At 53.4% G+C, this 56,276-nt stretch carries 62 protein-coding genes (1 of these 62 running past the window's edge); 17 read left to right on the forward strand and 45 right to left on the reverse strand.

Going from position 1 to position 56,276, the window contains the following annotated elements:
- The 9 genes from BM427_RS21350 to fkpA form a co-directional block, all read right to left on the reverse strand.
- Positions 1-407, reverse strand: a 407-nt coding sequence (locus BM427_RS21350) for a GTP-binding protein (protein ID WP_139234443.1), incomplete at its 3' end; no start/stop codon positions are given.
- Between the two features lie 70 nt (positions 408-477).
- On the reverse strand, positions 478-2,592 hold the full coding sequence (fusA, locus tag BM427_RS21355; protein ID WP_090125558.1) for an elongation factor G: 2,115 nt from the start codon (positions 2,590-2,592) through the stop codon (positions 478-480).
- A 98-nt stretch (positions 2,593-2,690) separates the two neighbouring features.
- Positions 2,691-3,161 carry a 30S ribosomal protein S7 gene (gene rpsG, locus BM427_RS21360; protein ID WP_090125561.1) on the reverse strand — a complete coding sequence of 157 codons (471 nt, stop codon included), beginning with the start codon at positions 3,159-3,161 and terminating at the stop codon, positions 2,691-2,693.
- A 97-nt stretch (positions 3,162-3,258) separates the two neighbouring features.
- The gene (gene rpsL / locus BM427_RS21365; protein ID WP_003023654.1) at positions 3,259-3,633 is read right to left on the reverse strand and encodes a 30S ribosomal protein S12; all 375 of its coding nucleotides are present in this window, start codon (positions 3,631-3,633) and stop codon (positions 3,259-3,261) included.
- Positions 3,634-3,757: 124 nt separating this feature from the next.
- Entirely contained in the window at positions 3,758-4,045 is a 288-nt protein-coding gene (tusB, locus tag BM427_RS21370) for a sulfurtransferase complex subunit TusB (protein ID WP_090125564.1), read from the reverse strand.
- 7 nt (positions 4,046-4,052) lie between these two features.
- The gene (gene tusC / locus BM427_RS21375; protein ID WP_090125568.1) at positions 4,053-4,412 is read right to left on the reverse strand and encodes a sulfurtransferase complex subunit TusC; all 360 of its coding nucleotides are present in this window, start codon (positions 4,410-4,412) and stop codon (positions 4,053-4,055) included.
- A complete protein-coding gene (gene tusD / locus BM427_RS21380) occupies positions 4,412-4,798 on the reverse strand; it encodes a sulfurtransferase complex subunit TusD (RefSeq protein WP_090125571.1) in 387 nt (128 codons plus the stop codon). Before tusD ends, tusC begins: the two co-directional genes overlap by 1 nt.
- Positions 4,798-5,520, reverse strand: a complete 723-nt coding sequence (locus tag BM427_RS21385; protein ID WP_090125574.1) for a helix-turn-helix transcriptional regulator — start codon at positions 5,518-5,520, stop codon at positions 4,798-4,800. The genes tusD and BM427_RS21385 overlap by 1 nt, the downstream gene beginning before the upstream one ends.
- A 150-nt stretch (positions 5,521-5,670) precedes the next feature.
- Positions 5,671-6,561 carry an FKBP-type peptidyl-prolyl cis-trans isomerase gene (gene fkpA / locus BM427_RS21390; protein WP_090125577.1) on the reverse strand — a complete coding sequence of 297 codons (891 nt, stop codon included), beginning with the start codon at positions 6,559-6,561 and terminating at the stop codon, positions 5,671-5,673.
- 238 nt (positions 6,562-6,799) lie between these two features.
- On the opposite strand from fkpA, the gene BM427_RS21395 reads away from it, so the two are divergent.
- Positions 6,800-7,018: a protein SlyX gene (locus BM427_RS21395; protein ID WP_043956324.1), complete on the forward strand. Its 219-nt coding sequence runs from the start codon at positions 6,800-6,802 to the stop codon at positions 7,016-7,018.
- Positions 7,019-7,182: 164 nt separating this feature from the next.
- Here BM427_RS21395 and slyD read toward each other — a convergent pair whose 3' ends face one another.
- The 4 genes from slyD to kefG form a co-directional block, all read right to left on the reverse strand.
- A complete protein-coding gene (slyD, locus tag BM427_RS21400; RefSeq protein ID WP_090125580.1) occupies positions 7,183-7,770 on the reverse strand; it encodes a peptidylprolyl isomerase in 588 nt (195 codons plus the stop codon).
- Positions 7,771-7,864: 94 nt separating this feature from the next.
- The gene (locus BM427_RS21405; RefSeq protein WP_007369794.1) at positions 7,865-8,065 is read right to left on the reverse strand and encodes a YheV family putative zinc ribbon protein; all 201 of its coding nucleotides are present in this window, start codon (positions 8,063-8,065) and stop codon (positions 7,865-7,867) included.
- Between the two features lie 10 nt (positions 8,066-8,075).
- Positions 8,076-9,881 (reverse strand): glutathione-regulated potassium-efflux system protein KefB, encoded by a 1,806-nt coding sequence (gene kefB / locus BM427_RS21410; RefSeq protein ID WP_090125582.1) that lies wholly within the window; start codon positions 9,879-9,881, stop codon positions 8,076-8,078.
- Positions 9,881-10,432: a glutathione-regulated potassium-efflux system ancillary protein KefG gene (gene kefG / locus BM427_RS21415; protein WP_007369792.1), complete on the reverse strand. Its 552-nt coding sequence runs from the start codon at positions 10,430-10,432 to the stop codon at positions 9,881-9,883. The genes kefB and kefG overlap by 1 nt, the downstream gene beginning before the upstream one ends.
- A 178-nt stretch (positions 10,433-10,610) precedes the next feature.
- Here kefG and BM427_RS21420 point away from each other — a divergent pair, with 178 nt between their 5' ends.
- Both BM427_RS21420 and BM427_RS21425 read left to right on the forward strand, forming a co-directional pair.
- Positions 10,611-12,515 carry an ABC transporter ATP-binding protein gene (locus BM427_RS21420; protein WP_090125588.1) on the forward strand — a complete coding sequence of 635 codons (1,905 nt, stop codon included), beginning with the start codon at positions 10,611-10,613 and terminating at the stop codon, positions 12,513-12,515.
- A 27-nt stretch (positions 12,516-12,542) separates the two neighbouring features.
- Complete coding sequence (locus BM427_RS21425) at positions 12,543-13,475, forward strand: LysR family transcriptional regulator (protein ID WP_090125592.1); 933 nt, start codon at positions 12,543-12,545, stop codon at positions 13,473-13,475.
- A 64-nt stretch (positions 13,476-13,539) separates the two neighbouring features.
- Here the strand turns inward: BM427_RS21425 and mdcH are convergent, their stop codons facing one another.
- The 12 genes from mdcH to BM427_RS26155 form a co-directional block, all read right to left on the reverse strand.
- Positions 13,540-14,436: a malonate decarboxylase subunit epsilon gene (gene mdcH, locus BM427_RS21430; RefSeq protein ID WP_090125596.1), complete on the reverse strand. Its 897-nt coding sequence runs from the start codon at positions 14,434-14,436 to the stop codon at positions 13,540-13,542.
- Positions 14,436-15,053 carry a malonate decarboxylase holo-ACP synthase gene (locus BM427_RS21435; protein ID WP_090125597.1) on the reverse strand — a complete coding sequence of 206 codons (618 nt, stop codon included), beginning with the start codon at positions 15,051-15,053 and terminating at the stop codon, positions 14,436-14,438. The genes mdcH and BM427_RS21435 overlap by 1 nt, the downstream gene beginning before the upstream one ends.
- Positions 15,054-15,055: 2 nt before the next feature.
- Positions 15,056-16,015, reverse strand: coding sequence for an AEC family transporter (locus BM427_RS21440; RefSeq protein ID WP_090125600.1), 960 nt, complete (start codon positions 16,013-16,015; stop codon positions 15,056-15,058).
- A 127-nt stretch (positions 16,016-16,142) separates the two neighbouring features.
- Positions 16,143-16,943, reverse strand: a complete 801-nt coding sequence (gene mdcE / locus BM427_RS21445) for a biotin-independent malonate decarboxylase subunit gamma (RefSeq protein WP_090125603.1) — start codon at positions 16,941-16,943, stop codon at positions 16,143-16,145.
- Positions 16,940-17,776 (reverse strand): biotin-independent malonate decarboxylase subunit beta, encoded by an 837-nt coding sequence (locus BM427_RS21450; protein ID WP_090125606.1) that lies wholly within the window; start codon positions 17,774-17,776, stop codon positions 16,940-16,942. Before BM427_RS21450 ends, mdcE begins: the two co-directional genes overlap by 4 nt.
- Complete coding sequence (gene mdcC, locus BM427_RS21455) at positions 17,769-18,068, reverse strand: malonate decarboxylase acyl carrier protein (RefSeq protein ID WP_090125609.1); 300 nt, start codon at positions 18,066-18,068, stop codon at positions 17,769-17,771. The genes BM427_RS21450 and mdcC overlap by 8 nt, the downstream gene beginning before the upstream one ends.
- A 9-nt stretch (positions 18,069-18,077) precedes the next feature.
- Complete coding sequence (locus BM427_RS21460; RefSeq protein ID WP_090125612.1) at positions 18,078-18,935, reverse strand: triphosphoribosyl-dephospho-CoA synthase; 858 nt, start codon at positions 18,933-18,935, stop codon at positions 18,078-18,080.
- Positions 18,935-20,590, reverse strand: coding sequence for a malonate decarboxylase subunit alpha (mdcA, locus tag BM427_RS21465; RefSeq protein ID WP_090125615.1), 1,656 nt, complete (start codon positions 20,588-20,590; stop codon positions 18,935-18,937). The genes BM427_RS21460 and mdcA overlap by 1 nt, the downstream gene beginning before the upstream one ends.
- Before the next feature lie 245 nt (positions 20,591-20,835).
- Positions 20,836-21,048, reverse strand: a complete 213-nt coding sequence (locus BM427_RS21475; protein WP_090125618.1) for a hypothetical protein — start codon at positions 21,046-21,048, stop codon at positions 20,836-20,838.
- A gap of 1 nt (position 21,049) precedes the next feature.
- The gene (locus BM427_RS25550; protein ID WP_139234444.1) at positions 21,050-21,262 is read right to left on the reverse strand and encodes a hypothetical protein; all 213 of its coding nucleotides are present in this window, start codon (positions 21,260-21,262) and stop codon (positions 21,050-21,052) included.
- Positions 21,259-21,468: a toxic anion resistance protein gene (locus BM427_RS26150; RefSeq protein WP_244316541.1), complete on the reverse strand. Its 210-nt coding sequence runs from the start codon at positions 21,466-21,468 to the stop codon at positions 21,259-21,261. The genes BM427_RS25550 and BM427_RS26150 overlap by 4 nt, the downstream gene beginning before the upstream one ends.
- A complete protein-coding gene (locus tag BM427_RS26155; RefSeq protein WP_244316540.1) occupies positions 21,443-21,643 on the reverse strand; it encodes a hypothetical protein in 201 nt (66 codons plus the stop codon). Before BM427_RS26155 ends, BM427_RS26150 begins: the two co-directional genes overlap by 26 nt.
- 166 nt (positions 21,644-21,809) lie before the next feature.
- On the opposite strand from BM427_RS26155, the gene BM427_RS21485 reads away from it, so the two are divergent.
- Genes BM427_RS21485 through BM427_RS21495 form a run of 3 tightly spaced genes read left to right on the forward strand, consistent with a single transcriptional unit; the run spans position 21,810 to position 23,969 of the window.
- Positions 21,810-22,829, forward strand: a complete 1,020-nt coding sequence (locus tag BM427_RS21485; RefSeq protein WP_090125621.1) for a hydrolase — start codon at positions 21,810-21,812, stop codon at positions 22,827-22,829.
- The gene (locus BM427_RS21490) at positions 22,826-23,044 is read left to right on the forward strand and encodes a YheU family protein (RefSeq protein ID WP_090125624.1); all 219 of its coding nucleotides are present in this window, start codon (positions 22,826-22,828) and stop codon (positions 23,042-23,044) included. Before BM427_RS21485 ends, BM427_RS21490 begins: the two co-directional genes overlap by 4 nt.
- Before the next feature lie 55 nt (positions 23,045-23,099).
- Complete coding sequence (locus BM427_RS21495; RefSeq protein ID WP_090125630.1) at positions 23,100-23,969, forward strand: phosphoribulokinase; 870 nt, start codon at positions 23,100-23,102, stop codon at positions 23,967-23,969.
- A 29-nt stretch (positions 23,970-23,998) separates the two neighbouring features.
- On the opposite strand, the gene BM427_RS21500 is transcribed toward BM427_RS21495, so the two are convergent.
- Positions 23,999-24,403, reverse strand: a complete 405-nt coding sequence (locus tag BM427_RS21500; RefSeq protein WP_090125632.1) for an OsmC family protein — start codon at positions 24,401-24,403, stop codon at positions 23,999-24,001.
- Positions 24,404-24,714: 311 nt separating this feature from the next.
- On the opposite strand from BM427_RS21500, the gene crp reads away from it, so the two are divergent.
- The gene (gene crp, locus BM427_RS21510; protein WP_000242755.1) at positions 24,715-25,347 is read left to right on the forward strand and encodes a cAMP-activated global transcriptional regulator CRP; all 633 of its coding nucleotides are present in this window, start codon (positions 24,715-24,717) and stop codon (positions 25,345-25,347) included.
- Positions 25,348-25,395: 48 nt separating this feature from the next.
- Entirely contained in the window at positions 25,396-27,474 is a 2,079-nt protein-coding gene (locus BM427_RS21515) for a YccS/YhfK family putative transporter (protein ID WP_090125635.1), read from the forward strand.
- Here the strand turns inward: BM427_RS21515 and argD are convergent.
- From argD to BM427_RS21545, 6 genes are all read right to left on the reverse strand, one after another.
- A complete protein-coding gene (gene argD, locus BM427_RS21520) occupies positions 27,464-28,684 on the reverse strand; it encodes a bifunctional acetylornithine/succinyldiaminopimelate transaminase (protein WP_090125638.1) in 1,221 nt (406 codons plus the stop codon). The two genes, BM427_RS21515 and argD, sit on opposite strands and share 11 nt — an antisense overlap.
- Before the next feature lie 87 nt (positions 28,685-28,771).
- Positions 28,772-29,335 (reverse strand): aminodeoxychorismate synthase component 2, encoded by a 564-nt coding sequence (gene pabA, locus BM427_RS21525; protein ID WP_090125641.1) that lies wholly within the window; start codon positions 29,333-29,335, stop codon positions 28,772-28,774.
- Positions 29,336-29,365: 30 nt separating this feature from the next.
- Entirely contained in the window at positions 29,366-29,968 is a 603-nt protein-coding gene (locus tag BM427_RS21530) for a putative adenosine monophosphate-protein transferase Fic (RefSeq protein ID WP_090125644.1), read from the reverse strand.
- A complete protein-coding gene (gene ficA / locus BM427_RS21535; protein WP_090125647.1) occupies positions 29,958-30,128 on the reverse strand; it encodes a FicA/YhfG family antitoxin in 171 nt (56 codons plus the stop codon). Before ficA ends, BM427_RS21530 begins: the two co-directional genes overlap by 11 nt.
- A 106-nt stretch (positions 30,129-30,234) precedes the next feature.
- Positions 30,235-30,807, reverse strand: a complete 573-nt coding sequence (ppiA, locus tag BM427_RS21540; protein WP_090125650.1) for a peptidylprolyl isomerase A — start codon at positions 30,805-30,807, stop codon at positions 30,235-30,237.
- Positions 30,808-30,963: 156 nt separating this feature from the next.
- Positions 30,964-32,262, reverse strand: a complete 1,299-nt coding sequence (locus BM427_RS21545) for a cytosine deaminase (protein WP_090125653.1) — start codon at positions 32,260-32,262, stop codon at positions 30,964-30,966.
- A gap of 239 nt (positions 32,263-32,501) precedes the next feature.
- Here BM427_RS21545 and nirB point away from each other — a divergent pair, with 239 nt between their 5' ends.
- The 3 genes from nirB (at position 32,502) to cysG (ending at position 36,839) form a co-directional block, all read left to right on the forward strand.
- Positions 32,502-35,045, forward strand: coding sequence for a nitrite reductase large subunit NirB (gene nirB, locus BM427_RS21550; protein ID WP_090125655.1), 2,544 nt, complete (start codon positions 32,502-32,504; stop codon positions 35,043-35,045).
- Positions 35,042-35,368, forward strand: coding sequence for a nitrite reductase small subunit NirD (nirD, locus tag BM427_RS21555; RefSeq protein WP_090125658.1), 327 nt, complete (start codon positions 35,042-35,044; stop codon positions 35,366-35,368). Before nirB ends, nirD begins: the two co-directional genes overlap by 4 nt.
- Before the next feature lie 106 nt (positions 35,369-35,474).
- Positions 35,475-36,839 carry a siroheme synthase CysG gene (cysG, locus tag BM427_RS21560; protein WP_090125660.1) on the forward strand — a complete coding sequence of 455 codons (1,365 nt, stop codon included), beginning with the start codon at positions 35,475-35,477 and terminating at the stop codon, positions 36,837-36,839.
- A gap of 44 nt (positions 36,840-36,883) precedes the next feature.
- On the opposite strand, the gene trpS is transcribed toward cysG, so the two are convergent.
- The 12 genes from trpS to BM427_RS21625 form a co-directional block, all read right to left on the reverse strand.
- Positions 36,884-37,888 (reverse strand): tryptophan--tRNA ligase, encoded by a 1,005-nt coding sequence (trpS, locus tag BM427_RS21565; protein WP_090125663.1) that lies wholly within the window; start codon positions 37,886-37,888, stop codon positions 36,884-36,886.
- On the reverse strand, positions 37,881-38,639 hold the full coding sequence (gph, locus tag BM427_RS21570) for a phosphoglycolate phosphatase (RefSeq protein ID WP_090125667.1): 759 nt from the start codon (positions 38,637-38,639) through the stop codon (positions 37,881-37,883). Before gph ends, trpS begins: the two co-directional genes overlap by 8 nt.
- Positions 38,632-39,309 (reverse strand): ribulose-phosphate 3-epimerase, encoded by a 678-nt coding sequence (gene rpe, locus BM427_RS21575; RefSeq protein WP_090125670.1) that lies wholly within the window; start codon positions 39,307-39,309, stop codon positions 38,632-38,634. The genes gph and rpe overlap by 8 nt, the downstream gene beginning before the upstream one ends.
- A 47-nt stretch (positions 39,310-39,356) precedes the next feature.
- Positions 39,357-40,178 carry an adenine-specific DNA-methyltransferase gene (gene dam / locus BM427_RS21580; RefSeq protein ID WP_090125673.1) on the reverse strand — a complete coding sequence of 274 codons (822 nt, stop codon included), beginning with the start codon at positions 40,176-40,178 and terminating at the stop codon, positions 39,357-39,359.
- A 67-nt stretch (positions 40,179-40,245) separates the two neighbouring features.
- Positions 40,246-41,544 carry a cell division protein DamX gene (damX, locus tag BM427_RS21585; RefSeq protein WP_090125676.1) on the reverse strand — a complete coding sequence of 433 codons (1,299 nt, stop codon included), beginning with the start codon at positions 41,542-41,544 and terminating at the stop codon, positions 40,246-40,248.
- An 88-nt stretch (positions 41,545-41,632) separates the two neighbouring features.
- A complete protein-coding gene (gene aroB, locus BM427_RS21590) occupies positions 41,633-42,721 on the reverse strand; it encodes a 3-dehydroquinate synthase (protein WP_090125679.1) in 1,089 nt (362 codons plus the stop codon).
- Between the two features lie 55 nt (positions 42,722-42,776).
- Positions 42,777-43,298: a shikimate kinase AroK gene (gene aroK, locus BM427_RS21595; RefSeq protein WP_090125684.1), complete on the reverse strand. Its 522-nt coding sequence runs from the start codon at positions 43,296-43,298 to the stop codon at positions 42,777-42,779.
- 287 nt (positions 43,299-43,585) lie between these two features.
- Entirely contained in the window at positions 43,586-44,818 is a 1,233-nt protein-coding gene (hofQ, locus tag BM427_RS21605) for a DNA uptake porin HofQ (protein WP_090125688.1), read from the reverse strand.
- Complete coding sequence (locus BM427_RS21610) at positions 44,733-45,131, reverse strand: HofP DNA utilization family protein (protein ID WP_090125691.1); 399 nt, start codon at positions 45,129-45,131, stop codon at positions 44,733-44,735. Before BM427_RS21610 ends, hofQ begins: the two co-directional genes overlap by 86 nt.
- Positions 45,121-45,585 (reverse strand): HofO family protein, encoded by a 465-nt coding sequence (locus tag BM427_RS21615; protein ID WP_244316539.1) that lies wholly within the window; start codon positions 45,583-45,585, stop codon positions 45,121-45,123. Before BM427_RS21615 ends, BM427_RS21610 begins: the two co-directional genes overlap by 11 nt.
- A complete protein-coding gene (locus BM427_RS21620) occupies positions 45,566-46,102 on the reverse strand; it encodes a PilN domain-containing protein (RefSeq protein ID WP_090125694.1) in 537 nt (178 codons plus the stop codon). The genes BM427_RS21615 and BM427_RS21620 overlap by 20 nt, the downstream gene beginning before the upstream one ends.
- Positions 46,102-46,887 carry a DNA utilization protein HofM gene (locus tag BM427_RS21625; RefSeq protein WP_090125697.1) on the reverse strand — a complete coding sequence of 262 codons (786 nt, stop codon included), beginning with the start codon at positions 46,885-46,887 and terminating at the stop codon, positions 46,102-46,104. Before BM427_RS21625 ends, BM427_RS21620 begins: the two co-directional genes overlap by 1 nt.
- 119 nt (positions 46,888-47,006) lie before the next feature.
- Between BM427_RS21625 and mrcA the strand changes: the two genes are divergently transcribed.
- Positions 47,007-49,559: a peptidoglycan glycosyltransferase/peptidoglycan DD-transpeptidase MrcA gene (gene mrcA, locus BM427_RS21630; RefSeq protein ID WP_167518549.1), complete on the forward strand. Its 2,553-nt coding sequence runs from the start codon at positions 47,007-47,009 to the stop codon at positions 49,557-49,559.
- Between the two features lie 66 nt (positions 49,560-49,625).
- Here mrcA and nudE read toward each other — a convergent pair whose 3' ends face one another.
- Positions 49,626-50,186, reverse strand: a complete 561-nt coding sequence (gene nudE, locus BM427_RS21635; RefSeq protein ID WP_090125702.1) for an ADP compounds hydrolase NudE — start codon at positions 50,184-50,186, stop codon at positions 49,626-49,628.
- Between the two features lie 316 nt (positions 50,187-50,502).
- On the opposite strand from nudE, the gene BM427_RS21640 reads away from it, so the two are divergent.
- The 5 genes from BM427_RS21640 to pckA form a co-directional block, all read left to right on the forward strand.
- The gene (locus tag BM427_RS21640; protein ID WP_090125705.1) at positions 50,503-52,635 is read left to right on the forward strand and encodes an intracellular growth attenuator family protein; all 2,133 of its coding nucleotides are present in this window, start codon (positions 50,503-50,505) and stop codon (positions 52,633-52,635) included.
- A gap of 63 nt (positions 52,636-52,698) precedes the next feature.
- A complete protein-coding gene (gene yrfG / locus BM427_RS21645) occupies positions 52,699-53,376 on the forward strand; it encodes a GMP/IMP nucleotidase (RefSeq protein ID WP_090125708.1) in 678 nt (225 codons plus the stop codon).
- Positions 53,376-53,777: a ribosome-associated heat shock protein Hsp15 gene (gene hslR / locus BM427_RS21650; protein WP_090125711.1), complete on the forward strand. Its 402-nt coding sequence runs from the start codon at positions 53,376-53,378 to the stop codon at positions 53,775-53,777. The genes yrfG and hslR overlap by 1 nt, the downstream gene beginning before the upstream one ends.
- A 24-nt stretch (positions 53,778-53,801) precedes the next feature.
- Entirely contained in the window at positions 53,802-54,680 is an 879-nt protein-coding gene (hslO, locus tag BM427_RS21655) for an Hsp33 family molecular chaperone HslO (protein WP_090125714.1), read from the forward strand.
- A gap of 337 nt (positions 54,681-55,017) precedes the next feature.
- Positions 55,018-56,276, forward strand: partial view of a phosphoenolpyruvate carboxykinase (ATP) gene (pckA, locus tag BM427_RS21660; protein WP_090125717.1) — the 5' portion only. It continues 361 nt past the right edge of the window; 1,259 of the gene's 1,620 nt are visible here — the first part of the coding sequence; its start codon is at positions 55,018-55,020; its stop codon lies off the right edge, out of view.

Consider the following 56,276-nt stretch of genomic DNA (forward strand, 5'->3'; position numbering starts at 1 on the left):
TTCAGGAACACGATGATGTACGGAACGCCTACCTGACGACCCAGCAGGATGTGCTCACGGGTCTGCGGCATCGGGCCGTCAGTCGCAGCAACAACCAGGATCGCGCCATCCATCTGCGCAGCACCGGTGATCATGTTTTTAACATAGTCGGCGTGCCCCGGGCAGTCTACGTGCGCGTAGTGGCGACTCGGGGTGTCATATTCAACGTGAGATGTGTTGATGGTGATACCACGAGCTTTTTCTTCCGGCGCGTTATCGATCTGGTCGAATGCGCGAGCAGAACCACCGTAGGTTTTTGCCAGAACGGTAGTGATTGCAGCAGTCAGAGTAGTTTTACCATGGTCAACGTGGCCGATAGTACCGACGTTGACGTGCGGTTTTGTACGTTCAAATTTTTCTTTAGACACGGCTTTATTCCTTACTATAGTGCTCTCCCTCTTTGGAGAGAGCACGGGACTTTGGTTTTAACCCTGCGGCTTATTTGCCACGGGCTTCAATAACGGCCTGAGCAACGTTGTTCGGCGCATCATCATACTTCAGGAATTCCATAGTATATGACGCACGACCTTTGGTCAGAGAACGCAGCTGAGTTGCATATCCGAACATTTCAGATAGCGGAACTTCAGCATGGATCTTAACGCCAGTAACTTCAGATTCCTGACCGCGCAGCATGCCGCGACGACGACTAAGGTCACCGATTACGTCACCGGTGTTCTCTTCCGGAGTCTCTACTTCAACCTTCATGATCGGCTCAAGCAGAACTGGTTTCGCTTTCTTAAAGCCATCTTTAAAGGCAATAGACGCAGCCAGTTTAAACGCCAGTTCAGAGGAGTCAACGTCGTGGTAAGAACCGAAGTGCAGACGCACGCCAAGATCAACTACCGGGTAACCCGCCAGCGGACCAGATTTCAGCTGTTCCTGGATACCTTTATCAACGGCAGGGATGTATTCGCCAGGAATTACACCACCTTTGATGTCGTTGATGAACTCGTAGCCTTTCGGGTTAGAGCCCGGCTCAAGCGGGTACATGTCGATAACAACATGACCGTATTGACCACGACCACCAGACTGTTTAGCGTGTTTACCTTCGATATCGGTAACTTTCGCACGAATCGCTTCGCGGTAAGCAACCTGAGGTTTACCGACGTTCGCTTCAACGTTGAATTCACGTTTCATACGGTCAACGATGATATCGAGGTGCAGTTCACCCATACCGGCGATAATGGTCTGGTTAGATTCTTCGTCAGTCCATACGCGGAATGACGGGTCTTCTTTCGCCAGACGGCCCAGAGCCAGACCCATTTTTTCCTGGTCAGCTTTGGTTTTCGGTTCTACCGCGATGGAGATTACCGGCTCAGGGAATTCCATACGCTCCAGAATAATCGGGTGATCCGGGTCACACAGGGTGTCACCAGTGGTCACGTCTTTCAGACCGATAGCAGCAGCGATATCACCCGCGCGAACTTCTTTGATCTCTTCACGTTTGTTAGCGTGCATCTGAACGATACGACCGAAACGCTCACGTGCAGCTTTCACGGAGTTCAGAATGGTATCGCCAGAGTTAACTACACCGGAGTACACACGGAAGAAGGTCAGGTTACCAACAAACGGGTCGGTAGCGATTTTGAACGCCAGTGCAGAGAACGGCTCTTCATCACTTGCATGACGCTCAGCCGGAGTATCTTTACCATCATCCAGGATACCGTTGATCGCAGGTACATCAGTCGGGGACGGCAGGTAGTCAACTACCGCATCCAGCATCGCCTGAACACCTTTGTTCTTGAACGCAGAGCCACAGGTTACCAGGATGATTTCGTTGTTCAGAACGCGTTGACGCAGAGCAGATTTGATTTCCGCTTCAGTCAGTTCTTCACCACCCAGGTATTTCTCCATCAGCTCTTCAGAAGCTTCAGCAGCGGACTCGATCAGATTCTGGTGCCATTCGTCAGCCAGATCCTGCATCTCTGCCGGGATATCTTCGTATTCGAAGGTTACGCCCTGGTCCGCATCGTTCCAGTTGATGGCTTTCATTTTCACCAGGTCAACAACACCGGTGAAACTTTCTTCAGCACCAATTGCCAGCTGCAGCGGAACCGGATTCGCGCCCAGACGGGTTTTGATCTGACCAACAACTTTCAGGAAGTTAGCGCCCATACGGTCCATTTTGTTAACGAACGCGATGCGCGGAACTTTATATTTGTTAGCCTGACGCCATACGGTTTCAGACTGCGGCTGAACACCACCAACTGCGCAGTAAACCATTACCGCACCGTCAAGAACACGCATGGAACGTTCTACTTCGATAGTGAAGTCAACGTGCCCCGGGGTGTCGATGATGTTTACGCGATGCGGTTCATACTGCTTCGCCATACCAGACCAGAACGCAGTAGTTGCTGCGGAGGTAATGGTAATACCACGCTCCTGCTCCTGCTCCATCCAGTCCATGGTTGCGGCGCCGTCATGAACTTCACCGATTTTGTGGTTTACACCGGTGTAGAACAGAATACGTTCGGTAGTCGTGGTTTTACCGGCGTCGATGTGCGCACTGATACCGATGTTACGGTAACGTGCGATGGGTGTTGTACGAGCCATTTGATTCCTCGTTTGTCTCTTAGGCGCTCAGATTTAAGTTGCCAAACGGCGGGCGACTTACTGGAAGCGCCCGCCTGGTGACTAAAACTCCGAAGGGATTACCAACGGTAGTGTGCGAACGCCTTGTTGGCTTCGGCCATACGGTGAACGTCTTCACGTTTCTTAACTGCGGTACCTTTGTTGTCCGCAGCATCAGAAAGTTCGTTCGCCAGGCGCAGAGCCATGGATTTATCACCGCGTTTACGAGCAGCTTCAACGATCCAACGCATTGCCAGGGCATTACGACGAACCGGACGAACTTCAACCGGAACCTGATAAGTAGAACCACCAACGCGGCGAGACTTAACTTCAACAGTCGGGCGCACGTTTTCGAGAGCTACTTCGAAAGCTTCCAGTTCATTTTTACCAGAACGCTGAGCCAGGGTCTCCAGCGCGCTGTATACGATTGTTTCTGCAGTAGATTTTTTACCATCTACCATCAGGATATTTACAAATTTAGCCAACAGTTCTGATCCGAACTTAGGATCCGGCAGAATTTTACGCTGACCAATAACGCGACGACGTGGCATGGAAATACTCCGTTGTTAATTCAGGATTGTCCAAAACTCTAAGAGTTTAGTTTGACATTAAAGTTAAAACAGTTTGGCCTTACTTAACGGAGAACCATTAAGCCTTCGGACGCTTCACGCCGTACTTGGAGCGAGACTGCTTACGGTCTTTAACACCAGAGCAGTCGAGCGCGCCACGAACAGTGTGGTAACGAACACCCGGGAGGTCTTTAACACGACCGCCACGGATCAGGATCACGGAGTGTTCCTGCAGGTTGTGACCTTCACCACCAATGTAGGAAGTCACTTCGAAACCGTTAGTTAAACGAACACGGCATACTTTACGCAGTGCGGAGTTCGGTTTTTTCGGGGTGGTAGTATATACGCGAGTACATACACCACGTTTTTGCGGGCAGGCTTCCAGCGCAGGCACGTTGCTTTTTGCAACTTTGCGTGCGCGTGGTTTGCGTACCAGCTGGTTAACTGTTGCCATTAAATAGCTCCTGGTTTTAGCTTTTGCTTCGTAAACACGTAATAAAACGGCCTCATATAATATGAGGACGCAGAATTTTATGGCTGTGCTGAAAGGGTGTCAAGAAATATACAGCGATCCCACATTACCAATACATCTGAACGGCGTGTTTTACCGTCAGGCTAACGAAATCAGTATAGCCAACCCTGACAACACTGCTCGAAATTTGACCACTCAATCCACGTGCTTGCACATCATCATTTAACACATGAATGGTTATGGGGGCATTTAGCAATAAAGCAATATAACGACTGCCTTCCAGCGCTGCCGTGACGCCATCCGATAACAGCAGTACATCATCGCCAGGGCTAAGTATGCGCAACAGCGCCGTCATATCGCATTGCCAGGGAGAGTGGGACAGAGTATGCAGCATAGGCGCCTCAAAACGTCAGTACGACGGTGTACTCATCGAGCTGTTCGCGCAGATCTTTCGGCTCCAGCGGTTGCGCAGGTAAAACGAAATCCGTCTCCTCGCCGAGACCGCGTTCGCGTAGCGAGGCCGCGCACAGCCAACACTGGTCGATGTCATACAAAGGAAGGACTTTAAAGGTGGCGATGTAATCGCGCGCCAGAATCGCATCTGGCTGCTGCCCGGCTAGCAGCTGAAAAACGCCATCGCCGATAAAAAACACGCCAATCTCGTCGGTGAATGCCGAGGCTGCAAGTAAGGCATCCAGGCCTTCACGCCCGGAGGATGAACCGTGCGGCGCAGAAGTAAAGACAAATGCAATACGCTTCATCAAAACTGCACCACCCGATCGCAGGAAATAGCGGCTTCGGCCAGCGCCCCCAGTCCTGTGAGTGAAAAGCCCACCTGTAGATTAGCTGCGGGTAACACTAAACGTCGGGCTTCATTCTCATCAACCACGCCACGACGCAGGGCGGCTGCGACACAGATATGCAATGCAACCTGCTGTTCATCATGCAAGCGCTGCCAGGCGCGCACAAGGTCAAACTCATCGCTGGCAGGCGCCGTAAGCGCATTCGCGTTATGCACACCTTCGCGATAGAAGAAGACACTGCTCAGCGTATGTCCGGCTTCCAGCAACGCCAGCGCAAATTGATAAGCGCTACTCGCCTGCTGCGTGCCGTACGCCGGGCCGGTGACCATCAGGGCAAAACGCATTAACGATCCTGTACGGAAAAATCACCGCTTTTAAACTGACGGATATACAGGTAAACGGTATGTTTCGAGATATTCAGGCGATCGGCTACCTGATTAATCGCATCTTTAATGTCGAAAATGCCTTTCTCATAAAGGTTCAGCACAATCTGGCGATTCTTAGCATTATTGGAAACGTTGCGATCGGCATTAACCTCTTCGATGGTGAACTCCAGTGTTTGCATCACCAGATCTTCTACCGAGGATGCAAAGTTTACGGCCGAGCCAACATCCGGGGTTTCCGGCGGAATAAAGGTATTCATGATTTGCGAGAACGGCACATCAAGGTTCATGTTGATGCACAGCAGGCCAATCACCCGGTGATCGCGGTTACGGATAGCGATAGTCACTGATTTCATCAGCACGCCGCTTTTCGCGCGCGTGAAGTAGCATTTGGAGACGCTACTGTCGGCACCGGTCATATCGTGCAGCATGCGCAGGGCAAGGTCGGTAATCGGCGAGCCAATTTTACGTCCTGTGTGTTCGCCATTCGCAATGCGGATAGCGGAACATTTCAGGTCTTGCAGGGAGTGCAGAACGATTTCGCAGTGTGAACCAATGAGCATCGCTAACCCGTCCACCACCGCCTCGTAAGATTTAAGGATATCGAAGTCGGTCTGATCGAAAGGACGTTGATCCAGTAAATCAAGCTCACTGGTTTCGTTGGTTAATAGCGACCTGGACATGAAAAAAAACACTCCTTTTCAGGAACCTGTCGTTAACTTTTCAGGGCAGGCTCAGTATTCATAGGGGATATAAACTAATACATCGTACGTTAAGATTATATCCTTACTACAAAAAAAAACGCCGCCCGAAGGCGGCGTTTTTTCACACTGTTACTTGGTGCCAGTATCGGCAGCCTTCGCATCAGCAGGTTGATCTGTGGCGGCTGGAGCCGCATCCGTAGCGGCTGGAGCCGCATCTGGCGCGGCAGCATCCGCTTTTGGCGTAGCGGCGTCAGATTTCGGAGCCGGTTTGATATCAAGCAGCTCTACATCAAACACCAGAGTGGAGTTAGCCGGGATCCCCGGAACGCCAGTTTTACCGTAAGCCAGAGCCGGCGGGATAACCAGCTTGATTTTGCCGCCTTTCTTGATATTTTTCAGGCCTTCAGTCCAGCCAGGGATCACACCATCGAGGCGGAAGGAGAGCGGTTCGCCACGGGTATAAGAGTTATCGAACTCTTTACCGTCAATCAGTGTACCTTTGTAGTTTACAACGACAGTGTCGCTGTCTTTCGGCGCATCACCCGTCCCTTCTTTTTCGACTTTGTACAGCAGGCCGCTATCAGACGTTTTCACACCTTTCTCTTTGGCGAAAGTGTCACGGAAGGTTTTACCTTTCGCTTCGTTGTCAGCAGCGTCTTTCTCCATACGTTCTTGCGCGGCAGTTTTCACGCGGGTCTCGAACGCTTGCAGCGTTTGTTCAATTTCCTGATCGCTCAGTTTGCTCTTATCAGCAAACGCGTCCTGGACGCCAGCGATCAACTGGGCTTTGTCCAGTTTGATACCCAGTTTTTCCTGCTCTTTCAAGGAATTTTCCATGTAGCGGCCCAGAGACGCTCCCAGCGCATAAGCAGATTTCTGGTCGTCATTTTTAAATGCCGCTTTACTGTCAGCTGCTGTAGCAGTCTCTTTCTTCGCCGTCTCTGCAGCGAAAGAGATCGGTGCATGAAGGGCTACGGCCATTGTGGTCGCCAGCAGCGTGACTTTAAACAGTGATTTCATCCATTTCTCCAGGGGCCGGGGCATCTCGCCCCAGGGTTAAACATAAAAGTAAGAAGCGTACTATAAAGCGTTGCGGTAGAAATCAACATAAGGACACTACCCTAATTCACCTGTTTTCAGACTATTTTTGTTTAAATTAGTTTCTGATTTTCTGACTTAATACTGTACCGCATGACAAACTTCAGTAAAATTCGCACGATTTATGAAATTTGAGCCGGAAGCAGGCCCGAGGTGAAGAATGCAAGAGCTAACAACAGAAGCGCGACTGGCTGAGCTGGAAAGTAAACTGGCTTTTCAGGAGATAACAATCGAAGAGTTAAACCAGACAGTTATCGCCCACGAACTGGAGATGGCAAAGCTGCGAGAGCACCTGCGACTGATGGCAGAAAAGCTCAAAGCCAGCCAGCCTTCCCATATGGCGTCGCCGTCAGAAGAAACTCCGCCGCCCCATTATTAGTGGCGTAAAAAAAGCGGGGTTCCCCGCTCAGTGCATAAATCCCTAAGTATTTCGCGTTGCAGGCAGGCAGCAAACTTGAAAATCCCCGGGAGCATAGAAAACTATGTAACCGGGGTTTGAAAGTGAAGCCAACGCACCTGCAGTGCGAAAGACGACGGGATTTATTAGTGACAACCGCAGCCGCCGTTACCACCGCAACCACCTTTACCATGGTCGTGACCATGATCGTGGCCGTGACCACCGCAGCAGCCGTCGTGGTCATGGTCGTGATCATGGTCGTGATCATGCGCACCGTGAACGTGACCATGAGCCAACTCTTCTTCAGTCGCTTCGCGGATCGCGACAACTTCAACATTAAATTTCAAGTTCTGGCCAGCCAGCATGTGGTTGCCATCAACCACAACGTGGTCGTCTTCAACTTCGGTAATTTCTACCGGCACCGGCCCCTGGTCGGTTTCTGCCAGGAAGCGCATGCCAACCTGCAGTTCGTCAACGCCCATAAAGACGTCTTTCGGTACGCGCTGTACCAGGTTTTCATCGTACTGACCGTAAGCGTCATTCGCGCCAACAGCCACATCGAATTTATCGCCGACTTCGTGCCCGTCAAGCGCGTTTTCCAGACCAGAGATCAGGGAACCGTGACCATGCAGGTAGTCCAGCGGCGCACTCACCGGAGACTCATCAACCAACACACCGTCTTCTGTACGTACCTGGTAAGCCAGGCTGACCACCAGGTCTTTTGCTACTTTCATGATATCTCCTGAGCGTGGGAAAATTACTGGCGCAGATTGTAGCGGAATTCTGCACCCGTGTACTCTTTAGCTTAAAAAAAGCTGCCTGATATGGCTAGTCCGGATGAAAAATACCAATAACTTGCTCATCTTTGCGAACATGATCGCGGGCCTCTTTATCGGCTTCACGCATCTGGTGTCCGCATTTAACACACTCAACAATATCAACATTATTTTCACGCCACATCGCCAGCGAATCCTTCGCCTGGCATGATGGACAAACCGCCCCGGCAATAAAACGTTTACGTACAGCCATTCGAATCCCCTTATTCAAACTCATCCCAGCCGTCCAGTTGGCGACGCTCTTGTTGCATTTCACGCTGGAAAATCTCCTCCAACTCTCGCCGCGCTTCGCGTACGCGGGAAATTTGTAGCGTATCGGAATGCACCGGCATCAGTTCACGTAGCATACGCATATCCAGCCGTTTAAAATGCAGTTGCGCGCGCTGCGCCTGGTGAGGATGCATACCCAGCGAAATAAGGGCCTTGCGCCCCAACTCCAGCGCACTGGAGAAGGTTTCGCGGGAAAACTGCGTCACGCCAGCCAGCAGCAACTCATGCGCTTCCACACGTCCCCGCGCCCGCGCCAAAATGGCCAGATGCGGGAAATGTTGCTGACAGATTTCCACCAGTTTCATCGTATCCAGCGGATCGTTGCAGGTAATGACGATAGATTGCGCTGATTCCGCGCCCGCTGAGCGCAGCAGTTCCACCTGTGTCGCATCGCCGTAATAAACTTTATAACCGTACTTACGCATCAGGTTAACGACGCTGATATCCCGTTCCAGCACGGTAATGCGCATCTTGTTCGCCATTAGCAAGCGGCCAATAACCTGACCAAAGCGACCAAACCCCACCACAATCACCTGCGGTTTGTCATCTTCCACCCACGGCGCTTCATCTTCATCTTCCGGCTTGTTAAAGCGCCATGAGAGCAGCTTATCGATGCCGCGCATCAGCAATGGAGTGGTCATCATCGACAGGGTGACAGTCACCAGCAACAGCGCCATCTGATCTTGCTGAAACAAGCGCTGGGACGAGGCAGAAGAAAAGAGCACAAATGCAAACTCTCCCCCCTGGCTAAGCACACCGGCAAACTGCATCCGCTCCGAACTGCGCAGCCCATACACACGAGCTAGCACGTACAGCACCAGTGTTTTGATAGCCACCAGCACCGCTACGCTCATCACCACCCATAACAAGTGGGTGTAAAGCACGCCTATATTCAGCGCCATACCGACAGAAATAAAGAACAGACCGAGCAGTAAACCTTTAAACGGCTCGATAGCGATTTCCAGTTCATGGCGATATTCACTCTCTGCCAGAAGTACCCCGGCAATAAAGGTACCTAATGCCATCGACAGTCCCAGCGCATCCATAAACATCGCCGAACCGAGCACCAGCAATAATGTTGCTGCGGTAAAAACTTCGCGTACGCCTGAACCGGCAATAAAGCGAAACACCGGGCGCAGCAGGTAACGCCCACCTACCAGCATGCCAGCAAAGGCCAGCACCTTCATGCCGACTTTCATCCAGTCAAGGTGATCGCCGCCATTTCCCGCCAGTAGCGGCACCAGTGCCAGCGCCGGGATCACCGCCAGATCCTGAAACAGCAGCACGGAAAAACCCAGTTGCCCGGATTCGCTGCGATTCATGCCTTTATTACGCATCAGTTGCAGCGCCATCGCCGTCGATGACATCGCCAGGCCGATACCGCCAACCACGGCGGCCTGCCAGGCGAATTGCGTCAACATCAGCAGTCCGGCCAGAATTGCCGCGCTGAGCAGCACCTGTGCGGCACCGACACCGAAAATTGAGCGCCGCAGCTCCCAAAGCTTGGCCGGATTTAGCTCCAGCCCGATGATAAACATCAGGAACACCACGCCCAACTCGGAGAAATGAAGGATTTCGTCAACGTCGCTGATAAATCCCAGTCCCCACGGGCCAATGGCTATGCCCGCCAGCAAATAACCCAGCACAGCTCCAATGCCAAGCCGGGCGGCAAGCGGTACAGCGACGACAGCAGCGAAGAGAAACAGCACACCTGCCAGTAAAAGCGCGGAACCTTCCATCAGCGGCCTCCTGGTGGTAGCGGCGATGCCAGCCAGTCGCCGTAAGCTTTGGCATGATTCGCCAGTTCCTGCGGCGGCTGTCTGCGCGCCCAATAAACAATGATCGGGCTAAGCCAGTGCATACGGCACATGGCGGCGGTCAGCTCAAACGGGCGCAGAATGTCATTCATAGAGTAGCGATTCAGGCCATCATGACGGTAAGCCGCTTCCGGCTCACCGGTGGTGACCACGCTACGCCAGTACTTTCCCGCCAGTTGATTCCCGCCAATACCGCTGGCAAAACCGCGGCTTAACACGCGATCCAACCACTCTTTGAGCAATGCCGGACAACTGTAGGTATACAACGGGTGCTGGAAGACGATCACATCGTGCTCGCGCAGCAACGCCTGTTCACGAGGAATATCGATAAAGAAATCAGGATAGCGCGCGTAGAGATCGTGCACCGTGACGTTTTGGAGCTGCATTGCCGGTTTAAGCAAAACCCGATTAGCCACCGAGTCCTGAGATTCCGGATGGGCATACAGCAGCAACACTTTGGCTGTCTGCGACATCATTCCCCTCCCGGGTGTCGTACCTGTTATGCTTCCGGCGCAGCCACTTTTGCCTGCCCAGAATGATTTTGTCTATCGCCTTCATTTTGGGCTACCATTGCGGCCCCGGTACGGCATATAGCCGTAACCTTACATTATCATAATGACAAATTAACATAGTCTGAACATACGGCGCCTTATGATTGTTTTCTCCTCGTTACAAATTCGTCGCGGTGTGCGTGTCCTGCTGGATAACGCCACGGCCACCATTAACCCGGGCCAGAAAGTCGGTCTGGTGGGTAAAAACGGCTGCGGCAAATCAACGCTGCTGTCGCTGCTGAAAAACGAGATGAGCGCCGATGGTGGCAGCGTCACGTTTCCAGGTACCTGGCTACTGGCGTGGGTGAATCAGGAAACTCCGGCCTTGAGCGAGGCGGCGATAAATTATGTGATAGACGGTGATCGTGAATATCGCAAACTGGAAGCCGAACTGAACAGCGCCAACGAACGCAACGATGGCCATGCCATCGCCACGGTACACGGCAAACTCGATGCCATTGATGCCTGGACTATCCGTTCCCGCGCTTCCAGCCTGCTGCATGGGCTGGGCTTTACCAACGAGCAACTCGATCGTCCGGTGAGTGACTTCTCCGGCGGCTGGCGTATGCGTCTGAACCTCGCACAGGCGCTGATTTGCCGTTCAGATTTACTGCTGCTCGATGAACCGACGAACCACCTGGATCTGGACGCGGTGATCTGGCTTGAGAAGTGGTTGAAGAGCTATCAGGGCACACTAATCCTGATCTCACACGACCGCGATTTCCTCGATCCGGTGGTCGACAAAATTCTGCATATTGAACAGCAAAGCCTGTTCGAATATACCGGTAACTACAGTTCGTTCGAGCGCCAGCGTGCAACGCGTCTCGCCCAGCAGCAAGCCACTTACGAAAGCCAGCAGCAGCGCGTGGCGCACCTGCAAAGCTTTATTGATCGCTTCAAAGCGAAAGCCAGCAAAGCCAAGCAGGCGCAGAGCCGTATCAAAATGCTTGAGCGTATGGAGCTGATTTCGCCAGCGCACGTTGATAATCCGTTCCATTTTAGCTTCCGCGCGCCAGAAAGCTTGCCGAACCCGTTATTGAAAATGGAAAAAGTGAGCGCAGGCTATGGCGATCGCACCATTCTGAATGCCATTAAGCTTAACCTGGTGCCCGGTTCGCGTATTGGACTGCTGGGGCGCAACGGCGCGGGTAAATCGACGCTGATCAAAATGTTAGCCGGAGAACTGGCCCCACAAAGCGGTGAAATCGGCCTGGCGAAAGGCATCAAGCTGGGTTATTTCGCCCAGCATCAGTTGGAGTTTTTACGTGCCGATGAGTCGCCGCTGCAACACATGGCGCGCCTGGCTTCGCAGGAACTGGAGCAGAAGCTACGCGATTATCTCGGCGGTTTCGGTTTTCAGGGCGACAAGGTTACCGAGGTAACGGAACGCTTCTCAGGCGGCGAAAAAGCGCGGCTAGTACTGGCGCTGATCGTCTGGCAGCGTCCGAACTTATTACTGCTCGATGAACCGACCAACCACCTGGATCTCGATATGCGCCAGGCGCTGACCGAAGCGTTGATCGAATTCGAAGGCGCGCTGGTGGTTGTCTCGCACGATCGTCACTTGTTGCGCTCTACCACTGACGATCTCTATCTGGTGCACGACGGCAAAGTGGAGCCGTTTGAAGGCGATCTGGAAGATTATCAGCAATGGTTGAGCGACGTGCAGAAGCAGGAAAGTCAGCCTGCGGAAGCCGCAAAAGATAACGGCAACAGCGCTCAGGCACGCAAAGATCAAAAACGCCGCGAAGCGGAACTGCGCACGCAGACCCAGCCGCTGCGCAAAGAAATCGCCAGGCTGGAAAAAGAGATGGAAAAGCTCAATGCAAAGTTAGCGCAAGCCGAAGAGAAGCTCGGCGACAGCGGGTTGTACGATCAAAGCCGTAAAGCTGAGCTAACCTCCTGCCTGCAACAACAGGCGACGGCGAAAGCCGGTCTGGAAGAGTGTGAAATGGCATGGCTTGAAGCGCACGAGCAGTTGGAAGCGATACTGCAAGGAGAATAACTGGCGATAACAGCGGACAAGAGAGTTATGAATCTGGATATCACCAACGACATTACATTTCGCAAGCTGCGAATTTTCATGACTTTTATGGAAAAGGGAAATATCGCCCGCGCAGCTGAAACCCTTAACCTGAGCGGCGTCAGCGTGCATCGCGCGCTGCACACGCTGGAAGAAAATGTGCGTTGCCCGCTGTTCGTGCATAAAGGGCGCAACCTGATCCCACTACCTGCCGCCTGGACGCTTATGGAATATTGCCAGGAAGTCATGCAGTTGATGGAACGCGGGCTGGATGAAGCAAGGAAAACGGCGGGCGTCGGTCAGGGCCGTTTACGCGTTGGTACACTTTACTCGCTGACGCTGGAAACCGTGCCGAGGTTGATAATGGGCATGAAGTTGCGCCGTCCGGATCTGGAAATGGATTTGACAATGGGGTCAAACGAGGCGCTTCTGCATATGCTGGAAGAGGGGACACTTGATGCAATCCTCATCTCAATCTCCGGTAGCGAACTCGACCACAATAATTTCGAAATGCTGCCGCTGTTCCATGACGATATCTTTCTTGCTGCGCCAGCCAGCGCCAAGCTAAAAAGCAACGACTTTGCCGATCTGCGCGATTATCGTACGCAAAAATTTGTCTCGCTGGCCGAAGGGTTCGCCACTTACGCCGGGTTTCAGGAGGCGTTTCATATTGCCGGGTTCGAGCCGGAAATCGTTACCCGCGTTAACGATATCTTTTCCATGCTCAGCCTGGTGCAGGCGGGCGTGGGGTTTTCCCTGATGCCGGGAAGAATGAAAAAGGTATACGAAAGCTCCCTGCAGTTGCTGCGTCTCGCTGAGCCGTATCAGATGCAGCAGTTGATCGCCATTGTCTTTGCCCGCAACCGCGAGCGCGATCCCAATTTACTGGCGCTGGCCGCCGAAGGGCGAATGTACGCCCGCAGTCTGGGGGATAGCGCCTGATCTTAGCTGGATGGCGACTGCACCTTATCCATCCTACAGATCCGCGCCATCGGCGCAAGCAAACTTACTCCCGCAGCCGCTTAGCAAGATGCAGCGCAACATCCACACCGCTTCTCTCCAGTGAAATGCATTCACCGTTCCACGCCGCCTGGCGCGTCAGACAGGTCAGAATACCGCCCGGCGGCATTTCAATAGCCAACCTGCCGTCGCGTTCATTTGCAGCAACCATCGCCTCCTGCCAGCGTACGGTGCGCGCCATATTACGCGCCAAATCATCAGCAATTTTTTCCGGCTGCCATAGCACACGACCAGTACTGCCGCTTAAATAAGCGCATTGCGGACGGTTCAGCGTGACGTGGGTAAAAGCCTGCGCCAGTTTTTCCGCTGGTTCTGCCAGCAGTTCACAATGTGAAGGCACGCTAACCGCCAGACGCTGTGCTTTGCTTGCGCCTTTGGCCAGCGCACGCTGCGCGACCCGCGCCATCGCATCATCACTACCGGCGATAACAATCTGCGTTTCTGCGTTTAAGTTGGCGATATATGCCCCGCTCCCTTCAAGTAGCGTTTCCACGACAGGCAGCGTCAGCCCCATAATCGCGGTCAGCCCGTATCCATGCGGCCAGGCCTGCTCCATCAAGTCGCCGCGTAGCGCGACAAGCTGCAAAGCATCGTGGAAATCAAGCGCTCCTGCCACCACTGCGGCGGGAAATGCGCCAATCGATAATCCACAGGTGATATCCACTGTCATGCCTCGGCGCTGTAGTTCCCGCGCCCAGGCAACACCGGAAATCAGCAGCGCCAGTTGTACAGCTCGCGTATGTTCTAACGCCTGCGGCGTATCGAGTGAATCCACTTCCGCGCCTAATACTTCACGCGCTTGCGCCAGTTCCGTGCCTGGCAGCCCCTGCAACATACCAGGACGCTGCGTCCCCTGCCCCGGAAAAGTAAACACAATTTTCATTACGCCTCCCTGTACCACGGATCGCTGACCAACTGCGGCCCATGATTGGTTTTCAGCATTGCCCGCCCATCGCGTATCCACTCAGCCAACGCAAAGGCGCCATTCGGCGTCTCAAGCTGGGTATCCGCCCGACACAGCCCACCGCTCAGTTGCTGTTGCCAGCGGGAAAGTTCACCGGTGGAAAGCGGCTGCGGAGCGCGGATCAGCAAGTCAAGATCGCTGGCCGCATGGATAACCGGAATGCCCGTCGCCAGCGCGTAGCCGGTGCTACCTGTCACGCCCCATATCCACGACCAATTCTGCTGCGCCAATTGCGAAGCCAGTTGAACTGGCGGTTGAGAAATAAAGGGGGAACGAAGCAGTGCCTGAGAAGCAACAAGCTGTTCTGGTGAAACAATGCGGGTAATGCGCTCTGGCCTCACCCATCCCGCGGCGCGCTGATTGCGTCGTAAACCGCGCACGCCAACGGGGATTCGACCATCCTGAACAACATCACGCCGCACCACCACCGGTAAACCAGCGTGCCACACTTCATCGACCCAGGGTTCCGTGACCCCTTCCAGCGCATCGCGTGCGCCAAGCCAGAGAAGGTCGTGCGGGCGTAATGTTGTTGTCATGATTACATTCCTGAAGTCAGCGAGATAAACAGCGGCAACGACAGGATACACAGCACGGAACTTAACAGCAGTACCGCTTCCGCATCCGGCGACTGCACGCCAAAGCGGTTACCAAATACCACACCGAAGAAACCCGCCGCCAGTGCAATCATCAGGATCGCAGTGATAGCTACAGAGCCATGCAGGCCAAGCACCAGCACAATCCCCCAGGCGATAGCAGGCTGGATCAGCAGTTTGGTGATAGTAGCGGAAATAACCATTGTGTTGATGGCAAGCTTACGCGCAGAGAGGATCACACCGGTCAGGAACAGCGCCGCAGCGGTTGCTGACAGGCCAAGCGGTTTGATGGAAGACAGCAGCAGTTCCGGCATTTTGAGACCAAACGCTGAAAGCACAACCCCCAACAGCGGGCCCCAGACAATCGGTTTTTTCACCGAACGCCACATCAGCACCGGCAGCATTGCCAGCGTGGAACCTGTGTTACCGCCTTCTGCACGTGCTTTCTCACGTTCGAGGATCAGCAGGCAGAACGGCGTCATCAGTACCGAACCGCAAGCAATGGAAACCGCGACGGAAAGAGACGTTGCAGACCCTTCGCCCAGTACGCTACCGAGGATCGGCAGACCCAGCGCCGCGTAGTTCGGTAACGCGACTGTCAGGGTCAATACTGCAGCATCCTGTGGCGATTTTTTGAAGACAGAGACCGCCAGTGAGTAGATAGCCGCGTAGGTGATCCACATAGCGAGAACCAGCACCACAATCAGCGGCGACTGGGCGATGATACCGGCCCACGGCGTTTGTACGGTCGCGCTAAACAGCGCGGCGGGCAGAGCAAAGTCCATTACGAAGATATTCAGCAGGGAAACGTTCTTGTTGTCGACCATTTTGGCCTTCCCTGCCCAGAAACCCAACAGCATGATGACAAAAATGGGTGCGAGGGCATGAACAATTACATAAGTCATAGATCACCTATAAGCCTTTAAGAAAAAAGAGAAATAGCACGATGGTTATTATTATTTTCAGATGCAGAATGCCGCGTGGACGCGGCATAGGCGCCCACGGGTTGCTATCTGGCAGGTTTCTTTTTACTTACCAGCTTGCTTTCATGCGTTCGCGCACAAGAGCGGAGCTACGGCGGTTGTCAGCACCCAGACGGTTTTTCAACGTGGTGTCCTGACGAGCATCTTTGATTGCCTGTTGCAGAGTGCTCTTCACCTGCGTCAGATCGCTTTCTGAAGGCGCATCAGGATTGCTGATGTTAAGCAGATCCGACAGCAGTCCCAGCGTGGCATAGTTGCTAATGTCGTACGCCATCGGCGGAATAGTCGCAGCCAGTTTTTCCAACGCTTCTACAGTACGCAGCGTAATACGTGCCGCAGAGTCTTTACCCATCGCGTGGATCAGCACACCAGAATCGTTAAAGGCGATCAGGCGGTTGGCCTGGTAGCCGTGGGCCAGAAACGCCCCGGACATCGCTTTACCGACGATCAGACCAATCACTGGGTGGCCCGCCAGACGCGCATTGGCATACGCCGCAGCTGCGCCAGCCAGCGCCTGGTGAATACCAAATGCCTCTTCGCGACGGCCGTAAGCCTGGCTTGGCACGTCAATCACCGCGATGATCGGGCGTTTCACGCTGCTGTTAGCATCGGCAGCGACCGTTTCGCTGACTACTTTCGCCAACGTCCAGCCTTCCAGCAAACCGACCTCGCCTTTCGCGGCGCGTGGATAGTGGTTGTTGGCATCCGGCACCACGGCGATAAAACGCACCGCTTCACCGTTCACCTGACCATCAGCAGCTTGTACGGACGGGCATAGCCCGCTCATACGTTGTGCATTCGGTGCCAGTTTTTCCAGCCATAAGGCACCACGGCTGACTGTCGTACTCATGCTTTATCCTCCCCGGTAAACAACGCATTGATCTGTTCTGCATCCGCTTGTTTACGGGTGTCGAATCGGGTCAGACGTTGCAGATAATCGTCGTAGTTATCGGTGCGGTGTTTCGCCGGAACGCCTTTGGCAATAGCCTCATTCATCGCGTTTTTCACTGCGTTCACACCGTCGCCGACCAGCGCATCTACCAGCCCGCTGCGATAACGTACTTCGCCGCCGGTCATGCTCCAGATAAACGGACGGTCGCGAGAGTCGTACTCTTCAATCCCCGCTTCCTGCTCAATCACCTGTGGACCGTTCAGACCGAGACGCGCTTCGCGGGTAACAATCAAATAGCTGCACAGCGCAGCGGCGATGGACATCCCGCCAAAGCAGCCCACCGTACCGGCAACAATGCCCACTACCGGGGTATAGCGACGCAGGTCAACGATCGCCGCATGAATATCGGCAATCGCCGCCAGGCCGAGGTTGGCCTCTTGCAAACGTACGCCACCTGTTTCAAGGCACAGAACTGCCTGTGTCGGGATCCCTTTGCGATTATCTTCTGCCGCCAGTTCCAGTGCCGCTGCCATTTTCGCGCCGGAAACTTCGCCCATGCTACCGCCCTGGAACGCGCCTTCAATTGCCACGACGACAGCCGGTTGACCATTGATGGTGCCTTTAGCGACAACCATGCCGTCATCCGCCTGCGGAACAATGCCTTGCGGCCCTAACCACGGAGAGATAATGCCCTCGAACGGATCCAACAGTTCGCGGTAGCTGCCTTCATCCAGCAGCGCCTGCGCGCGCTGACGTGCTTTGAGTTCGATAAAACTGCGATCGTCACGCATAGCTCACCTCTTCGAATACCTGTTCGATACGGATGCGCGCCACACCGGGCGTCGCGCCGAAATCGTGAATCACAAGCTGACCGGCGGGCAGCGTGCTGACCAGTCCCAGACGGGTGAACAGCGCTTCCCAACGTCCACGGCTGTTGTCCACGGAGGTGGTGATGTCGATTGTCAGTGTCTGCCCCTGGTTGGCGGTGAATAACACCTCCATATCCCCGGAGCCCACAACGCCTGCCAGTGCTTTACCGCGCAATACGCGGCCGGCAGGCACAGTGATCGTGATATGTTCCATAACTTCCTCTTAATTCGCTAAATTAGGCGTGGTCAGGCGATCGAGAAACAGTGTGGCGGCCAGTAAATCCGCCGCGCCGCCGGGTGAAGCGTTCAGCGCCAGCATTTTCCTGTCGAGGTCAGCCAGTGCTTGCCAGCCGTGCGGATGGCCAACTCCGCCTGCCCGCAACACATTCCGTGCACCTTCGTGCATCGTCTCCAGCCCGTCCAGACCGGAGCGCGATAAAACACAGGTGTCGCTGAGCGAGGTCATGATCGCCATCAACGCATCCAGCCGTGCGGCAGTTTCACTGCCGCCGCGCTGGCGGCTTTGCTGCAACTGCGGCAGTGCCAACCTCATGATGTGCGGAAACGCCTGCTGCGCTTCTTCGCGCGCGCCCGGTACCCTGTAGCGGTGGGTGGCACGCAGCCCTTTACTGAACACTTTCGGCGCTGCCTCGTCCGGCAGTTGCGCCAACTTTGCAGCAGTGGCGGTAATCGCCTCAGCCGAACCGCTGCCGCCGAGCATGGCCACAGCGCTGACCAGCAGCCCCAGAGCCCAAATCGCGCCACGGTGTGTATTCACGCCACCAGTTGCCGCCATCATCTGCTGCTCGCCTTCGCGGCCCAAACGCCCGATGGTTTGTCTGAGCGCCACATCCACTGGCCGTAACCAGCTCTGTTGCGCCAGCGCCTGAAACGTGGGGGTCAGGCTGTGCGCGGAACGCTCCATCAGTTCAAGCGTTAAATCGTGGTGCGCGCCGTTCCCCCGACTGTCCACCAGACCGGGCTTGGGGCTTAATCGTGCTTCGTCAATCAGACTCTGTGTGGCAGCTCGCGCCAGCCAATCGGCACCGCCTTCAGCTTCAATCCGTGGCAGAAGTTTCATTACCAGCTCCGGAATTTCGCAGGTGGGTTGTAAAGGCCGCCGGACCATTCCACCAGGTCCGCCACGCTGCTGGCTGCCAGCAACGAACGGGTAGCGTCGGTACGACGAATGCCCATATCTTCCGGGTAAACCACTTTGCCGCTCTGACGAAGTTGCGCCACGCGTTTGGCGTCAACACCCAGACCGATATCGGTGATACCGGCCACCGCCGCTACCATTGCGCGACGTTCTTCGATACTTTCCGCACGATAGAGGTAAGCAATCCCCTCTTCGGTCAGCACGTGAGTCACGTCATCGCCATAGATCATGACGGGTGCCAGCGGCATGCCGGAGGTTTTCGCCACTTCAACAGCGTCGAGTTTCTCGACAAAGGTCGGTTTCGCCCCTGCCTGGAAGGTTTCGACCATCTGCACGACCAATTTTTTACCGCGTTGCATCGGATCCGGTTCGGTGATCATGTTCAGCCAGGCTGGCGTTGCATGGCGACGACCGTGCGGGTCATGTCCCATATTTGGCGCGCCGCCGAAGCCGGAGAGACGACCGCGGGTAACCGTGGAGGAGTTCGCCAGGCCATCAACCTGCAAAGTGGAGCCGATAAACATATCCACCGCGTACTGGCCTGCTAACTGGCAGAATGCCCGGTTGGAACGCATTGAACCGTCAGAACCGGTGAAGAACACATCTGGACGAGCGCGGATATACTCCTCCATCCCCAGCTCGCCGCCGAAGCAGTGCACGCTTTCCACCCAACCGCTCTCAATCGCCGGGATCAGCGTCGGATGCGGGTTCAGCGTCCAGTGTTTACAGATTTTACCTTTCAGGCCGAGTTGTTCGCCGTAGGTTGGCAGCAGCAGTTCAATCGCCGCTGTATTGAAACCGATACCATGGTTCAGCGACTGCACCTGATGTTCTGCGTAGATGCCTTTTATCGCCATCATCGCCATCAGAATATGTTCTTGCTTGATCAGACGCGGATCGCGGGTAAATAACGGTTCGATAAAGAACGGTTTATCCGCCACCACCACGTAATCAATCCACGAGCCAGGGATATCGACGCGCGGCAGATCGCATTCTTCATCCACCAGTTCATTGACCTGGGCAATAACAATACCATCGCGAAAAGCGGCAGCTTCCACCAGCGCTGGCGTATCTTCGGTGCTGGGGCCAGTGTAGAGATTACCTTTACGGTCGGCTTTGTAACCGGCGATCAGCGCCACGTTCGGGCACAGGTCAACGTACAGACGGGAATAAAGTTCGATATAAGTGTGGATGGCGCCGATTTCCAGAAGGCCATCCTCCAGTAGCTGCGAAATACGCAAGCTCTGCGTACCGGAGAAGGAAAAATCGAGCTTGCGGGCAATGCCTTTTTCGAAGATATCAAGATGTTCGCTACGGCCGACGCTCGGCATAATCATATGCAGGTCGTGCACTTTCTGCGGATTGACTTCAGCCAGCGAGCGGGAGAGAAAATCCGCCTGCTTTTGGTTGTTCCCTTCGAGAACAACACGGTCGCCTGGGGCGATCAGTTTTTCCAGCATGGCGACAAGGTCGCCGGTCGGCAGTACCTTGCCTTGCACGGGAATGGACGCCAGACGACGCTGTTTCTCGCTGCGCCGCGTGTTCCATACCTGTGCTGGCGTTTGCCCAGATAACATTATTAACCTCCTGATTCAGCTCATCATTTTGACTTGCTTAACACTAAACTCAGTGTGCACTTTGCTGAGAAAGGCATCAATTAAGGAGGCGATAAAATCATTAGCCTGAGAGTAATAATCAACGAAACAATCTGTGATGTGGATCAGTTTAACCGGGTAAGAAAAGTATTATGGCGCGGGGGATGAGAGTGTGTACGACAAAAGAAAAAGGCCTGCCCCACGCTATTGCGAGTGCAGGCGCGCTTTTATTTCACATAGCCGTCTGTTTTAAGAAGTTTATCCAGGGTTCTAAGCTCTGAATCAAAATCGTCCGTGTCGTTTTCCAGCAGCGCCTGGTGTTGCTGATGAAAAGCACTCCTTAAACGGATCAACATATCCAGTTGATCTTCTGTCGTCTTTTGGCGCAACTCATCGTCTATCAACTGCTTTGAAAGGGACTGCCCCTGCGTCACGATCATTTCAACACCCGGCAAGTAGCGGTCCGGGCAGATCGCTGATTTGTTCCAGACGAGATATCCGTTGCACTAGCACTTTATCCGAATCAGCACGCTTTTCTTTCTCTCTTTCCGCTTCGGCAAGCATTGCCAACTGTGCCTGTTGCCTGCGGGCGCTAACTTTCAGCGTCAGGTAAACAGGATGTGCGGTGAATTCATAGATTGAGCCATACCTCAACGTGACCGAGAACCATAAAAACAGATACCAGACAGCGATTCCAATAGAGGTAGTGAAGCGAGGAAACCCGGTTTTTGCTCGAAGGCGCTGATATCTACCTGTTTGATTTTCATCAGGAGATCACTCAGCTGTGCGCCAACCACGCCAGCGTCTTTCGCCCGGACCTCCTGCATCAGCGACTCAGAAAATTGCGAGATGCTGTTCATGGTTTTTGGCACCAAAGGACAGCGAGAACACCGGATCGTTAATATTAATTTCTTCAACAATATTCTGGATTTGCGTTTGCTCGGCTGGGGTTAAATTTTCACTGCCGGGTAAGTCGTTCATTGCCTGATTGAGTTGCTGTGGTGCCGCCAGGTCAAGCGAGGTATTTTCCGTCATCCAATGAGTAAAAAGCGGACAGCAATAATGGAATGAAATTGCTGATTTATTAAATCGTTATAAGGCTGTCCGTAGAGAATAGAACGGTACAACAGCAGCAAAGTATTAAACAGCTTAAATATTCGCAAGTATAATAAACGTCAGTTTATTGAGATGATGTAACACGATGGCAGATATTACACCTGCAAATATTCTTGAAAATCAGGAAGATTCGCACAATTTTCATCCGATGCCGGGTGCGCGGAATCCGCATCTACAAACGATGCTGCCTCGCATTCTACGCCGCCGCTTACAGTTTGATCCCTGGTGGCAGCGTCTGGAGCTGCCGGACGGAGACTTCGTCGATCTCGCCTGGAGCGAAGAGCCCGGACAGGCAAAACACAAACCGCGTCTGGTCGTGTTTCACGGCCTGGAAGGTAGTCTGCACAGCCCGTATGCGCATGGTCTGATTCATGCAGCAAAAGAGCGCGGCTGGCTGGGCGTGGTAATGCATTTTCGCGGGTGTAGTGGCATTCCCAACCGCCTGAACCGCATCTATCACTCTGGCGAAACCGAAGATGGCACGTGGTTTTTACGCTGGCTGCCAGAAACCTTCGGCCCGGCGCCGACCGCAGCGGTAGGTTATTCGCTGGGCGGCAATATGCTCGGCTGTCTGCTGGCAAAAGCTGATGATTCCCTTCCCGTTGATGCAGCCGTGATCGTCTCTGCGCCATTGATGCTGGAAGCGTGCAGCTATCATATGGAAAAAGGTTTTTCCCGCTTTTATCAACGTTACCTGCTGAATTTGCTGAAAGCGAACGCCGCACGCAAATTAAGGGCCTACCCCGGCTCGCTGCCGACAACGCTGCCAGCGCTGCGGAAAGTGCGGCGTATCCGCGAGTTTGACGATCTGATCACCGCCAAAATCCACGGCTTTGCTGATGCGCTGGATTACTATCGCCGCTGTAGCGCCATGCCGCAGTTGCCGTTGATCCGCAAACCGACGCTGATCATTCACGCCAAAGACGATCCGTTTATGGATCACAACGTCATCCCGGATGCCGTCCATTTACCGGCAAATATTGAGTACCAACTGACAGAACACGGCGGCCATGTCGGGTTTGTCGGCGGTACGCTGCGCCGACCAGAAATGTGGCTGGAAAAGCGCATTCCGGACTGGCTTTCCACCTGGCTGAGAACATCATGATTATTCCCTGGCAAGAGATTGACACCGATACGCTGAACAATCTGATTGAGAGCTTTGTCTTGCGCGAAGGCACCGATTATGGTGAACATGAGCGTTCGCTAGAACAAAAGGTCGCTGACGTTAAACGTCAACTGCAACACGGCGAGGCTGTACTGGTGTGGTCCGAGCTGCACGAGACGGTAAATATTATGCCGCGGGGGCAGTTCCACGATTAACCGGGTAGAGGGCGGCTGACTATACTGCAAACACAGTTTTATTCAGGGAGTTGCTATGTCCGCCAAACATCCGGTCATTGCCGTCACTGGCTCCAGTGGCGCAGGAACCACCACGACCAGCGTCGCCTTCCGTAAAATCTTCACCCAGCTCAATATGCATGCCGCAGAAGTGGAAGGTGACAGCTTCCATCGTTTTACCCGTCCGGAAATGGATATGGCGATCCGCAAAGCCCGCGATCTTGGGCGGCATATCAGTTACTTTGGCCCGGATGCCAATGACTTTGGTCTGCTTGAACAGACCTTTAGCGAATATGGCCAGAGTGGAACCGGGCAAACGCGTAAATATTTGCATACCTATGATGAAGCGGTGCCGTGGAATCAGGTACCGGGAACGTTTACGCCCTGGCAACCACTGCCGGAACCTACCGACGTGCTGTTTTATGAAGGGCTGCACGGCGGTGTAGTAACACCGCAAAATGACGTAGCACGGCATGTTGATTTACTGGTTGGCGTTGTGCCGATCGTCAACCTGGAGTGGATCCAGAAAATGATTCGCGACACCAGCGAACGCGGGCACTCCCGTGAAGCAGTGATGGATTCGGTGGTTCGCTCCATGGAAGATTACATCAACTTTATCACCCCGCAGTTTTCCCGTACGCACATCAATTTCCAGCGCGTACCGACGGTCGATACTTCTAACCCTTTTGCCGCAAAAGGCATTCCGTCATTGGATGAAAGCTTTGTGGTCATTCACTTCCAGAATTTGCAGGGCATTGATTACCCGTGGCTGTTGGCGATGCTCCAGGGTTCATTTATTTCCCATATGGATACACTGGTGGTACCTGGCGGCAAGATGGGGCTGGCGATGGAACTGATTATGACGCCACTGGTGCAACGGCTGATGGAAGGGAAAAAGATTAAGTAGCCCGGCGAGCCGATCGCCGGGCCAGGGCATCAGACTTCAATAACCTCGTAGGAGTGGGTGATCTTCACAGCCTTCTCCAGCATCAACGCAACGGAGCAATATTTTTCGGCCGACAGATCTACGGCACGGGAAACCGCTGCGTCTTTCAACGCTTTACCTGTGACAATAAAGTGCAGATTGATGTGTGTAAACAGACGCGGCGCTTCCTCACGTCGCTCAGAAGTCAGCTTCACTTCGCAGTCGATTACGTCATGGCGCCCTTTCTGCAAGATGGAAACAACGTCAATTGCGCTGCAACCGCCCGCCGCCATCAGCACCATTTCCATCGGACTTGGCGCTTTATCCCCGGAATTACCGTCCATCAGAATTTGGTGGCCAGATGCGGACTCACCCAGGAAGGTTAACCCTTCAACCCATTTCACACGTGCCTGCATTTTATTCACTCCGGAGTAATAATTTTCTTCACAGATTACGCGTACATAACAAAACTCGCAACGGAAGGCGACCTGCGTCATGCTGAAGCGAGACACCAGGAGACAGGCGTGAAAACCTATGCTAAAACAATCTGGATGCTACAAAGATAAATGGATGTTACGCATGTACGCATGACATCGTAGATTAGAGGCCGCAGAGAACGCTGACGGCCCACTTCTCAGGACATGAGAAGCTTTGATTGCAACCCTGGAAGCAGGCTGAAACTTACATCCCGCTTTCGGAGCCAGCTTATAACAGAGGATAACCGCGCATGGTGCTTGGCAAACCGCAAACAGACCCGACTCTCGAATGGTTCTTGTCTCATTGCCACATTCATAAGTACCCGTCGAAGAGCACGCTGATTCACCAGGGTGAAAAAGCGGAAACGCTGTACTACATCGTTAAAGGCTCAGTGGCAGTGCTAATCAAGGATGAGGAAGGTAAAGAGATGATTCTTTCTTACCTTAATCAGGGTGATTTTATCGGTGAACTGGGTTTGTTCGAAGAAGGTCAGGAGCGTAGTGCATGGGTACGCGCCAAAACCGCTTGTGAAGTCGCCGAAATTTCCTACAAAAAATTCCGTCAGCTTATCCAGGTGAACCCGGATATTCTGATGCGCCTCTCCGCGCAGATGGCGCGTCGCCTTCAGGTGACCTCGGAGAAAGTCGGTAACCTGGCGTTCCTGGACGTAACGGGCCGTATCGCGCAGACGTTGCTGAACCTCGCAAAACAGCCGGACGCAATGACTCACCCGGACGGCATGCAGATTAAAATCACTCGCCAGGAAATTGGCCAAATTGTTGGCTGCTCCCGTGAGACTGTCGGCCGCATCCTGAAAATGCTGGAAGATCAGAACCTGATCTCCGCCCACGGTAAAACCATCGTGGTATACGGAACACGTTAATCCGTAAAACGGCGCATCGTTTACCCGGTGCGCCGTTTTTCTCTCCTCATGTGGCGCAGGCTGATTTATCACCCCGAAATCAACTACGCACTGCGACAAACGCTGGTGTTATGTCTGCCGGTGGCGATTGGTCTGCTCGTCGGCCATCTGCAACAGGGTCTGCTTTTTTCACTCGTTCCCGCTTGCTGCAATATTGCCGGTCTCGACACGCCGCATAAGCGTTTCTTTAAACGCCTGATTATTGGCGGCTGTCTGTTTGCAGGTAGCAGCCTGGCGGTTCAATTGTTGCTGGCGGAAGCTCTTCCGCTGCCGCTGATCTTTACCATGCTGACTCTGTTACTGGGCGTCACTGCCGAGATCAGCGCATTGCACGGGCGCTTACTGCCCGCCTCGCTAATTGCCGCCATCTTCACGCTCAGCCTCGCCGGGAATATGCCGGTGTGGGAGCCGCTACTGATCTACACGCTGGGCACACTGTGGTACGGGCTGTTTAACTGGTTCTGGTTCTGGATGTGGCGGGAACAACCACTGCGCGAATCGTTGAGCCTGCTCTATCGGCAGTTGGCTGATTATTGCGAGGCCAAATACAGCCTGCTAACACAGCACGCCGATCCGGAAAAAGCCCTACCGCCGCTGCTTACACGCCAGCAAAAAGCGGTGGATATGATAAGTCAGTGCTACCAACAATTGCATATGCTGGCGGCCAATCAGCATAACGACTACAAACGCCTGCTGCGCGTCTTCCAGGTCTCGCTGGATTTGCAGGAGCATATTTCCGTCAGCCTGCACCAGCCGGAAGAGGTACAAAAACTGGTTGAACAAACCCATGCCGAGCAGGTGATCCGCTGGAATGCGCAGACCGTCGCCGCCCGTTTACGCGTGTTGGCGGACGACATTCTCTACCATCGTTATCCGACGCGTTTCACGATGGAGAAGCAAATAGGCGCGCTGGAAAAAATCGCCCGCCAGCACCCGGATAATCCTGTCGGTCAGTTTTGTGCCTGGCACTTTAGCCGAATTGCCCGCGTATTGCGTACGCAGCGTCCCTTGTATATCCGCGATCTGATGGCGGAGAAGCAGCGTCGATTGCCATTGCTCCCGGCGCTAAAAAGCTATTTATCCCTCAAATCCGCCGCACTGCGTAATGCAGCGCGCATCAGCGTGATGCTCAGTATTGCCGGCCTGATGGGCAGTGCCCTGCACCTGCCGAAGCCCTACTGGATCATGATGACGATTATGTTTGTCACGCAAAATGGTTATGGCGCGACACGAGTGCGCATTGTCCACCGGGCGGCAGGAACCATTGCCGGGTTGGTGATCGCCGGGATCACTTTGCACTTTCATGTTCCGCTCGGTTTGACGCTGACGGCGATGTTATTGATTACGCTTGTTAGCTATCTGATTATCCGCAAAAGCTACGGCTGGGCGATGGTCGGCTTTACTATTACTGCGGTGTACTCATTGCAACTGCTGACCTTAAACGGCGAAGAATTTATTGTCGCGCGGCTAATCGATACCTTAATTGGATGCCTGATCGCCTTTGGCGGTATGGTCTGGCTGTGGCCGCAATGGCAAAGCGGTTTGCTGCGCCAGAATGCCCACGACGCGCTGGAAACAGACCAGCAGGCGATTCGCCTGATCCTCAGCGATGACCCACAGCCAACGCCGCTCGCCTGGCAGCGTATGCGCGTCAACCAGGCGCATAATGCACTGTTTAATTCGCTCAATCAGGCTATGCAGGAACCGGGCTTTAACACTCGCTATCTGGAAGATATGAAGCTGTGGGTCACGCACAGTCAATTTATTGTCGAACATATCAATGCGATGACCACACTGGCGCGTGAGCACACGATGCTGACGCCGGAGCTGGCGCAGCGCTATTTGCAGTCCTGCGAGATTGCGCTGCAACGTTGTCAGCAGCGGCTGGAGTATGACGGGCCGGGAGAGTCGGGTGATGTGAATATCCTGGAAGCGCCGGAAACGTTGACCCACGGGCCAATGAGCACGCTCGAACAGCATTTACAACGCGTTATCGGGCATCTGAACACCATGCATACCATATCGTCAGTGGCATGGCGTCAGCGCCCGCATCACGGCATCTGGCTAAGCCGACGTCTTAACCATTAACCACTTTCTCGACCGCGCTGGCAAAGCGGCGCATCCCTTCATCGATATCCTGCTCTCCAATAACCAGAGACGGCGCAAAACGCATTACATCCGGACCGGCGTTCAGCACCATTACGCCCGCATCTGCGGCAGCATAGAGAAAATCACGTGCGCGGCCTTTGAACGGTGCGGTCAATTCAGCGCCAATCAACAGCCCCATACCGCGAATTTCGCTGAAGAGTTGATATTTTTCGCCGATCAGCTGCAAATGTTTAACGAAAAGCTGGCGTTTAGCATTCACACCATTGAGCACTTCCGGCGTGTTGATAATATCAAAGGCCGTTCCCGCTACCGCACAGGCCAGCGGGTTGCCGCCATAGGTAGAGCCGTGAGAACCGGCGTGGAACACGCTGGCGATCTCATTGGTCGTCAGCATCGCGCTGATCGGGAAACCGCCACCCAGCGCTTTCGCACTGGTCAGAATGTCCGGCGTCACGCCGTAGTGCATATAAGCAAATAGATCGCCGCTACGACCCATGCCGCATTGCACTTCATCAAATACCAGTAGCGCGTTGTGCTGATCGCACAGTTCGCGCAGACCTTGCAAAAACGCCGGCGTTGCCGCAGTAACACCGCCTTCCCCCTGGATCGGTTCGACCACTACCGCACAGGTATGATCGTCCATCACTGCCTTCACCGCATGCAGATCGTTGAACGGCACATGAATGATGTCAGCCGGTTTCGGGCCAAAACCGTCGGAATATTTCGGCTGACCGCCAACTGTGACGGTAAACAGCGAACGACCGTGGAAAGCATTGTGGAAGGCAATAATTTTGGTTTTATATGGACTATGACGAGTGGATGCATAAAAACGCGCCAGCTTAAAGGCAGTTTCGTTCGCTTCCGTGCCGGAGTTCATAAACACCACACGCTCGGCAAAAGTCGCATCAATCAGTTTACGCGCCAGGCGCAGAGCGGGTTCGTTGGTAAATACGTTGCTGATATGCCACAGCGTTTCACCCTGCGTTTTTAACGTTTCTACCAGCGCAGGATGGCAGTGCCCTAAAGCCGTTACCGCAATTCCACCTGCAAAATCAACATACTCTTTACCCTGCTGATCCCACACACGACTGCCTTTTCCCTTCACCGGGATAAACTCGGCCGGTGCGTAAATTGGCAGAATCACTTCATCGAAGTTAGCACGCGTTACCACGTCTTGCTGAGTTGCCATGTCTTGCCCATCCAGTTTTCTGTTGCATTAATTATGAAAATATAATCACGAAATATGCATAAAAAATCACTGCATGGCAACCAGAAATCACCGTTTGAGGAAGTTTTCCAGTAACTGGTGGCCTTGCTCGCTAAGAATGCTTTCCGGGTGAAACTGTACGCCTTCCAAATCCCACTGCCGGTGGCGAATCCCCATTATTTCCCCGCTTTCAGTACGCGCAGTCACTTCAAAGCAGGCGGGTAGCGTAGGCGGGTCAATCACCAAAGAATGGTAACGGGTGACGGTTAACGGATTATTAAGCCCGGTAAACACACCGCTGTTATTATGGGTAATAGGCGATGTTTTGCCGTGCATCACTTTCGCCGCACGGACGATCGTCGCGCCAAAGACCTGGGCAATCGCCTGATGACCAAGACAGACACCCAGCACAGGAATCTTGCCTGCATAATGGCGAATGACTTCCAGGGAAATACCGGACTCACCCGGCGTACACGGGCCTGGAGAGATAACGATTTTTTGCGGTGCCAGTACGGCAATATCCTCAAGCGACAGCTCATCGTTACGCCTTACCTCAACCCTTGCACCCAGTTCGCAAAAGTATTGATACAGGTTCCAGGTGAAGGAATCGTAATTGTCGATAAGCAGGATCATAGCGGCCTCGGTAAAATAAACCGCTCTAGTTTACTCGCTTTCGACAGCTTCGCTTACCACTTTACGGAAGATGGAGCACAACGGATCCAGATCCCCCATCGCTCCGGCCTGGCTCGCCGCACTCCAACGTTCAGGAACGATACCGCGCCAGTCCAGTATATAATTGGCATGTAACGCAAGCTGTTCAAAAAAGATGCGCTGTGCGATGCCATTGCCGAGGCGGAATGGATGCAGCACATTTATCTCGCAGTAGTAGTGCGCAAGCCGTTCAATAAACGCATCCGCAGACAAGCCGCACAGCCACTCTTCCTCTTCCAGTTGCTGCATCAACGCGTTGCCCTCTTTTTCGATGTATTCGAAATGGCAGAAACGCGTATCGCCCTCGAATATGTCCACTTCCCGGAACTTCCCTGCCCAGTCGAACACATCCTGATAGAGATGATGGTGAATAGCGCACAGATGTGGAAGCCCGCGTTCCAGAGGTCCGAGTTCAAGCGTCGCTGCACGTAATGCCGTCAGCTCATAAGCGGCTTGTACCAGACGCTGCACCTGGCGAATACCCAGCAAGTTGCGCATCACATCCAGGCCAGGATAGAGGTAAGGATCCCGGCCATCGCCAAATTTATCGCTCATAGTGCCTCCGGAGTTCTGCGAGTCGGAGGTTGGCTTCTTCGGCAGTGAGTGTTATCAGCTCGCGGTCAATGCCTTCCAGCTGTCGGCTGGCCTGGAAGTTGACATTACGCAGTTGCTCCCAGAGACGGGATTTTTGCCTGTCAGTGAGTTTTTTCGGCATAGCGCCTCCCTGTTTGCACATGTACTTGCCCAAATTATAAGCAGCAATTTAACGTTACGCAGGGAAGCGAACAAAGCACGGGCGAAAAACCCGCGCGAAGAGAGTATTACGGCAGCACTTTTGCGGAAAGGATAACAACCGGTTTTGACGGGACATTCTGGTACGGACCGACATCGTGCGTAGGCACCTGAGAAATTTTATCCGCCACATCCATCCCTTTCACCACTTTACCAAATACCGCATAGCCGAAATCACGCTGGCCGTGGTCGAGGAAAGCGTTATCCGCAATGTTGATGAAGAACTGGCTGGTAGCACTGTCTTTATCCGCCGTACGCGCCATCGCAATGGTGCCGCGCGTGTTACGCAGGCCGTTGTCAGCTTCGTTTTTGATCGGCGGGTTAGGCTGTTTTTGCTGCATCTGCTCGTTGAAACCACCGCCCTGTATCATGAACCCCGGGATCACACGATGAAACGTCGTGTTGTTGTAGAAACCGTTGTTAACGTAATCAAGGAAGTTTTTCACCGACACAGGGGCTTTCTGGTTGTTCAGCTCCAGTTCGATATTCCCCGCGGAGGTGGTGAGCAGAACATGGGGTTCGCCTTTTGCAGCCATTGCAGCAGGGGAAAGAGCAGAAAGAGCAAACACAGCCACAACAGCCGCCAGAGTCGATTTAACCATAGGGTTTCCTTAACGAAGCGCAGTAAAGAAAGCGAGTGGCTTGATTCTAAAGAGCAGTCAGCCAGCAGGCCAGCCTTTTACTTAATTTTACGTATTTGGAAACATATGTAACGTCAAACCGCTCACAACCGCAAGAATAAGGTCTGACGCCACAGTTTATCGTGCGTGATAACGGCTGAACTGCACCTCTTCACCGCCGTTGTCCATTTGCACCCAACTTTGTGCAGGCTGCGTACTGGCAATCACTCGCCCCTGACGAATAGACCATCTCACCGGGGCCTGGCAACGGACAGCATCAAACCCGCTTTTCACCGGCAAAATAATCATATTAGCCGGGTTGCCGTGGACGATACCGTACTGCGTCAGACCGAAGGTTCTGGCGCTGTTATGGGTGATTAAACGCAGCCCCTGATCAATTTGCTGATAGCCCATCAACTGACAGACATGCAGCCCCATATGCAACACCTGCAACATATTGCCCGTACCGAGCGGATACCAGGGATCAAACACATCATCATGACCAAAGCAGACGTTAATCTCCGCCGCCAGTAGCTCTTTCACCCGCGTGATGCCCCGACGTTTCGGATAATCATCAAAACGCCCTTGCAGATGAATATTGACCAGCGGATTGGCAACGAAGTTGATGCCGGAAAGCTTCAGCAGGCGGAACAGCCGCGAGGTGTAAGCGCCATTATAAGAGTGCATGGCGGTGGTATGACTGGCCGTCACGCGTGGGCCGATCCCCATTTTCAGCGCCAGTGCAGCCACCGTCTCAACAAAACGCGACTGCTCATCATCGATTTCATCACAGTGAATATCCAGAGGGCGGTCATATTCTTGCGCCAGTGCAAAGGCAATGTGCAGCGATTCTACGCCGTATTCGCGGGTAAACTCAAAATGCGGGATCGCGCCGACAACATCGGCGCCCAGACGTAACGCCTCTTCCAGCAACGCAGCACCATTGGGATAAGAGAGAATGCCTTCCTGTGGAAATGCAACAATCTGCAAATCGATCCACGGTGCGACCTCCGCTTTCACTTCCAGCATCGCTTTCAGCGCCGTCAGGGAGGGATCAGAAACATCGACATGGGTGCGAACATACTGCACGCCATTGGCCATTTGCCACTTCAACGTCTGCCAGGCGCGTGCTTTTACATCCTCATGACTAAGTAGCGCTTTGCGTTCCGCCCAGCGTTCAATCCCCTCAAACAGCGTACCGGACTGGTTCCAGTTCGGCTCACCAGCAGTTTGCGTCGTATCAAGGTGGATATGCGGCTCAATAAATGGCGGCAGCGCCAGGCCACCGCGGGCATTCAGTACTTCGAGACTGTCGCTGTGCGTTGCGCCCATCGGCGTAATTTCGCCAAAACGCCCCTGCTCAATGGCAATTTGCCACAGCCCTTCACGATCCGGTAAATGCACATTCTGAACCAACCAAAGCGGTGTTGCCGACATAGCATGCCTCCGTATTTTCGTCAGATATCTTGTATCAGAGACGCGAGCAAAAACCCGCTTTTTTTTGCACACATTTAACGCAAACCATAAAATCCATTGATATCCATAGCTTATAAAAAGTAATAAAAATCAACAATCTACTCATTAAGTGGTAGGCGAAGATGTATTTGATGCACATCAATAAGTGGAGAGGCTGAATCGTTAAGGTAGGAGGTAATAGAAAAGAAATCGAGGCAAAAATGAGCAAAGTCAAACTCGCTATTATCGGTAACGGCATGGTCGGCCACCGTTTTATAGAGGATCTCCTCGATAAAACCGACGCCGCTCAGTTCGATATTACTGTCTTTTGTGAAGAGCCGCGTAAAGCCTACGACCGCGTCCATCTCTCTTCCTATTTTTCTCATCATACCGCCGAAGAGCTGTCGCTGGTGCGCGAAGGCTTTTACGAAAAACACGGTGTGAAAGTGCTGGTGGGCGAACGCGCCATCACTATCAATCGGCAGGAAAAAGTGATCCACTCCAGCGCCGGGCGCACGGTCTATTACGACAAACTGATCATGGCCACCGGCTCCTATCCCTGGATCCCGCCGATCAAAGGTTCAGAAACGCAGGACTGCTTCGTCTACCGCACCATTGAAGACCTAAACGCGATTGAAGCCTGCGCGCGTCGTAGCCGTCGTGGCGCTGTGGTCGGCGGCGGCCTGTTGGGCCTGGAAGCCGCTGGCGCGCTGAAAAACCTTGGCGTTGAAACGCATGTGATCGAATTCGCTCCGATGCTGATGGCAGAGCAGCTCGACCAGATGGGCGGTGAACAGCTAAAGCGTAAAATTGAAAGCATGGGCGTGCGAGTGCACACCAGCAAAAACACCAAAGAGATCGTGCAGGAAGGCAGCGAGGCGCGTAAAACCATGCGCTTTGCCGACGGCAGTGAACTGGAAGTGGACTTAATCGTCTTCTCAACCGGTATTCGCCCGCGTGACAAGCTGGCGACCCAGTGTGGCCTGGAAGTGGCTCAACGTGGCGGTATCGTGATCAACGATAACTGCCAGACCTCCGATCCGAACATCTACGCCATCGGCGAATGCGCCAACTGGAATAACCGCGTGTATGGCCTGGTCGCACCAGGTTATAAAATGGCGCAGGTTGCTGTAGACCATATTCTGGGTACACAAAACGCCTTTGAAGGCGCGGATCTCAGCGCCAAATTGAAATTGCTCGGCGTCGATGTGGGCGGTATTGGTGATGCACACGGTCGTACGCCGGGCGCACGCAGCTATGTTTATCTCGACGAAAGCAAAGAAGTCTACAAACGCCTGATCGTTAGCCCGGATAACAAAACTCTGCTCGGTGCGGTGCTGGTGGGTGACACCAGCGATTTCGGCAACCTGCTGCAACTGGTGCTCAACGCCATCGAACTGCCAGAGAACCCGGATGCGCTGATCCTGCCTGCGCATGCGTCAAGCGGCAAACCGTCAATCGGCGTCGACAAGCTGCCAGATAGTGCGCAAATTTGTTCCTGCTTCGACGTGACCAAAGGCGCTCTGATCGCCGCCATCAATAAAGGCTGTCATACCGTTGCTGCGCTGAAAGCTGAAACCAAAGCCGGTACCGGCTGCGGTGGTTGTATCCCGCTGGTAACGCAAGTGCTGAACGCGGAGCTGGCAAAACAGGGTATCGAAGTCACCAACAATCTGTGCGAGCACTTCGCCTACTCACGCCAGGAGTTGTATCACCTGATTCGCGTGGAAGGGATTAAATCCTTCGACGAGTTGCTGGCGAAATACGGTAAAGGCTACGGCTGTGAAGTGTGTAAACCGACCATTGGTTCGCTGCTCGCTTCCTGCTGGAACGAGTACATCCTGAAACCGCAACATACACCGTTGCAGGAGACCAACGACAACTTCCTCGCCAACATCCAGAAAGACGGTACGTATTCGGTGATCCCGCGTTCCGCAGGCGGTGAAATCACACCGGAAGGGTTGATGGAAGTGGGCCGTATCGCCCGGGAATTCAACCTGTACACCAAAATCACCGGTTCGCAGCGTATCGGCCTGTTCGGCGCGCAAAAAGACGATCTGCCGGAAATCTGGCGACAGCTTATCAATGCGGGTTTTGAAACGGGCCACGCCTACGCCAAAGCGCTGCGCATGGCAAAAACGTGTGTCGGCTCCACTTGGTGCCGCTACGGTGTTGGCGACAGCGTTGGCTTCGGTGTTGAACTGGAGAATCGCTACAAAGGCATCCGTACTCCGCACAAAATGAAATTCGGCGTTTCCGGTTGTACCCGCGAATGTGCGGAAGCTCAGGGGAAAGATGTCGGCATTATCGCCACTGAAAAGGGCTGGAACCTCTATGTTTGTGGTAACGGAGGTATGAAACCACGCCATGCGGATCTGCTGGCTGCTGACCTCGACCGTGACACTCTGCTGCACTACCTCGATCGTTTTATGATGTTTTACATCCGTACTGCCGACAAACTAACCCGTACCGCCTCCTGGCTGGAGGGCATGGAAGGCGGCATTGAGTACCTGAAAAGCGTGATTATCGACGACAAGCTGGGCTTTGACGCACAACTGGAAGAAGAGATGACCCGCCTGCGTGAAGCGGTAATTTGCGAATGGACAGAAACCGTGAACACACCTGCAGCCCAGACGCGCTTCAAACACTTTATCAACAGCGATCGCCGCGACCCGAATGTGCAAGTGGTGCCGGAACGCGAACAACATCGCCCGGCAACACCCTATGAACGTATTCCGGTCGTGTTAGTGGAGGAAAACGCATGAGCCAGTGGAACACTATCTGCAAAATTGATGACATTGTGCCTGCCACCGGCGTCTGCGCGCTGGTAAACGGCAAACAAGTCGCTGTTTTCCGCCCGCACCATGACGCTCAGGTTTTTGCCATCAGTAATATCGATCCCTTCTTTGAAGCCAGTGTGCTCTCACGCGGGATTATCGCCGAACATCAGGGCGATCTGTGGGTGGCAAGTCCGCTGAAAAAACAGCGTTTCCGCCTGCGTGATGGCCTGTGTATGGAGGATGAAAGCCGTTCTGTTGCGCATTTCGATGTGCGAGTAAAAGAGGGCGAAGTCCAGATCAAAGCCTGACTCCCCAGCGGGAGTGCAACGCTCCCGCTTCTTCAAGATTCCCTTAACTTCCGCAGTTCTCTTGCTGGTATGCTACGTCGAACAACAACAATACCGAGGTAATGTCGTGGATCATTTGCCCATTTTCTGTCAATTACGCGATCGCGCATGCCTGCTGGTTGGCGGCGGCGATGTCGCCGAACGCAAAGCCCGGCTGCTGATGGATGCGGGTGCCAGACTGACCGTTAACGCACTCACGTTTACGCCACAGTTTACCGTCTGGGAGGCAGAAGGCATGCTGACACTGGTGGAAGGCGCATTCGAAGAGACGATGCTTGACGAATGTTGGCTGGCGATCGCCGCCACGGATAATGAAGCCGTTAACCAGCAGGTGAGCTCTGCGGCTGAAGCGCGTCGCATCTTCTGTAATGTGGTCGATGCTCCCACACAGGCGAGTTTTATCATGCCGTCAATTATTGACCGCTCACCGCTGATGGTGGCCGTCTCCTCCGGCGGCACTTCACCTGTACTGGCACGGTTACTGCGTGAGAAGCTGGAATCGCTGCTGCCGCAACATCTCGGACATGTTGCACACTTTGCTGGCAAGCTACGTAGCCGTGTAAAGTGCCAGTTCGCCAGCATCGGCGAACGCCGCCGTTTCTGGGAAAAACTGTTTGTTAACGATCGTCTGGCGCAATCTCTGGCGAACCAGAATAGTGCTGCGGTAGAGAAAATCACCGAACAGCTACTGGCCGAACCGCTGGATAACCGGGGCGAAGTGGTGCTGGTGGGCGCGGGCCCTGGCGATGCCGGATTACTGACGTTGAAAGGTTTGCAGCAGATCCAGCAGGCCGATGTGGTGGTCTACGATCGTCTGGTTTCTGATGAGATCATGAATCTGGTGCGCCGCGATGCAGATCGTATCTTTGTCGGCAAACGCGCAGGTTACCACTGCGTGCCGCAGGAAGAGATCAACCAGATCCTGCTGCGCGAAGCGCAGAGTGGCAAACGCGTTGTGCGTCTGAAGGGCGGCGATCCGTTCATTTTCGGCCGCGGCGGCGAAGAGTTGGAAACGCTGTGCCATGCAGGAATTCCCTTCTCTGTTGTGCCAGGGATTACCGCAGCATCAGGCTGTTCGGCCTATTCAGGCATCCCTCTGACCCACCGCGATTATGCACAGAGCGTACGGCTGGTAACGGGCCATCTGAAAACTGGCAGTGAGCTGGACTGGGCCAACCTGGCGGCAGAAAAACAGACTCTGGTGTTTTATATGGGCTTAAATCAGGCCACTACCATTCAGGCGCAGCTCATTGAGCACGGTATGCAGGCCGATATGCCGGTCGCGCTGGTAGAGAACGGAACCGCGGTACAGCAGCGAGTGGTGAGCGGTGATTTATCGCAACTCGGCGAACTGGCACAGCGGGTGGAAAGCCCGGCGCTAATTATTGTGGGTCGCGTCGTGGCGCTACGCGATAAGCTGAAGTGGTTTTGACATCAATTGCCGGATGGCGGCTTCGCTCATCCGGCAATCATCAATTACGGTTTAGCGACAAAGCCAATCGCTTCGTAGACTTTTTTCAGCGTTTCAGAGGCGCGCGCACTGGCCTTCTCAGCACCCTCTTTCATCACCTTCTGCAGGAAAGCTTCGTCATTGCGGTAGCGATGATAACGCTCCTGCAACTCGGTCAGCATGCCGGCAACCGCTTCCGCCACTTCGCCTTTCAGATGGCCGTACATTTTGCCCTCAAAGTGCTGTTCCAGTTCCGGAATACTCTGGCCGGTAACGGCAGAGAGAATATCCAGCAGGTTGGAGACGCCCGCTTTGTTGGCGATATCATAACGCACAACAGGTGGCTCGTCGGAATCGGTCACCGCGCGTTTGATCTTCTTCACCACGGATTTCGGATCTTCCAGCAGGCCAATCACGTTGTTACGGTTATCGTCCGATTTGGACATTTTCTTCGTCGGCTCCAGCAGCGACATCACGCGCGCACCGGATTTCGGAATGAACGGCTCCGGCACCTTAAAGATATCGCCGTAGATCGCGTTAAAACGCTGGGCAATATCGCGGCTCAGTTCCAGATGCTGCTTCTGATCTTCCCCAACCGGCACCTGAGTAGTCTGATACAACAAAATATCTGCCGCCATCAGTACAGGATAATCAAACAGACCGGCGTTGATGTTTTCCGCATAGCGAGCGGATTTGTCTTTGAACTGCGTCATACGGCTTAGCTCACCAAAATAGGTGTAGCAATTCAGTGCCCAGCCCAACTGGGCATGTTCAGTCACATGCGACTGAACGAAAATGATACTTTTCTGCGGATCAATACCACAGGCCAGATACAGCGCCAGCGTATCCAGCGTCGCTTTACGTAGCGCCTGCGGGTCCTGCCGCACGGTAATCGCGTGCTGGTCAACGATGCAATAGATACAGTGATAGTCATCCTGCATGTTTACCCACTGACGCAGCGCACCCATATAGTTGCCAATGGTTAGTTCACCTGAGGGCTGTGCGCCACTAAAGACGATGGGCTTAGTCATTTTTCATTTCCTGATGTTCAATATGCGAAAGCCCAAATGCGGGCAGTAAGTCCTTAAAGTGATCAAAGACGAGGTCTGGTTCGCTCAGGGTGATCGCTTCGCCGTAGTTATAACCGTATGTCAGGCCCACAGAAACGCTGCCTGCCGCTTTCGCAGCCAGGATATCGTTACGCGAATCACCCACGAAAAGTAGCTCGTGAGGCTGAATATTGAGCTTTTTACACACCAGAAGCAACGGTTCCGCGTGCGGCTTTTTGTTCACCACATCATCGCCACCGACGACAAAAGAGAACAATTGTGCGATATCAAGCGCTTCCAGCAGCGGAGCGACAAACGGCGTCGGTTTGTTGGTTACCAGCGCCAGCGGCAGGCCTTTAGCGTGCAGCGTTGCCAGGGTATCAGCCACATCTGGGAACAGAAAACTGCCTTCTTCCACCGTCTCTGCGTAATAACGGTTAAACAGCTTGCGCAGCATGCGAATCTGCTCTTCCTGCGGAACATGATCTTCAATGTCTGGCTTGCCCTGCGCCGCACGCTGAATAGCACGCTCCTGTCGCGACCAGTTGAATGCACGCTCCATCAACACATCCGCGCCGTTGCCAATCCAGGTCACCACGCGAGCTTCACCGGCTTGAGGGAGTTCCAGCGCATACAGTGCGCTGTCTACGGCGGCCGTCAACCCCGGCGCGCTATCCACCAGCGTACCATCCAGATCGAACGCCACACCTTGAATTGACTGCAATTTATCCATGACTTACCTTTGCCAGTTCGCTACGCATCTCATCAATAACCTGTTTGTAATCCGGCTTATCAAAAATCGCTGAACCTGCCACGAACATATCCGCGCCAGCAGCGGCAATCTCGCCGATGTTGCTGGCTTTAACCCCACCATCGACTTCCAGACGAATATCAAAACCGGAATCATCAATGCGGCGGCGAACTTCGCGCAGTTTATCCAGCGTATGAGGAATAAAGGATTGACCACCAAAACCGGGGTTCACCGACATCAGCAGGATCACATCCAGCTTGTCCATCACATAGTCCAGATAGCTAAGCGGCGTTGCTGGGTTAAACACCAGCCCCGCTTTACAACCCTGTTCTTTAATCAGTTGCAGCGTACGGTCAACATGCTCGGAAGCCTCGGGATGAAATGTAATAATGCTCGCACCTGCAGCCGCGAAATCCGGCACCAGGCGGTCAACCGGTTTCACCATCAAATGCACGTCAATAGGCGCGGTGATGCCGTAGTTACGCAGCGCTTTAAGCACCATCGGCCCGATAGTCAGATTCGGTACGTAATGGTTGTCCATCACATCGAAGTGGACAACGTCGCCACCGGCGGCCAGCGCGTTGGCAGTGTCTTCGCCCAGGCGAGCAAAGTCAGCCGATAAAATCGAAGGGGCAATCAAATACTGTTTCATCCGCATCTCCTTTAGAAAATAGGGCCTGGCAACGCGGCGAAAGCGGGTTAAAGTGTCGCCGGGCAATAAAGCGCCAGCAATTCATCCACCTTTTTACGTGTGCCACCGTTACTACTGATACTGCGGCGCACTTTCACCACATGCAATTTTGCTTGATGATACCACTCACGCGTCAACGCAGTGTCGTGGTTGGAAATCAATACCGGAATTCGGTTCTGCACCAGGTTCTCGGCAATGCTGGCCAGGTTCGCCTGATGTTCAAGACCGAAACTGTTTGTGTGGTACGCCGTAAAGTTTGCCGTTGCAGAAAGCGGGGCATAAGGCGGATCGCAGTAGACGACTGAATTCGCGTCAGCGCGCGCCATGCTGTCGGCGTAGGATTCGCAGTAAAAAAAAGCACTCTGCGCTTTCTCCGCGAATTGATACAACTCCGCTTCCGGAAAATAGGGTTTTTTATAGCGACCGAACGGCACATTAAATTCGCCGCGCAGATTATAACGGCACAGACCGTTATAACCATGTCGATTGAGGTACAAAAACAGCAGTGCTCTCCGGAACGGATCCTGGCACTGGTTAAATTCCTCGCGCAACTGATAGTAAATCACCGACTGATTCGTCGCAGGCATGAACAATTCCCGCGCATGCTGAACATACTCATCAGGACGGTTTTTAACGATGTTATAGAGGCTAATCAAATCGCTGTTGATATCAGCGAGGATATAGCGGGGGAACGAGGTGTTAAGAAACACCGAACCCGCGCCGACAAACGGCTCGATCAGGCATTCACCCTTTGGCAGATATCTTTCGATATCTTCCAGCAGGGGGTATTTCCCCCCTGCCCATTTCAAAAAAGCGCGATTTTTTTTCATGCTGACTGATTACTTACACTCTCTCCGGCTGTGGAGAAAGCTCCGACAGCATATTGCGCTTTAAACATTACTTCAGATCAGCCTGAACCTGATGCAGAGGCTTGGCCCAAGGGTTTTTCGCCTGCACATCAGCGGGAAGCGTAGCAACTGCACGTTTTGCATCATCTTTTGATGCATACACGCCGCTTACCAGCACATACCATGGCTGGCCGTTACGCGTCGTCTGATAAACCACGAAATTTTTCAGATTTTCTTTCTTCGCCCACGAATTCAGGTTGCTGTAATTCGAGGAACTGCTCAGTTGCAGCGTGTAGTGGCTACCCGGAGCCGATTTCAGCTCGCCTACATTCCCGGTTGAGACTGTGCCGCTTGCTGCAGGTGCAGCAGTGGCAGCCGGCGCGGCAGCCGGCGCGGCAGCCTTAGGCTGTTGTACAGGCGCAGCAGTCGCGGACGTTGTCGTTGTCACGGGTGCTTTCACCGGAGCGGCTACCGCAGTTTCAGTGCGTTTTGGCGGCAGGGAAACCGGTTTTGACTCGGCTTTCGCGATCGGCGCTTTAACGATCGGTTTTGGCTCGATCACCATCTGTTTACGCTCAGGATGCGTTGCAGCCGCATGACTCTCTGTCGTCTGTCGAGCATTGCCGTTATGCACCGGCGCGACTGTTGCAGGTTCTGTTGGCAACGTAGAGCTTACCGCATTGTCAATCTGCGACTGGTTTTGCGGCTGCGACAGCGCGGTGTTCAGATCTCCCTGAACTTCCACTCGTTGCTGACCAGCAGGCGTTGCAGGCGATTCCCCCTGGGATGGTGTCGAGGAGATTGGCGGTAAGGTAACATCCTGCGGCGCGGGTGCATTGCCAGCAGGTTGCTGGGCAGGCAACGTGCCAGTAGCGGGCTGCGCGTTATTCGCCTGGTTACCGGATGCGGGACTGCCCGCATTGCTATTGTTACCGGAGAGATCGATAGTCTTCTCTGCCGGAGCATTCTGTTGATTTGCCGTGGAAGGTGCAGGGGATTTTAACGCAGAACCGATACCGATAATGAGCAGCAGTAGCACCAGAATGCCAATGCCCATCATCATGTACTGGCGCGAAGCAGGTTTAGCGGCAGCCGCTTTCTTACGCTTGCGCGGGCGACGTTCTTCACGCTCTTCGTCCAGAGCATCGTCTTCTTCGTCATAACCTTCTTCTTCACGCTCATCACGCGCCCGGCGGGAACGAGAAGGACGGCGGTCGTCGGTATCGAGATCAACATCATCAAAATTGATCTGCGGTTCATCGACACGATCAGAAGATTGACGAGAACGACCAGTACGACGATCGCTGGGATCGGTTTTCAGTTCGTCTTCTGGTTTGTATTCATCCATTTAACACCCCACACAAAGGCGTATGCCACGACATGCATAGCGCCCGAAGTTAAACGTCACACAACAGGTGACCAGACCTTTCTAATAGTTACGCCTGCTGGCAATCAGTAATAGCGCCAAGTACTACTTCGTGCGACACTCCGCCGCGAACTTCACTCTTCCCTATGGCTAACGGGAGCACTAAGCGCATTTCCCCCGCCAGCACTTTTTTATCGCGCATCATATGTGGCAGATAGGCTTCAGCCGTCATTTCATGCGGCCCCCTCACTGGCAGACCAGCACGCTTGAGCAGCGTCTTGATACGCTGTGTTTCTGCGTAACTGAACTGGCCAAGACGCTCAGAAACATGTGCCGCCATCACCATGCCAGCCGCGACAGCTTCGCCATGTAGCCAGTTACCGTAGCCCATTTCCGCTTCAATAGCATGGCCGAAGGTATGCCCCAGATTCAGTAAAGCACGTAAGCCAGTTTCCCGTTCATCGGCAGCAACAACTTCGGCTTTAAGCTCACAACAACGCCGGATGCAGTATGCCATCGCAGGGCCATCGAGACGCAGAAGCGCATCTATATGCTGTTCCAGCCAGTCAAAGAACTCACCATCAAGAATAATGCCGTATTTGATCACTTCCGCGAGACCGGAAGAGAGTTCGCGAACGGGAAGGGTTGCAAGGCAATCAAGGTCAACAACAACAGACGCAGGCTGGTAGAAGGCGCCGATCATGTTTTTGCCAAGGGGGTGATTTACCGCCGTTTTACCGCCAACGGAGGAATCAACCTGAGACAGAAGTGTGGTTGGAACCTGAATAAAGCGTACACCGCGCTGATAGCTGGCCGCAGCAAAACCGGTTAAATCACCGATGACGCCACCGCCCAAAGCAACCAGCGTCGTGTCACGCCCGTGTGGTTTTTGCAACAAAGCAGTAAATACGGTATCCATCACCGCCAGGCTTTTGTATTGCTCACCGTCGGGAAGAATCACGCTATCGACCTTCACGCCAGACCGTTCAAGAACGTGGCGAACCTTATCAAGATAGATCGGAGCCAGTGTTTCATTAGTGACCAGCATAACCTGATCACCAGACTTCAAAGGCGAGAAGGAAGCTGGATCGTTAAACAAACCAGCCGCGATGGTGATAGGGTAACTACGTTCCCCAAGAGTGACTGTGATCCTCTCCATGACGCGACATCCACCTTAGTTGCTTAAACCCGCAGGCCTGTGTATTAAGTCAGAATTAGTTGCTTTCCAGCATATGAATAATCTGGTTTGCGACCACTTTAGCGCTCTGGTCGTCAGTACGAACGGTCACGTCTGCAATTTCTTCGTACAAAGGATTACGTTCGTCAGCCAGCGCCTCCAGTACTTCACGCGGTGGTGCGTCCACCTGGAGAAGCGGGCGTTTTTTATCACGTTGAGTACGAGCCAACTGCTTTTCGATCGTGGTTTCCAGATACACCACTACTCCACGGGCGGAGAGACGATTACGGGTTTCGCGAGATTTCACAGAACCACCGCCAGTCGCCAGAACGATGCCCTGTTTTTCCGTCAGCTCATTGATGATTTTTTCTTCGCGATCGCGGAAGCCTTCTTCACCTTCAACATCGAAGACCCAGCCCACATCAGCTCCGGTTCGTTTCTCAATCTCTTGATCAGAATCGTAAAATTCCATATTGAGTTGTTGAGCTAACTGACGCCCAATAGTGCTTTTGCCGGCACCCATAGGCCCAACCAGAAAGATATTGCGTTTCTCTGCCATTTTTTCGGTACTACTAAGACTATTCGTTGATGATAAACCCGCTTCGCAGATACCTAGCGTAGCAGGACATGAACTGAAACCTCATATGCGATAGTGCGAGAGTCAGATCGAAAATTATCTCAGTACTCCGGCTTGTTTGGCAACTGAATAAACACGTTATCCTTCATGCTGCTTGCTATACGACGGAGACCACTGACGCTCAAATCGGTACTCCTTGTAAGCTAAATCATCTCTCACGTCAAACACCTGAACCAAGTTCCTAAGAAAAAGGGGGGGTTACAGCAGGTTTAATGTACCGCTGCCAATCGTGGGGTAATAAATACAACCAGTTCTCGCCGTTCGCTATTTTTGCCATCCTGACGGAATAGCTGGCCAATGCCAGGCAGAGACCCAAGCCCCGGAATTTGATTTTTATTCGTGGTGCGCTTTTGCGAAAAGATTCCACCAAGTGCCAGCGTGTCGCCGCTTTTTACCTCTACCAGCGTTTCAATTTCCTGTTTATCAATCGCCAGAGCTTCGCCCCCGGACTGTTGCAGCACCTGGCCTGGCATATTCTGACTGATTCGCAGCTTTAGACGAACGCGTTTATCAGGCAGCACAGTTGGTGTCACTTCCATCCCCAGTACTGCCTCGCGAAATTCGACCGCGGTATTATTTTCGCCGTTGGCAACCTGATAAGGAATTTCGCTTCCCTGTTTGATGCTGGCGGGCTGACGGTGAGAAGCCAGCAGACGTGGGCTGGCGATAATCTCCAACTGCTGCTTTTGCTCCAGCGCGGAAAGCTCCAGATCGAGCAAGCGGGCATTAATACTGCCAATATTGAATCCCACACGTGTACTGGCATTGGGAAGAGAGAGGTCCGCAGATAACGCGTTTATCTGCCCACGCGCCGTTTCGGCGCTCTGCGCAAGCCCCCATTTCACACCCAGCTCACGCAGACTTTTTTCGTTGATGGTGACAATATGAGCAGCCAGCTCAACCTGCTCGACCGGTAAATCCATTTGCGCCACCCATTTTTCGAGCATTGCCAGCCCCTCCTTATTATCCCGGATCAGCAAGCGGTTAAGCCGCGAGTCCACGGTGATCGCGCCTTGCGGACTAAGCAGTTTCCCTCCCGCTTTTGCCAGTTCTTCTGCCTCCGCATACCGCAGCACGATGATGCGCGTTTGCAACGGGGCATTCTTTTTTTGTCGGGCCTGACGGGCATCCTGTTCCGCCTGCTTTTGTTGCTGCCACGACGCGGAGTGAACCTGCCAGATTGTCCCCTTCTGACTGAGCGTTAATCCGGCGCTTTCCGCCACGGTTTGCAACGCCTGCTGCCAGGGAACATCGGTTAAGTGCAGTGACAACGTGCCGCTGATGTCTTTCTGGATCACCATATTTTGTTTTTCAATCGCGGCCAGCGTCTGTAGTACCTGTACAACCGGCACATCATCAACGGTCAGCGTGACGAGCCGCGTTGTCGCTGTGCTGGCGTAAGGCAGAGCGAAGAGCATAAGGCCCACTATCCATTTTTTCATTCTGAGCTCCATCTCGTTTCCAGCGCCATTGCGCCGGGGTGCAATCCTTACCCGTGGAAATTTGCAGCTCATCCACGGTGATAGAAATAACGCGCCATCCGGTTGGCAGTAACTCGCCAACAGTGACCCGATGCCAGTGTTTACCGGCATCACGCAATATGCCCACCGCATGTTTGCCCTGAATCATGCCGCGAAACAGCCACTGATTCAGTTGGGCGATCTTGCAGGTATCCGGTGGCGGCTGGAAAGGGTCGCGCATTCCGCTCAGTAACAGGCATAACACACAGGCAAAAACCACACGTTCAGTGATCATTGTCATGCTCCAGTTTCAGGGTAAAACGCAACAAATCAGTACCCGCTGCCAGTGAAAATGCCGGAACCTGTATGTCGCAACTGGCCAGACGCACAAACGTTTCTATCACCCGTTCCCAGCTGCTTTCCAGCACCAACTCGCCCCCATTTTTTCCTGGCTGCCAGCGAATGAGTTGACTGTGGGTCTCCTGAAAATCCAGAGGGCTAAAAGGTTGTACGGTGGGTAAAGACACATTTTCTGTTGGTGGGAATAATGCACGTAGCGTGCGCCACTGGGCCTGTAATGCGGCCTGTTGACCGCTTTGCTGAATGATTAATTGTTCCTGCGCAGCATTAAGCGGGGAAATGGTCAACCACCACACCAAAAGCAAGCCGCAAAAAATGCTCAGCAGCCAGCATGTCGTACGTTGCCATGGCGACAGCACAAACCAGAAATCAGCGTTCAGGGGCAGCATTGCTCTCCTCCTTAAGCTGGTAGTGAAATTGCCAGCGCCCCTGGGCATCCCGCTCCATTGCGCCGGTTTGTTGTAACTGAAACCCCACGATGCCGCGCAGTTGCTGCTCAAGCACAGCTAATGCACTTGCCGAGCTGGCAAGACCTGATAGCGATAATTGATTTTGCTGCCAGCGCAATTGCGTAAGCCAGGCGTTCTGTGGGAGATTTGCGGCCAGGCTAAGCAAACGTGGCTGCCATGCCAACGTATCCTGCCGACGCTGCCGGCGAACCTGCTCCTTGCGCCACGCCTCTTGCCGCGCCAGCAAAGGTTTTCTGGCTGCCGCCAGCGAGGACAGTAACGCCGTATCGGCTTGCTGCCAGAGAACCCGCCCGTAAAGATCGATAGCGACTGATGCCCGCCAAAACAAACCAACGCCGCCTGTCAACAGGATGCTGGCGATAAAAACACTCGCCCAGAGACGCACACTACGTCGCCGCCGATATTGCCGCCAGGGCAGAAAATTCACGCCAGCCATCAATATCCCCTGGCGACGGCCAGCCCGAGAGCGACAGCATAGCGATCACCTGCTGCCGGCAACGGCGGCTGACGCGAAGGCACTACGCTCCAGCAATCAAAGCCTCCAGGTAAATCGCTGCATTGCACAATTTCATCAACAGGTAGCCCCAGCACACTGGCTAACTGAACAGCACTATCGGCATCTTCCTGCACACGCCGGCCCCAGCTCTCTTTTGTTGCCCATAACCATTGCCGTTCGTCGCGCCACACCAGGCAACGGGCAGGTGGCGCGAGCCAGGGCAGTAAAGCCTGCAACGCACTGGCATCAGGCGTAATAGAAGAGAGGTGCAGCGAGAGGGCCTGCGCAATATCGAGCAGCACCGCCACGTCTTTATTCTGCGCCGCGGTCACACCATACATTTTTGCTGGCTCATCTTCCGTAAAATCAAAGCAGAGCTCGTTTTCCGCCATTTCCAGTTCGCGCGCCATCGCCTGTGATACCCAGCGGTTAAGCGCCTCTTCGCGCAGCGCAATAGCCGGGCGTGGCAGTTTTTTTTGCAGGGTCTGTACGGCGGGAAAGGCCAGTCGAACACAGTGCCGTTGCGGTAAGGATTGTCGCCAGGGACGCAGCGCGGCAAGAAGCGGTTCGGGTGTTTTAATACGCCCCTGAACAATCGTTCCGGCAGGTAAAGGAAAGTGCCACCAGCGGCGTAAAGCCTGACCGCCACGTGCGGCGGAAAGCGCCACAATAAATATACCATCTTGTTGAATATGCAGCCCAATTTGCCAGTGTCTGAATGCCATAAGTTACGATCTCCTTATCGTCTACTGGGATGACGCTATATCAATGCATCAGGCTTGCCTTTATACTACCGCGCGGTTGTTTATAAACTGCCCAAATGACTCTTAATGGGAAATCTCCAGTGAAGTTCGTAAAGTATTTATTCATCCTTGCAGTCTTTTGCATTCTGCTGGGAGCAGGCTCGATTTACGGTCTGTACAAATATATTGAGCCACAGTTACCCGACGTTGCGACGCTAAAAGACGTCCGGTTACAGATTCCAATGCAGGTGTACAGCGCAGATGGCGAATTGATCGCGCAGTATGGTGAAAAGCGCCGCATCCCGCTGACCTTGAGCCAAATTCCGCCAGAACTGGTAAAAGCGTTTATCGCTACTGAAGATAGCCGTTTTTATGAGCACCACGGTGTTGACCCGGTGGGGATTTTCCGTGCCGCCAGCATAGCGCTCTTCTCTGGCCATGCATCACAGGGAGCAAGTACCATTACGCAGCAGTTAGCGCGTAACTTTTTCCTGAGCCCGGAACGCACCATAATGCGTAAAATCAAAGAGGTGTTCCTGGCGATCCGTATTGAGCAGTTATTAAGCAAAGACGAGATCCTTGAGCTTTACCTCAACAAAATCTACCTCGGCTATCGCGCTTATGGCGTGGGCGCTGCGGCGCAGGTCTATTTTGGTAAGTCGGTCGATCAACTGACGCTAAGTGAGATGGCCGTGATTGCCGGTTTACCGAAAGCGCCATCTACTTTTAACCCGCTCTATTCGCTTGAGCGGGCAACCGCACGTCGTAACGTTGTGCTGGCGCGTATGGAGAGTGAAGGTTATATCACCGCACAGCAAGCCGACCAGGCGCGCAGCGAGGCGATACAAGCAAATTACCATGCACCGGAAATCGCCTTCTCCGCGCCTTATCTTTCCGAGATGGTACGTCAGGATATGGTCGCCCGTTATGGCGACAAAGCCTATGAGGATGGCTACCGCGTTTACACCACCATTACGCGTAAAGTGCAACAGGCTGCACAGGATGCCGTACGCAATAACGTAATGGATTACGACATGCGCCACGGCTATCGTGGTCCGTCGAATGTATTGTGGAAAATCGGTGAAGCCGCATGGAGCAGTAAAAAAATCACTGATTCACTGAAAACGTTGCCGACGTACGGGCCGCTCTCTCCGGCGGTCGTCACCAGCGCAAATCCGCAAGAAGCCGTGGCGATGATGGCTGATGGTACATCGGTTTCACTCCGCATGGACGGCGTCCGTTGGGCTCGCCCTTACCGCTCTGATACGCAGCAAGGTGCCACGCCACGTAAAGTGACGGATGCCGTACAGGCCGGGCAGCAGATTTGGGTGCGCCAGGTCGATAACGCCTGGTGGCTGGCGCAGGTGCCGGATGTGAACTCTGCGCTGGTTTCTGTCAATCCACATAATGGCGCGATCCTGGCGCTGGTCGGTGGCTTTGATTTTAATCAGAGCAAGTTTAACCGCGCGACTCAGGCACTGCGCCAGGTGGGGTCGAACATCAAGCCGTTCCTTTACACAGCGGCGATGGATAAAGGCCTGACGCTGGCAAGTATTCTCAACGATGCTCCTATTTCCCGCTGGGATGTGGGTGCGGGTTCCGACTGGCGACCGAAGAACTCGCCGGATGAATATGCCGGTCCAATCCGTCTGCGCCAGGGGCTGGGGCAATCGAAGAACGTAGTAATGGTACGTGCGATGCGCGCGATGGGCGTCGATTATGCCGCAGAGTATTTGCAGCGCTTCGGTTTCCCGGCACAAAACATTGTGCATACCGAATCACTGGCGCTGGGTTCTGCCTCATTTACGCCAATGCAGGTTGCAAGAGGCTACTCGGTGTTGGCGAACGGTGGATTCCTTGTCGATCCGTACTACATCACGAAAATCGAAAATGATCAGGGTAATGTGCTGTTTGAAGCACACCCGAAAGTAGCCTGTGCTGATTGCGACATTCCGGTAATTTACGGCGAAACGCCGAAATCAAATGTGCTGGAAAACAAAGACATGGAAAACGTCGCCACGTCACAGACGCAACAGAACAGCGCGGTACCACAGCCACAGCTGGAGCAGGCAAACCAGGCGCTGGTTCAGCGCAGCGGTGGTGAAGAGTACGCGCCGCATGTGATTAGCACGCCGCTGTCATTCCTGATTAAAAGCGCGCTGAACAGCAACATCTTTGGCGAACCAGGCTGGCAGGGTACAGGCTGGCGTGCGGGACGTGATCTCAAGCGTAACGATATCGGCGGTAAAACCGGTACCACCAACAGCTCGAAAGATGCCTGGTTCTCTGGTTATGGGCCGGGTGTTGTCACTTCCGTGTGGATCGGTTTTGACGATCATCGTCGTGATTTGGGGCGAACCACTGCTTCCGGAGCGATCAAAGATCAGATTTCCGGTTACGAAGGCGGTGCGAAAAGCGCCCAACCGGCCTGGGATGCTTACATGAAAGTAGTGCTCGATGGTGTGCCAGAAGATCCATTAACGCCGCCGCCAGGCGTGGTCACCGTCAACATCGACCGCGCCACCGGCCAGTTGGCCAGTGGTGGCAGCAGCCGTCAGGAGTACTTCATAGAAGGAACTCAGCCGACGCAGCAGGCAGTACATGAAGTGGGCACGACGATCATTGATAACGGGGAAACGCACGAGCTGTTCTGATAGAACGTGAACCCGAGGAAGCAAAAAGGGCGCAGCGGCGCCCTTTTTATTTATGATGGTGTAACGTCAGAGCCTACCCTGCCCTTTTAGCCATTCACGCACTAAAAACAGCGCGCTGACATTGCGGGCTTCATTGAAATCCGGGTCTTCCAGCAAATCCATTAAGTGCTTCAGCGGCCAGCGCACCTGTGGTAGTGGCTCAGGTTCATCGCCCGGCAGTGACTCAGGATAAAGGTTTTCCGCCACGATAATGTTCATCTTGCTGGAGAAATAGGAGGGAGCCATACTGAGTTTTTTCAGGAAAGTAAGCTCTTTTGCGCCAAATCCTACTTCTTCTTTTAACTCACGGTTAGCTGCTTCGTATATACTCTCACCGGGATCGATAAGCCCTTTGGAAAAACCCAATTCGTAAGATTCGGTGCCAACGGCATATTCGCGGATCAGAATCAGGTGCTCATCCACAATTGGCACAATCATCACGGCTTCGTGAACAGAAGGACGCATGCGCTCGTAAACACGGCGGACACCGTTGCTGAACTCCAGATCCACGCTTTCAACGTTAAAAAGACGGGAAGAGGCGACTGTTTCTACATTAAGAATGGTGGGTTTTTGCAATGATTCGCTCATTATTATCGGTCTTTGCAGAGAAACTTACGTTATTGTGCGACACTACGCACTGTTTCGGCAATGTCATTCGCCCCTAATTTACATTTTTGTAACCTCCCTGGAAGCAACTCCCAATTTATCAAAAAAGTCAATAGGTTGATATAAAACTAAGAATTTGCTGATATTACCACATTGGGGGTTTTGCTATTCTTCCTCGCAATGGTATGCGCTTAAAAATTCTCAAGTAATTACTTGCTTACAGCGGCCAGCCACATTAAATGTTTACAGGAAGGGTGCAACTGACTACACCTGTTAGAAAAAGTAAGATGGGGAAAGCATGAGCACCATTTTGATTTTTTTCGCTGCTATGCTGGCCTGCGCATTCCTCACTGGATGGATTTTCAGGTTCAGGTCTCAACGCCGGTACAGATTGCCTCATTTACAGGCATTTACCGGTGCGACAACCCGTAAAATCTTGCCAGAGGAGCGTGATGCTGTTGAGCGCTATCTGGACACGCTTTCCCGTGTACAAGATACTCCAGGCCCTACGGGCGCTCCGGCGGCGCCGGTTTCCATCAAACTCAATGCTCAGAGCAATACCGTTCTGTTTGTCGCGCACGCGATCACGCGCTATGGCATTACCACCGATGCCCCCAACAAATGGCGCTACTATCTCGATTCTGTCGAAGTGCATCTGCCGCCCTCATGGGAGCAATACATTACCGATGAGAACAATGTTGAGCTGATCCGCACTGATTCCATGCCGCTGATCATTTCGTTAAATGGCCATACGCTTAGCGAATATATGCAGGAAGAGCGCAACGGCGAGCTGGAGCACGTATCTTCCACACGTTCAGCTATTCGCGGCGAAGAGACAGAACAGATAGAGCTGCTGAATATTCGCCGCGAAACACCGGAAGAGTATGCGCTAAGCCGCCCGGACGGTATGCGTGAAGCGTTGCTGATCTGCGCCTCTTTTTTACTCTTTTTCTTCTGCCTCGTAGCACCGGAAGTTTTCGTTCCGTGGGTGGCGGGCGGCGCCGTGATGTTATTCACTGCAGGAATGTGGGGGTTATATGCGCCTCCGGCAAAAAACACTCTGCGCGAAATTCATTGTCTGCGCGGTACACCAAAGCGCTGGGGACTGTTCGGTGAAAATAATCAGGAGCAGATGAATAACATCTCTCTGGGGATTATCGATCTGATTTACCCCCGCCACTGGCAACCCTTTATCACCCGCGATCTTGGTCAGCAGACGGATATCGATATTTATCTGGATCGCCACGTTGTTCGCCAGGGACGCTTTTTGTCTCTGCATGACGAAGTGAAAAATTTCCCGTTGCAGCACTGGGTGCGCAGTACGGTGATTGCTACCGGCTCACTGGTGGTAGTGGCGATGCTGCTAATTTGGGTGCCGCTGGACATGCCGATCAAATTCACCGTTTCGTGGATTAAAGGCGCACAAACGATTGAAGCCAGTAGCGTTAATCAGCTGGAATCCGCCGGATTGCGCATCGGCGATACGCTGCGGATCAGTGGTACCGGAATGTGCAACATCCACGCGCAAAACTGGTCATCGCGCCAGATATCACCCTTTACGCCGTTTGACTGTTCGCAGATTATCTGGAATAACGCAGCCCCGCTGCCATTGCCAGAATCTGATACCGTGACCAAAGCCACTGCGCTTGCGCAAGCGGTGAGCCGTCAGCTACATCCTACAGCCAATGATGATTCACGCGTTAGCCCGGTGCTACGCTCAGCCATTCAGAAATCTGGCATGGTACTGCTGGATGATTTTGCAGATATCGTACTGAAAACGAAAGATTTATGTTCTGCAGATGATGATTGTCTGAGGTTAAAAAATGCACTGGTAAACCTTGGAAACAGCAAAGACTGGGAAACGCTGACCAAACGTGCCAGCGATGGCAAGCTGACCGGTGTTAACGTGTTGCTGCGCCCGGTGAGCGCCGAATCGCTGGATAATCTGGTGACCACCTCAACCGCGCCCTTTATCCTGCGCGAGACAACCCGTGCCGCACAAGCGCTGAACAGCCCTGCGCCGGGCGGGTTCCTGATTATTAGTGAAGAGGGTAACGAGCTGGTGGATCAGCCGTGGCCGCCAATCGCGCTGTATGACTACCCGGCGCAGGAGCAGTGGAACGAGTTTCAACGGTTGGCGCAAATGTTGATGCAGACACCGTTCCACGCCGAAGGGATCATTACCAACATCTATACCGATGCCAACGGTACCCGACACATTAGCCTGCACCGCATGCCTGATGCCACGGGCTTGTGGCGTTACGCTGGTACAACACTGCTTCTGTTTGCCATGGTCATTTGTTGCCTCTACAACAGCGTGCTGGCGCTTCGTCGCTACCAGCGTAACCGTACACGCCTCGAAGAGATTGTGCAGTATTACGAAAGCTGCCTGAATCCGCGCCTGCTTCCTACGCAGGACAGCCTTACCTGATAATCACCCGCAACGTGAGCTATGTTAATCTGTTGCGCACGTTGTCCCCTGGCTGGAGTTTTAATGTACCTTGATATTGCATGGCAGGATGTTGATACCGTTCTGCTGGATATGGACGGTACTTTGCTGGATCTGGCGTTTGATAACTTTTTCTGGCAAAAACTGGTGCCGGAAACCTTCGCCGTCCAACAAGGAATAACGCCTGAGGAAGCTCAGAACGTTCTTCACAAGGAGTATCACGCGGTGCAGCATACACTAAACTGGTACTGTCTGGATTACTGGAGCGAACGTCTCGGGCTGGATATTTGTGCAATGACGACACAACAAGGGCCGCGCGCAGTATTGCGCGAAGATACAGTGCCCTTTCTGGATGCACTTAAAAAAAGCAGTAAGCGTCGTATTCTGCTGACCAATGCGCATCCACACAATCTTGCCGTCAAGCTTGAGCACACGGGCCTGGCTTCGCACCTTGATTTACTGCTTTCCACCCATACATTTGGTTATCCGAAAGAGGATCAACGCCTGTGGCAGGCCGTAGCGGAAGAGACGGGGCTATGTGCCGAACGGACACTGTTTATCGATGACAGCGAACCGATTCTTGATGCGGCAGCAACCTTTGGCATTCGTTACTGTGTTGGCGTGACGAACCCAGATTCCGGGCTGGCAGATAAACGCTATCTACGTCATCCCGGAACCAATGACTACCGTGATCTGATCCCTTCACTTCTCAAGGAGATGTGATGAAACAGCAGCCCGCACAAGAAGTCCGTCTGGATAAGTGGCTATGGGTGGCGCGTTTTTATAAAACTCGCGCCCTTGCCCGCGAGATGATTGAAGGTGGCAAAGTGCATTACAACGGTCAGCGCAGCAAGCCGGGTAAAATCGTCGAGCTGAATGCTACGCTCACGCTGCGCCAGGGAAACGACGAACGTACTGTGATCGTCAAAGGCGTGACGGAACAGCGCCGCCCGGCAACCGAAGCCGTTGAGCTGTATGAGGAAACGGCAGAAAGTATTGAGAAACGTGAAAAAATGGCGCTGGCGCGTAAGATGAACGCGCTTACAATGCCGCACCCAGATCGCCGACCGGACAAAAAAGAGCGCCGCGATCTGCTGAAATTTAAATCTGGTGGCAGCGAGTAACGCGCACCTGCAAGAGAGATAATCATGGCCAATCAAGACCAATTACACCGCTATCTGTTTGAAAATTATGCCGTGCGCGGCGAACTGGTGACTGTTTCCAACACCTGGAAGCAGATGCTGGAAAACCATAACTATCCGCTGCCGGTAAAAACACTGCTCGGTGAACTGTTGGTTGCGACCAGCCTGCTGACCGCCACCCTGAAATTTGCCGGTGATATTACCGTGCAATTGCAGGGTGACGGCCCGATGAATCTTGCAGTGATCAACGGCAACAACCGCCAGCAAATGCGCGGCGTTGCCCGAGTGCAGGGTGACGTCCCGGCGAACGCCGACCTGAAAACGCTGGTGGGTAACGGCTATCTGGTGATTACCATTACGCCGGAAGAGGGCGAGCGTTATCAGGGCGTAGTTGGCCTCGAAGGCGATACGCTGGCGGCGTGTCTGGAAGATTACTTTATGCGTTCAGAACAGTTGCCGACCCGCCTGTTCATCCGCACGGGTGAAGTAGATGGCCAGCCGACGGCTGGCGGTATGCTGCTGCAGGTGCTGCCCGCGCAGGAAACCCAGGTCAACGATTTCGAACACCTGGCGGTCCTGACCGAAACGGTAAAAGCGGAAGAGCTGTTCTCTCTGGCGGCAGAAGAAGTGTTGTGGCGTCTGTACCATGAAGAAGAAGTCACGTTGTACGATCCGCAGGACGTTGAATTTAAATGTACCTGTTCGCGCGAGCGCTGCGCTGCGGCGCTGAAAACGCTGCCGGATGAAGAAGTGGACAGCATTATTGCCGAAGAAGGTGAAATCGACATGCACTGCGATTACTGCGGTAACCACTATCTGTTTAACGCGATGGATATTGCGGAGATCCGCAATAACGCCTCTCCGGCCAACCCGCAGGTTCATTAATTCCCCCTTCCCTAATGCCGCCTTTGGGCGGCATATTTTGCATTACACGTCACGTTTCCGCTAAAATCCCCGATGTAATTCTTACGTAACTTTCTTTCATGAAAGCGATTCCAGTCACAAAGTAACGGTTAAAAATAGCGATTTATAGCCTTTTTGGAACATTTTTCCGATTATTGTCACCGTTTTTGTCACAATACGTCTCGCTAAGTGACGTAAATGATAGTGTTTTGCGAAAGTCAGCTTTATCGGGATTCGAAAATCTATGAACATCGTCCGGGTAAGCGGCGATAAACAACCCTACAATTTCAGGCAGTACAATTGGCTAAGGAGTAGTGACATGCGCGTTAAGAGCTTAACCCCGCAAGATCTCAAGGCTTATGGTATCAACGATGTTCAGGATGTCGTCTACAACCCCGATTACGATACGCTGTATCAGGAAGAGCTCCGTCCAGACCTGGAAGGATATGAACGTGGTGTTCTGACGAATTCTGGTGCTGTCGCCGTCGACACCGGTATTTTTACCGGCCGTTCGCCAAAAGATAAGTACATTGTCCGTGATGACACCACTCGTGACACCGTGTGGTGGGCCGATAAAGGCAAAGGTAAGAATGATAACAAACCGCTCTCGCCGGAAGTCTGGAAGCATTTAAAAGGCCTTGTGACGGAACAACTCTCCGGCAAGCGTCTGTTTATTATCGATGCGTTTTGCGGCGCGAACCCGGACAGCCGTCTTTCAGTCAGGTTTATCACCGAAGTCGCCTGGCAGGCTCACTTTGTCAAAAACATGTTTATTCGCCCGACGGATGAGGAACTGGCAGGCTTCAAACCCGACTTTATCGTGATGAACGGGGCGAAATGCACCAATCCACAGTGGCAGGAACAGGGCCTCAATTCGGAAAATTTCGTCGCCTTCAACCTGACCGAACGCATTCAGTTGATCGGCGGAACCTGGTATGGCGGCGAAATGAAAAAAGGGATGTTCTCAATCATGAACTACCTGCTGCCGTTAAAGGGGATCGCCTCGATGCACTGTTCTGCTAATGTTGGCGAGAAAGGCGACGTTGCGGTCTTTTTCGGCCTTTCCGGCACCGGCAAAACGACGTTGTCCACCGATCCGAAACGCCGCCTGATCGGTGATGACGAACACGGCTGGGATGACGACGGCGTCTTCAACTTTGAAGGCGGCTGTTACGCCAAAACCATCAGACTTTCGGAAGAGGCTGAACCGGATATATTCCACGCCATCCGCCGCGATGCGTTGCTGGAAAACGTCTGCGTCCGCAACGACGGCAGCATCGATTTTGATGATGCGTCGAAAACGGAAAATACACGCGTATCGTATCCGATTTACCATATTCACAACATCGTCAAACCCGTGTCGAAAGCTGGTCACGCCACACGAGTGATCTTCCTGACCGCCGACGCGTTCGGGGTATTGCCGCCAGTTTCCCGCCTTACAGCAAGCCAGACACAGTACCATTTTCTCTCTGGCTTTACCGCTAAGCTGGCCGGAACAGAGCGCGGTGTGAACGAGCCGACGCCAACCTTCTCCGCCTGCTTCGGCGCAGCCTTCCTGTCACTACACCCGACACAATA

The sequence above is a fragment of the Kosakonia arachidis genome, assembly GCF_900116535.1.
GTDB lineage: Bacteria > Pseudomonadota > Gammaproteobacteria > Enterobacterales > Enterobacteriaceae > Kosakonia > Kosakonia arachidis.

Coding starts and splice junctions, on each gene's coding strand:
- fusA (WP_090125558.1), bottom strand. CDS start 2,592: ATGGCTCGTACAACACCCATCGCACGTTACCGTAACATCGGTATCAGT.
- rpsG (WP_090125561.1), bottom strand. CDS start 3,161: ATGCCACGTCGTCGCGTTATTGGTCAGCGTAAAATTCTGCCGGATCCT.
- rpsL (WP_003023654.1), bottom strand. CDS start 3,633: ATGGCAACAGTTAACCAGCTGGTACGCAAACCACGCGCACGCAAAGTT.
- tusB (WP_090125564.1), bottom strand. CDS start 4,045: ATGCTGCATACTCTGTCCCACTCTCCCTGGCAATGCGATATGACGGCG.
- tusC (WP_090125568.1), bottom strand. CDS start 4,412: ATGAAGCGTATTGCATTTGTCTTTACTTCTGCGCCGCACGGTTCATCC.
- tusD (WP_090125571.1), bottom strand. CDS start 4,798: ATGCGTTTTGCCCTGATGGTCACCGGCCCGGCGTACGGCACGCAGCAG.
- BM427_RS21385 (WP_090125574.1), bottom strand. CDS start 5,520: ATGTCCAGGTCGCTATTAACCAACGAAACCAGTGAGCTTGATTTACTG.
- fkpA (WP_090125577.1), bottom strand. CDS start 6,561: ATGAAATCACTGTTTAAAGTCACGCTGCTGGCGACCACAATGGCCGTA.
- BM427_RS21395 (WP_043956324.1), top strand. CDS start 6,800: ATGCAAGAGCTAACAACAGAAGCGCGACTGGCTGAGCTGGAAAGTAAA.
- slyD (WP_090125580.1), bottom strand. CDS start 7,770: ATGAAAGTAGCAAAAGACCTGGTGGTCAGCCTGGCTTACCAGGTACGT.
- BM427_RS21405 (WP_007369794.1), bottom strand. CDS start 8,065: ATGGCTGTACGTAAACGTTTTATTGCCGGGGCGGTTTGTCCATCATGC.
- kefB (WP_090125582.1), bottom strand. CDS start 9,881: ATGGAAGGTTCCGCGCTTTTACTGGCAGGTGTGCTGTTTCTCTTCGCT.
- kefG (WP_007369792.1), bottom strand. CDS start 10,432: ATGTCGCAGACAGCCAAAGTGTTGCTGCTGTATGCCCATCCGGAATCT.
- BM427_RS21420 (WP_090125588.1), top strand. CDS start 10,611: ATGATTGTTTTCTCCTCGTTACAAATTCGTCGCGGTGTGCGTGTCCTG.
- BM427_RS21425 (WP_090125592.1), top strand. CDS start 12,543: ATGAATCTGGATATCACCAACGACATTACATTTCGCAAGCTGCGAATT.
- mdcH (WP_090125596.1), bottom strand. CDS start 14,436: ATGAAAATTGTGTTTACTTTTCCGGGGCAGGGGACGCAGCGTCCTGGT.
- BM427_RS21435 (WP_090125597.1), bottom strand. CDS start 15,053: ATGACAACAACATTACGCCCGCACGACCTTCTCTGGCTTGGCGCACGC.
- BM427_RS21440 (WP_090125600.1), bottom strand. CDS start 16,015: ATGACTTATGTAATTGTTCATGCCCTCGCACCCATTTTTGTCATCATG.
- mdcE (WP_090125603.1), bottom strand. CDS start 16,943: ATGAGTACGACAGTCAGCCGTGGTGCCTTATGGCTGGAAAAACTGGCA.
- BM427_RS21450 (WP_090125606.1), bottom strand. CDS start 17,776: ATGCGTGACGATCGCAGTTTTATCGAACTCAAAGCACGTCAGCGCGCG.
- mdcC (WP_090125609.1), bottom strand. CDS start 18,068: ATGGAACATATCACGATCACTGTGCCTGCCGGCCGCGTATTGCGCGGT.
- BM427_RS21460 (WP_090125612.1), bottom strand. CDS start 18,935: ATGAAACTTCTGCCACGGATTGAAGCTGAAGGCGGTGCCGATTGGCTG.
- mdcA (WP_090125615.1), bottom strand. CDS start 20,590: ATGTTATCTGGGCAAACGCCAGCACAGGTATGGAACACGCGGCGCAGC.
- BM427_RS21475 (WP_090125618.1), bottom strand. CDS start 21,048: ATGATCGTGACGCAGGGGCAGTCCCTTTCAAAGCAGTTGATAGACGAT.
- BM427_RS26150 (WP_244316541.1), bottom strand. CDS start 21,468: ATGAACAGCATCTCGCAATTTTCTGAGTCGCTGATGCAGGAGGTCCGG.
- BM427_RS26155 (WP_244316540.1), bottom strand. CDS start 21,643: ATGACGGAAAATACCTCGCTTGACCTGGCGGCACCACAGCAACTCAAT.
- BM427_RS21485 (WP_090125621.1), top strand. CDS start 21,810: ATGGCAGATATTACACCTGCAAATATTCTTGAAAATCAGGAAGATTCG.
- BM427_RS21490 (WP_090125624.1), top strand. CDS start 22,826: ATGATTATTCCCTGGCAAGAGATTGACACCGATACGCTGAACAATCTG.
- BM427_RS21495 (WP_090125630.1), top strand. CDS start 23,100: ATGTCCGCCAAACATCCGGTCATTGCCGTCACTGGCTCCAGTGGCGCA.
- BM427_RS21500 (WP_090125632.1), bottom strand. CDS start 24,403: ATGCAGGCACGTGTGAAATGGGTTGAAGGGTTAACCTTCCTGGGTGAG.
- crp (WP_000242755.1), top strand. CDS start 24,715: ATGGTGCTTGGCAAACCGCAAACAGACCCGACTCTCGAATGGTTCTTG.
- BM427_RS21515 (WP_090125635.1), top strand. CDS start 25,396: ATGTGGCGCAGGCTGATTTATCACCCCGAAATCAACTACGCACTGCGA.
- argD (WP_090125638.1), bottom strand. CDS start 28,684: ATGGCAACTCAGCAAGACGTGGTAACGCGTGCTAACTTCGATGAAGTG.
- pabA (WP_090125641.1), bottom strand. CDS start 29,335: ATGATCCTGCTTATCGACAATTACGATTCCTTCACCTGGAACCTGTAT.
- BM427_RS21530 (WP_090125644.1), bottom strand. CDS start 29,968: ATGAGCGATAAATTTGGCGATGGCCGGGATCCTTACCTCTATCCTGGC.
- ficA (WP_090125647.1), bottom strand. CDS start 30,128: ATGCCGAAAAAACTCACTGACAGGCAAAAATCCCGTCTCTGGGAGCAA.
- ppiA (WP_090125650.1), bottom strand. CDS start 30,807: ATGGTTAAATCGACTCTGGCGGCTGTTGTGGCTGTGTTTGCTCTTTCT.
- BM427_RS21545 (WP_090125653.1), bottom strand. CDS start 32,262: ATGTCGGCAACACCGCTTTGGTTGGTTCAGAATGTGCATTTACCGGAT.
- nirB (WP_090125655.1), top strand. CDS start 32,502: ATGAGCAAAGTCAAACTCGCTATTATCGGTAACGGCATGGTCGGCCAC.
- nirD (WP_090125658.1), top strand. CDS start 35,042: ATGAGCCAGTGGAACACTATCTGCAAAATTGATGACATTGTGCCTGCC.
- trpS (WP_090125663.1), bottom strand. CDS start 37,888: ATGACTAAGCCCATCGTCTTTAGTGGCGCACAGCCCTCAGGTGAACTA.
- gph (WP_090125667.1), bottom strand. CDS start 38,639: ATGGATAAATTGCAGTCAATTCAAGGTGTGGCGTTCGATCTGGATGGT.
- rpe (WP_090125670.1), bottom strand. CDS start 39,309: ATGAAACAGTATTTGATTGCCCCTTCGATTTTATCGGCTGACTTTGCT.
- dam (WP_090125673.1), bottom strand. CDS start 40,178: ATGAAAAAAAATCGCGCTTTTTTGAAATGGGCAGGGGGGAAATACCCC.
- damX (WP_090125676.1), bottom strand. CDS start 41,544: ATGGATGAATACAAACCAGAAGACGAACTGAAAACCGATCCCAGCGAT.
- aroB (WP_090125679.1), bottom strand. CDS start 42,721: ATGGAGAGGATCACAGTCACTCTTGGGGAACGTAGTTACCCTATCACC.
- aroK (WP_090125684.1), bottom strand. CDS start 43,298: ATGGCAGAGAAACGCAATATCTTTCTGGTTGGGCCTATGGGTGCCGGC.
- hofQ (WP_090125688.1), bottom strand. CDS start 44,818: ATGAAAAAATGGATAGTGGGCCTTATGCTCTTCGCTCTGCCTTACGCC.
- BM427_RS21610 (WP_090125691.1), bottom strand. CDS start 45,131: ATGATCACTGAACGTGTGGTTTTTGCCTGTGTGTTATGCCTGTTACTG.
- BM427_RS21615 (WP_244316539.1), bottom strand. CDS start 45,585: ATGCTGCCCCTGAACGCTGATTTCTGGTTTGTGCTGTCGCCATGGCAA.
- BM427_RS21620 (WP_090125694.1), bottom strand. CDS start 46,102: ATGGCTGGCGTGAATTTTCTGCCCTGGCGGCAATATCGGCGGCGACGT.
- BM427_RS21625 (WP_090125697.1), bottom strand. CDS start 46,887: ATGGCATTCAGACACTGGCAAATTGGGCTGCATATTCAACAAGATGGT.
- nudE (WP_090125702.1), bottom strand. CDS start 50,186: ATGAGCGAATCATTGCAAAAACCCACCATTCTTAATGTAGAAACAGTC.
- BM427_RS21640 (WP_090125705.1), top strand. CDS start 50,503: ATGAGCACCATTTTGATTTTTTTCGCTGCTATGCTGGCCTGCGCATTC.
- yrfG (WP_090125708.1), top strand. CDS start 52,699: ATGTACCTTGATATTGCATGGCAGGATGTTGATACCGTTCTGCTGGAT.
- hslR (WP_090125711.1), top strand. CDS start 53,376: ATGAAACAGCAGCCCGCACAAGAAGTCCGTCTGGATAAGTGGCTATGG.
- hslO (WP_090125714.1), top strand. CDS start 53,802: ATGGCCAATCAAGACCAATTACACCGCTATCTGTTTGAAAATTATGCC.